This is a genomic window from Bradyrhizobium sp. BRP23, assembly GCF_020194135.1.
Taxonomy (GTDB): domain Bacteria; phylum Pseudomonadota; class Alphaproteobacteria; order Rhizobiales; family Xanthobacteraceae; genus Bradyrhizobium; species Bradyrhizobium yuanmingense.
In genome coordinates this window covers 389863-445024 of record NZ_JADYVW010000005.1, presented here as the reverse complement: position 1 = coordinate 445024, position 55162 = coordinate 389863, and the positions used below count along the sequence as shown (strand labels likewise).

56 protein-coding genes and 1 tRNA gene (2 of these 57 running past the window's edge) are annotated in these 55162 nt (G+C 63.8%); 30 read left to right on the top strand and 27 right to left on the bottom strand.

Going from position 1 to position 55162, the window contains the following annotated elements; all coding sequences use genetic code 11:
* From I6F24_RS17085 to I6F24_RS17075, 3 genes are all read right to left on the bottom strand, one after another.
* On the bottom strand, positions 1 to 56 hold the beginning of the coding sequence (locus tag I6F24_RS17085) for a GGDEF domain-containing protein (RefSeq protein ID WP_036030394.1). Its footprint begins 1144 nt before the window's first position; the window shows 56 of its 1200 coding nt (coding positions 1–56); the start codon lies at positions 54 to 56; its stop codon lies beyond the left edge, outside the window.
* Between the two features lie 707 nt (positions 57 to 763).
* Entirely contained in the window at positions 764 to 1375 is a 612-nt protein-coding gene (locus I6F24_RS17080; protein ID WP_036030390.1) for a LysE family translocator, read from the bottom strand.
* 44 nt (positions 1376 to 1419) lie between these two features.
* Positions 1420 to 1794, bottom strand: a complete 375-nt coding sequence (locus I6F24_RS17075; protein WP_036009616.1) for a response regulator — start codon at positions 1792 to 1794, stop codon at positions 1420 to 1422.
* A 121-nt stretch (positions 1795 to 1915) separates the two neighbouring features.
* Between I6F24_RS17075 and I6F24_RS17070 the strand changes: the two genes are divergently transcribed.
* On the top strand, positions 1916 to 2752 hold the full coding sequence (locus tag I6F24_RS17070) for an SDR family NAD(P)-dependent oxidoreductase (RefSeq protein ID WP_036030388.1): 837 nt from the start codon (positions 1916 to 1918) through the stop codon (positions 2750 to 2752).
* Between the two features lie 145 nt (positions 2753 to 2897).
* Here I6F24_RS17070 and I6F24_RS17065 read toward each other — a convergent pair whose 3' ends face one another.
* Positions 2898 to 3704, bottom strand: coding sequence for a lytic murein transglycosylase (locus I6F24_RS17065; protein ID WP_036030385.1), 807 nt, complete (start codon positions 3702 to 3704; stop codon positions 2898 to 2900).
* Between the two features lie 171 nt (positions 3705 to 3875).
* On the opposite strand from I6F24_RS17065, the gene I6F24_RS17060 reads away from it, so the two are divergent.
* The 3 genes from I6F24_RS17060 (at position 3876) to I6F24_RS17050 (ending at position 5480) form a co-directional block, all read left to right on the top strand.
* A complete protein-coding gene (locus I6F24_RS17060) occupies positions 3876 to 4382 on the top strand; it encodes a hypothetical protein (protein ID WP_036030382.1) in 507 nt (168 codons plus the stop codon).
* A gap of 16 nt (positions 4383 to 4398) precedes the next feature.
* Positions 4399 to 4737, top strand: coding sequence for a hypothetical protein (locus tag I6F24_RS17055; protein WP_036030379.1), 339 nt, complete (start codon positions 4399 to 4401; stop codon positions 4735 to 4737).
* 506 nt (positions 4738 to 5243) lie between these two features.
* The gene (locus tag I6F24_RS17050) at positions 5244 to 5480 is read left to right on the top strand and encodes a hypothetical protein (protein WP_036009587.1); all 237 of its coding nucleotides are present in this window, start codon (positions 5244 to 5246) and stop codon (positions 5478 to 5480) included.
* 18 nt (positions 5481 to 5498) lie between these two features.
* Here the strand turns inward: I6F24_RS17050 and I6F24_RS17045 are convergent, their stop codons facing one another.
* Together I6F24_RS17045 and I6F24_RS17040 are read right to left on the bottom strand one after the other, a co-directional pair.
* A complete protein-coding gene (locus tag I6F24_RS17045; protein ID WP_036009586.1) occupies positions 5499 to 5876 on the bottom strand; it encodes a DCC1-like thiol-disulfide oxidoreductase family protein in 378 nt (125 codons plus the stop codon).
* Between the two features lie 393 nt (positions 5877 to 6269).
* Complete coding sequence (locus I6F24_RS17040; RefSeq protein ID WP_074448034.1) at positions 6270 to 7271, bottom strand: AraC family transcriptional regulator; 1002 nt, start codon at positions 7269 to 7271, stop codon at positions 6270 to 6272.
* Between the two features lie 283 nt (positions 7272 to 7554).
* On the opposite strand from I6F24_RS17040, the gene I6F24_RS37770 reads away from it, so the two are divergent.
* The 4 genes from I6F24_RS37770 to I6F24_RS17020 all read left to right on the top strand — a co-directional run bounded on the left by I6F24_RS37770 (position 7555) and on the right by I6F24_RS17020 (position 11517).
* Positions 7555 to 7953, top strand: coding sequence for a helix-turn-helix transcriptional regulator (locus I6F24_RS37770; protein WP_036037012.1), 399 nt, complete (start codon positions 7555 to 7557; stop codon positions 7951 to 7953).
* Between the two features lie 145 nt (positions 7954 to 8098).
* Entirely contained in the window at positions 8099 to 8767 is a 669-nt protein-coding gene (locus I6F24_RS17030; protein WP_225144267.1) for a hypothetical protein, read from the top strand.
* Positions 8768 to 8848: 81 nt separating this feature from the next.
* Positions 8849 to 10279 (top strand): DUF1254 domain-containing protein, encoded by a 1431-nt coding sequence (locus I6F24_RS17025; RefSeq protein ID WP_036030373.1) that lies wholly within the window; start codon positions 8849 to 8851, stop codon positions 10277 to 10279.
* A 236-nt stretch (positions 10280 to 10515) separates the two neighbouring features.
* Positions 10516 to 11517, top strand: a complete 1002-nt coding sequence (locus tag I6F24_RS17020; protein WP_225144326.1) for a transporter — start codon at positions 10516 to 10518, stop codon at positions 11515 to 11517.
* A 398-nt stretch (positions 11518 to 11915) separates the two neighbouring features.
* Here I6F24_RS17020 and rpoD read toward each other — a convergent pair whose 3' ends face one another.
* Entirely contained in the window at positions 11916 to 14051 is a 2136-nt protein-coding gene (gene rpoD, locus I6F24_RS17015; RefSeq protein WP_036009578.1) for an RNA polymerase sigma factor RpoD, read from the bottom strand.
* 375 nt (positions 14052 to 14426) lie between these two features.
* Entirely contained in the window at positions 14427 to 16427 is a 2001-nt protein-coding gene (dnaG, locus tag I6F24_RS17010; protein WP_225151075.1) for a DNA primase, read from the bottom strand.
* A gap of 254 nt (positions 16428 to 16681) precedes the next feature.
* Here dnaG and I6F24_RS17005 point away from each other — a divergent pair, with 254 nt between their 5' ends.
* Positions 16682 to 17245, top strand: a complete 564-nt coding sequence (locus I6F24_RS17005) for a chlorite dismutase family protein (RefSeq protein WP_036009569.1) — start codon at positions 16682 to 16684, stop codon at positions 17243 to 17245.
* On the opposite strand, the gene I6F24_RS17000 is transcribed toward I6F24_RS17005, so the two are convergent.
* Positions 17242 to 17640 carry a gamma-glutamylcyclotransferase family protein gene (locus I6F24_RS17000; RefSeq protein ID WP_036030361.1) on the bottom strand — a complete coding sequence of 133 codons (399 nt, stop codon included), beginning with the start codon at positions 17638 to 17640 and terminating at the stop codon, positions 17242 to 17244. The two genes, I6F24_RS17005 and I6F24_RS17000, sit on opposite strands and share 4 nt — an antisense overlap.
* 76 nt (positions 17641 to 17716) lie before the next feature.
* Here I6F24_RS17000 and I6F24_RS16995 point away from each other — a divergent pair, with 76 nt between their 5' ends.
* The gene (locus tag I6F24_RS16995; RefSeq protein ID WP_036030348.1) at positions 17717 to 18520 is read left to right on the top strand and encodes an N-formylglutamate amidohydrolase; all 804 of its coding nucleotides are present in this window, start codon (positions 17717 to 17719) and stop codon (positions 18518 to 18520) included.
* A gap of 4 nt (positions 18521 to 18524) precedes the next feature.
* On the opposite strand, the gene I6F24_RS16990 is transcribed toward I6F24_RS16995, so the two are convergent.
* The gene (locus I6F24_RS16990) at positions 18525 to 19145 is read right to left on the bottom strand and encodes a LysE family translocator (protein ID WP_081493057.1); all 621 of its coding nucleotides are present in this window, start codon (positions 19143 to 19145) and stop codon (positions 18525 to 18527) included.
* Between the two features lie 125 nt (positions 19146 to 19270).
* On the opposite strand from I6F24_RS16990, the gene I6F24_RS16985 reads away from it, so the two are divergent.
* Together I6F24_RS16985 and I6F24_RS16980 are read left to right on the top strand one after the other, a co-directional pair.
* On the top strand, positions 19271 to 19585 hold the full coding sequence (locus I6F24_RS16985) for a helix-turn-helix domain-containing protein (RefSeq protein WP_036009566.1): 315 nt from the start codon (positions 19271 to 19273) through the stop codon (positions 19583 to 19585).
* Positions 19586 to 19613: 28 nt separating this feature from the next.
* The gene (locus I6F24_RS16980) at positions 19614 to 20126 is read left to right on the top strand and encodes an SRPBCC family protein (protein ID WP_036009564.1); all 513 of its coding nucleotides are present in this window, start codon (positions 19614 to 19616) and stop codon (positions 20124 to 20126) included.
* 193 nt (positions 20127 to 20319) lie between these two features.
* Here I6F24_RS16980 and I6F24_RS16975 read toward each other — a convergent pair whose 3' ends face one another.
* Positions 20320 to 21093 carry a DUF2189 domain-containing protein gene (locus tag I6F24_RS16975; protein ID WP_225151072.1) on the bottom strand — a complete coding sequence of 258 codons (774 nt, stop codon included), beginning with the start codon at positions 21091 to 21093 and terminating at the stop codon, positions 20320 to 20322.
* A gap of 240 nt (positions 21094 to 21333) precedes the next feature.
* Between I6F24_RS16975 and I6F24_RS16970 the strand changes: the two genes are divergently transcribed.
* Positions 21334 to 23562, top strand: a complete 2229-nt coding sequence (locus I6F24_RS16970; protein WP_225151070.1) for an ATP-binding protein — start codon at positions 21334 to 21336, stop codon at positions 23560 to 23562.
* Between the two features lies 1 nt (position 23563).
* On the opposite strand, the gene I6F24_RS16965 is transcribed toward I6F24_RS16970, so the two are convergent.
* The 7 genes from I6F24_RS16965 to I6F24_RS16935 form a co-directional block, all read right to left on the bottom strand.
* Entirely contained in the window at positions 23564 to 24007 is a 444-nt protein-coding gene (locus I6F24_RS16965; protein ID WP_036030342.1) for a hypothetical protein, read from the bottom strand.
* A 2-nt stretch (positions 24008 to 24009) separates the two neighbouring features.
* The gene (locus tag I6F24_RS16960; RefSeq protein ID WP_225126766.1) at positions 24010 to 24378 is read right to left on the bottom strand and encodes a nuclear transport factor 2 family protein; all 369 of its coding nucleotides are present in this window, start codon (positions 24376 to 24378) and stop codon (positions 24010 to 24012) included.
* An 83-nt stretch (positions 24379 to 24461) separates the two neighbouring features.
* On the bottom strand, positions 24462 to 24929 hold the full coding sequence (locus tag I6F24_RS16955; protein WP_057027726.1) for a MarR family transcriptional regulator: 468 nt from the start codon (positions 24927 to 24929) through the stop codon (positions 24462 to 24464).
* A gap of 26 nt (positions 24930 to 24955) precedes the next feature.
* Positions 24956 to 26566 (bottom strand): acyl-CoA synthetase, encoded by a 1611-nt coding sequence (locus tag I6F24_RS16950; RefSeq protein WP_225151068.1) that lies wholly within the window; start codon positions 26564 to 26566, stop codon positions 24956 to 24958.
* 190 nt (positions 26567 to 26756) lie between these two features.
* Positions 26757 to 27893 (bottom strand): epoxide hydrolase family protein, encoded by a 1137-nt coding sequence (locus I6F24_RS16945; protein ID WP_225151066.1) that lies wholly within the window; start codon positions 27891 to 27893, stop codon positions 26757 to 26759.
* A gap of 221 nt (positions 27894 to 28114) precedes the next feature.
* On the bottom strand, positions 28115 to 28570 hold the full coding sequence (locus I6F24_RS16940) for a GatB/YqeY domain-containing protein (protein ID WP_225151064.1): 456 nt from the start codon (positions 28568 to 28570) through the stop codon (positions 28115 to 28117).
* Positions 28571 to 28621: 51 nt separating this feature from the next.
* Positions 28622 to 29332: an alpha/beta fold hydrolase gene (locus I6F24_RS16935; RefSeq protein WP_225151062.1), complete on the bottom strand. Its 711-nt coding sequence runs from the start codon at positions 29330 to 29332 to the stop codon at positions 28622 to 28624.
* Positions 29333 to 29478: 146 nt separating this feature from the next.
* Here I6F24_RS16935 and carA point away from each other — a divergent pair, with 146 nt between their 5' ends.
* Both carA and I6F24_RS16925 read left to right on the top strand, forming a co-directional pair.
* Positions 29479 to 30669 (top strand): glutamine-hydrolyzing carbamoyl-phosphate synthase small subunit, encoded by a 1191-nt coding sequence (gene carA, locus I6F24_RS16930; RefSeq protein WP_225114076.1) that lies wholly within the window; start codon positions 29479 to 29481, stop codon positions 30667 to 30669.
* A 247-nt stretch (positions 30670 to 30916) separates the two neighbouring features.
* Positions 30917 to 31438 carry a cupin domain-containing protein gene (locus I6F24_RS16925; protein ID WP_225114077.1) on the top strand — a complete coding sequence of 174 codons (522 nt, stop codon included), beginning with the start codon at positions 30917 to 30919 and terminating at the stop codon, positions 31436 to 31438.
* Between the two features lie 139 nt (positions 31439 to 31577).
* On the opposite strand, the gene I6F24_RS16920 is transcribed toward I6F24_RS16925, so the two are convergent.
* Positions 31578 to 32102, bottom strand: a complete 525-nt coding sequence (locus I6F24_RS16920; protein WP_225151060.1) for a DNA starvation/stationary phase protection protein — start codon at positions 32100 to 32102, stop codon at positions 31578 to 31580.
* 105 nt (positions 32103 to 32207) lie between these two features.
* Here I6F24_RS16920 and I6F24_RS16915 point away from each other — a divergent pair, with 105 nt between their 5' ends.
* The 3 genes from I6F24_RS16915 (at position 32208) to greA (ending at position 37494) form a co-directional block, all read left to right on the top strand.
* Complete coding sequence (locus tag I6F24_RS16915; protein WP_057027719.1) at positions 32208 to 32909, top strand: class I SAM-dependent methyltransferase; 702 nt, start codon at positions 32208 to 32210, stop codon at positions 32907 to 32909.
* Between the two features lie 433 nt (positions 32910 to 33342).
* Entirely contained in the window at positions 33343 to 36807 is a 3465-nt protein-coding gene (carB, locus tag I6F24_RS16910; protein WP_225144279.1) for a carbamoyl-phosphate synthase large subunit, read from the top strand.
* Between the two features lie 213 nt (positions 36808 to 37020).
* Complete coding sequence (gene greA, locus I6F24_RS16905; RefSeq protein ID WP_036009537.1) at positions 37021 to 37494, top strand: transcription elongation factor GreA; 474 nt, start codon at positions 37021 to 37023, stop codon at positions 37492 to 37494.
* Positions 37495 to 37733: 239 nt separating this feature from the next.
* On the opposite strand, the gene I6F24_RS16900 is transcribed toward greA, so the two are convergent.
* Complete coding sequence (locus tag I6F24_RS16900; protein WP_008135853.1) at positions 37734 to 38213, bottom strand: Lrp/AsnC family transcriptional regulator; 480 nt, start codon at positions 38211 to 38213, stop codon at positions 37734 to 37736.
* A gap of 266 nt (positions 38214 to 38479) precedes the next feature.
* Here I6F24_RS16900 and trxB point away from each other — a divergent pair, with 266 nt between their 5' ends.
* From trxB to I6F24_RS37610, 5 genes are all read left to right on the top strand, one after another.
* Complete coding sequence (gene trxB / locus I6F24_RS16895; protein WP_128264079.1) at positions 38480 to 39445, top strand: thioredoxin-disulfide reductase; 966 nt, start codon at positions 38480 to 38482, stop codon at positions 39443 to 39445.
* A gap of 4 nt (positions 39446 to 39449) precedes the next feature.
* Complete coding sequence (locus I6F24_RS16890) at positions 39450 to 40373, top strand: LysR family transcriptional regulator (RefSeq protein ID WP_025032176.1); 924 nt, start codon at positions 39450 to 39452, stop codon at positions 40371 to 40373.
* A gap of 446 nt (positions 40374 to 40819) precedes the next feature.
* Positions 40820 to 41728 (top strand): 4-hydroxy-tetrahydrodipicolinate synthase, encoded by a 909-nt coding sequence (locus I6F24_RS16885; RefSeq protein WP_225151058.1) that lies wholly within the window; start codon positions 40820 to 40822, stop codon positions 41726 to 41728.
* 292 nt (positions 41729 to 42020) lie between these two features.
* Positions 42021 to 42170 (top strand): hypothetical protein, encoded by a 150-nt coding sequence (locus I6F24_RS16880; RefSeq protein WP_167361666.1) that lies wholly within the window; start codon positions 42021 to 42023, stop codon positions 42168 to 42170.
* Between the two features lie 147 nt (positions 42171 to 42317).
* Positions 42318 to 42446, top strand: a complete 129-nt coding sequence (locus I6F24_RS37610) for a hypothetical protein (protein ID WP_260345777.1) — start codon at positions 42318 to 42320, stop codon at positions 42444 to 42446.
* A 69-nt stretch (positions 42447 to 42515) separates the two neighbouring features.
* On the opposite strand, the gene I6F24_RS16875 is transcribed toward I6F24_RS37610, so the two are convergent.
* Both I6F24_RS16875 and I6F24_RS16870 read right to left on the bottom strand, forming a co-directional pair.
* A complete protein-coding gene (locus I6F24_RS16875; protein ID WP_025032179.1) occupies positions 42516 to 43193 on the bottom strand; it encodes a ParA family protein in 678 nt (225 codons plus the stop codon).
* Between the two features lie 501 nt (positions 43194 to 43694).
* A complete protein-coding gene (locus I6F24_RS16870; RefSeq protein WP_036009533.1) occupies positions 43695 to 44045 on the bottom strand; it encodes a hypothetical protein in 351 nt (116 codons plus the stop codon).
* A 363-nt stretch (positions 44046 to 44408) separates the two neighbouring features.
* Between I6F24_RS16870 and I6F24_RS16865 the strand changes: the two genes are divergently transcribed.
* The 3 genes from I6F24_RS16865 to I6F24_RS16855 all read left to right on the top strand — a co-directional run bounded on the left by I6F24_RS16865 (position 44409) and on the right by I6F24_RS16855 (position 47060).
* Positions 44409 to 45575, top strand: coding sequence for a CaiB/BaiF CoA-transferase family protein (locus I6F24_RS16865; protein WP_225114081.1), 1167 nt, complete (start codon positions 44409 to 44411; stop codon positions 45573 to 45575).
* A 2-nt stretch (positions 45576 to 45577) separates the two neighbouring features.
* Positions 45578 to 46501: a CoA ester lyase gene (locus I6F24_RS16860; protein WP_225151056.1), complete on the top strand. Its 924-nt coding sequence runs from the start codon at positions 45578 to 45580 to the stop codon at positions 46499 to 46501.
* A 154-nt stretch (positions 46502 to 46655) separates the two neighbouring features.
* Positions 46656 to 47060, top strand: a complete 405-nt coding sequence (locus I6F24_RS16855) for a nuclear transport factor 2 family protein (protein WP_225114083.1) — start codon at positions 46656 to 46658, stop codon at positions 47058 to 47060.
* 28 nt (positions 47061 to 47088) lie between these two features.
* Here the strand turns inward: I6F24_RS16855 and I6F24_RS16850 are convergent, their stop codons facing one another.
* Both I6F24_RS16850 and I6F24_RS16845 read right to left on the bottom strand, forming a co-directional pair.
* Entirely contained in the window at positions 47089 to 47586 is a 498-nt protein-coding gene (locus I6F24_RS16850; protein WP_225151054.1) for a DinB family protein, read from the bottom strand.
* Positions 47587 to 48040: 454 nt separating this feature from the next.
* Entirely contained in the window at positions 48041 to 48247 is a 207-nt protein-coding gene (locus I6F24_RS16845) for a hypothetical protein (protein ID WP_225144281.1), read from the bottom strand.
* Between I6F24_RS16845 and I6F24_RS16840 the strand changes: the two genes are divergently transcribed.
* The gene (locus I6F24_RS16840; protein ID WP_225114085.1) at positions 48246 to 48446 is read left to right on the top strand and encodes an AEC family transporter; all 201 of its coding nucleotides are present in this window, start codon (positions 48246 to 48248) and stop codon (positions 48444 to 48446) included. The genes I6F24_RS16845 and I6F24_RS16840 overlap by 2 nt on opposite strands.
* Positions 48447 to 48792: 346 nt before the next feature.
* Complete coding sequence (locus tag I6F24_RS16835; RefSeq protein ID WP_036040132.1) at positions 48793 to 49197, top strand: nuclear transport factor 2 family protein; 405 nt, start codon at positions 48793 to 48795, stop codon at positions 49195 to 49197.
* A gap of 181 nt (positions 49198 to 49378) precedes the next feature.
* Here I6F24_RS16835 and I6F24_RS16830 read toward each other — a convergent pair whose 3' ends face one another.
* Positions 49379 to 50629, bottom strand: coding sequence for a vanadium-dependent haloperoxidase (locus tag I6F24_RS16830; RefSeq protein ID WP_225151052.1), 1251 nt, complete (start codon positions 50627 to 50629; stop codon positions 49379 to 49381).
* A 353-nt stretch (positions 50630 to 50982) separates the two neighbouring features.
* Between I6F24_RS16830 and I6F24_RS37605 the strand changes: the two genes are divergently transcribed.
* A complete protein-coding gene (locus tag I6F24_RS37605; RefSeq protein WP_275970271.1) occupies positions 50983 to 51114 on the top strand; it encodes a hypothetical protein in 132 nt (43 codons plus the stop codon).
* Between the two features lie 408 nt (positions 51115 to 51522).
* Here the strand turns inward: I6F24_RS37605 and I6F24_RS16825 are convergent.
* Together I6F24_RS16825 and I6F24_RS16820 are read right to left on the bottom strand one after the other, a co-directional pair.
* Positions 51523 to 51599, bottom strand: a tRNA-His gene (locus I6F24_RS16825).
* A gap of 419 nt (positions 51600 to 52018) precedes the next feature.
* Complete coding sequence (locus I6F24_RS16820; protein ID WP_225151051.1) at positions 52019 to 52453, bottom strand: phasin; 435 nt, start codon at positions 52451 to 52453, stop codon at positions 52019 to 52021.
* 713 nt (positions 52454 to 53166) lie between these two features.
* On the opposite strand from I6F24_RS16820, the gene I6F24_RS16815 reads away from it, so the two are divergent.
* On the top strand, positions 53167 to 55162 hold the 5' portion of the coding sequence (locus tag I6F24_RS16815; protein WP_225151049.1) for a PAS domain S-box protein. It continues 1313 nt past the right edge of the window; only the first 1996 of its 3309 coding nucleotides appear in the window; it begins with the start codon at positions 53167 to 53169; the stop codon falls past the right edge of the window.

Here is a 55162-nt window from a genome sequence, read left to right as displayed (position 1 = left end):
CCGAGCGCCAGGAAGTTGACGACGAAGACCGTCCACAATGTCGGTACGTTCAGCATGACGCGTACAGCACGCGCAGCGTCCCGCCCCCCGATCCCGGCAGCCGTCCGTCCATGACCCATCCCCGTTTTCTTGCGGAAGACAATGCGATGGTTGCGCTTAATGGATTCTCACTGCGGCTCGCGAAAACGCGCCCTTGGTTTTGGATTCATGAACGGCACGCGGCTATTGCCGGATCGTTAAGGCTGCCGCGGCCGATGGCCGTGCTGACGCGTAGAGCGGATTCGCGCCAAAAATCACCCGAAAGTGCATCTGAGCTGTGGATAACAGGATGACACGGATGTGACGACGCGGGGCAGCCGGCTCCGAATCTGCTGAGTTTGTCGTCGAGGATGTTGCGAGGCTGGCCCTCCGCCGAGCACCCTCGTGTCGCGTTCCACCATTAACCCTTGAGAGGATACTATGGCTAAGAAAGCGAAGAAGGCGGCGAAGAAGAAGGCGAAAAAGGCCAAGAAGGCGAAGAAGAAGTAACGAGGCTTCTGTTTCTTTGCCCGGGTGGAGTGAGCTCCGCCCGGGCGTCGGGTCGATCGAAGGTGGCGGGCGCAAGGCCCGCTTTTTTATTGTGCGAGAGTTCGAAGTGTACCCGCTCTAACAGCGTCATGGCCGGGCTTGTCCCGGCCATCCACGCCTTGCCGCACAGTCCGAAGAGCGTGGATGCCCGGGACAAGCCCCGGCATGACGAGACCTTTCGAGAGGTGACGAAGACCTACCTTTCCGACAACGCCAGCTTGGCGCCGAGCGCGGCGAAGCCGGCGGCAAAGGAGCGGCGCAGCCAGGCCATGACGGCCGGGCGGGAGATGACGCGCTCGCGCACCGCGGCGGCGCAGAGGCCGTAGAGGACGAACACCGCGAACGTCATCGCCATGAAGGCGCCGCTCAATTCCAGCATGCGCGCCAGCACATGGGCCTCGTCCGCCGCGATGAATTGCGGCAGGAAGGCGAGAAAGAAGATCGACAGTTTTGGATTGAGGATGTTGATCAGGAAGCCGGTGACGATGACACGGCTGCTCGATCTTTCCCTGATCTCGCCGCCAACCGCCAGCGCCCCAGTCTCGCGCAGCGCCTGCCAGGACATGTAGAGCAGATAGGCGACGCCGCACCATTTCAGCGCGGCGAAGGCGAGCGCGCTGGTGTGGAGCACGGCGGCAAGACCGAGCATCGCCGCCGCCATGTGCGGCACGATGCCGAGCGTGCAGCCGAAGGCGGCCGCCACGCTGGCGCGCGAACCGCGGGTCAGCGCCGCGGCCAGCGTGTAGAGCACGCCGGTGCCGGGGGAAGCGACGACGATGAGCGAGGTGAGCAGGAAGGACCAGGTCATGGTCCGACCTTATCACCGCAGGGCGCTGCGAGAAAGCGGGCGCGTCAGGACAGCTGAGCGATCTCGGCCTCGCGCAGCACGTCGAGCGGCGCCCAGGGCTTGGCCCAGAACTTGGCGCCGTCGGGCAAGGCCTGCTTCAAGGGCCGGCCCGAGGTGACGACGACGTCGAGCTTCGGATTGCGGTCCTTGGCGACATGCGCGAGCTCGACACCGTTCATGCGGCCGGCCAGCTGGACGTCGGTCAGCATCAGACAGAGCGCGCCGGCGTTCTTGTCGAGCACGCGCTCGGCGGCCTCGGCGCTTTCGCACTGGATGACCTGGTAGCCGCTCTCCTCCAGGAGGACGCAAAGCATCTCCCGCTGCATGGCGTCGTCTTCAACGATCAGCGCTGTCGCGCGTAATGGCGTCGCTTGTCCCATCGGCGGCTCCCAATGCATGCCCTCATAACGGATGTTAAAAACCCAGGCGGACGTGGGTTCGGTTTCATTTCAAAAAAAAGTAATTCATAGTTCCATCATCGGGGACTTGACGGGGGAACTCATGACGACGATTCGGGGCGCCGCCGCCATCACGGGAGCCGCGAGCGGCATCGGCCGGGCGCTGGCGATCGAGCTCGCGCAACGCGGCTGCGACCTCGCACTGGCCGATCGCGACGAGGGTGGATTGAAGGCGCTCGCGGCGGAGATCGGAACAACGCGCAAGGTCAGCCTGCACCGCGTCGACGTCGGCGAGGCCGGCGACATCGCGCAGTTCGCGAGCGAGGCCATCGCCGCGCATCCTTCCCTCGGCATCGTCGTCAACAATGCCGGCGTTGCGCTGATGGGCACATTCGAGGAGATCGACCAGGCCCAGATGGACTGGCTGTTCGACATCAATTTCTGGGGCGTGGTGCACGGCACACGCGCCTTCCTGCCGCACCTGAAGACGATGAGCGAGGCCCACATCGTCAACCTCTCCTCGATCTTCGGCATCATCGCCCCGCCGGGCCAATCGGCCTATGCCGCGGCGAAGTTCGCAGTGCGCGGCTTCTCGGAGAGCGTGCGGCACGAGCTCAGCGTCGCGGGCAGCTCGGTGAAGCTGTCGGTCGTGCATCCCGGCGGCATCGCCACCGCGATCGCGCGCAACGCCCGCACCGGCGTCGGCGTCACCGACAATGCCCGCCGCGCGCAATCGATCGAACGGTTCGAGAACGCGGCGAAGACCTCGCCGAAGGACGCGGCACTGCGCATCATCAGGGGCATCGAGCGCAACGAGCCGCGCATCCTGATCGGCAACGACGCTCGCTTCATGGACCTGCTGCAGCGCTTCCGCCCGGGCACGTATTGGGCGCCGCTGCAGCGGCGGCTGGAGAAGATGGCGAAGGGGATAGAAAAGTAGCCAGGAGCGCAACGGCCTCCACACCCACCGCTGTCATTCCCCGCGAAGGCGGGGAATCCAGTACGCCGTGGCTTCTCGGCTCTAGCCGCGCCGCTCTGGAATACTGGATCACCCGCCTTCGCGGGTGATGACACCGATGATGTGGTCACTGCCCCATCAGCCGATCGGCGAAATAGCCGATGGTCTTGCGGTACACCACCGCCCTGTTCCACTCGCGCATCGCCTCGAAGTTCGGCGTTCCCTCGCCATAGGGCTGGCCCATCTTGAAGCCGCTCGTGTGCAGGAGGTTCGCGGTCGAGGCGAGCACGTCGGGGATGCTGTGGCGGAGATCGACATGGCCGTCGCCGTCGAAATCGACGCCGTACTTGATGTAGGACGATGGCAGGAACTGGGTCTGGCCGATCTCGCCGGCATAGGCGCCGATCATGTCGCGCAGCTGCAGGTCACCGCGCTGCACGATCTTGAGCGCCGCGAGCAGCTCGCCCTGGAACAGATCGGTGCGGCGGCAATCATGCGCGAGCGTCGCCAGCGTGCGGACCACCGGCAGCTTGCCGGTGTCGCCCTTGCCGAAATCGCTCTCCAGCCCCCAGATCGCGACCAGGATATAGCGGGGCACGCCGAACTTCTGCTCGATGCGCGACAGCAGCGCGGCATGCCGCTGCAGCATCGCGCGCCCGCCATTGACGCGGCCGGGGCCGACCCGGGTCGAGACGTACTGCTCGAAGGTCTTGTTGAAGGTGTAGCGCTGGCGCCGGTCGAAGGCGAGAACCGCAGGGTCGGGCGTCACGCCGCCGAGCGCCGCATTGGTCACGCCAGCCGAGACGCCGGCGGCCTGAGCCTCCTGCGCCATGCTGGCGACAAAACTGTTGAAGTCGCCGCCGCAGCGGGCGGCCTGCGCCGACCCGCCGGCCAGAGACACGACAAAGGCGGCAGCGAGAAGCAGTCTCAGCATGTGGAGCAATCCCCAAGAATCCCAGCGCGAAGCAGCGCTGAGGATCATGCCCGGGAACGCCACGAGCGTCAAAGCGCAAGGCTCGAAGGACAAGGCTCGAAGCAAGGCTTGATCCGCATCAAACCGTCTCACGCCATGCTTTCTAGACTGGACCGAGCAGGAGAACCGCACATGACCGGAATTACCTTGACCGCCGAGCAGATCCGCAATGCGCCCGCCCCGGTGCGGCAATGGATCGAGCAGGAGGTGATCGCCGCGCTCGGCCTTGCGCCACGGACGCCGGCGGCCGCGCCGCCGCAAGTCCCCCACCTCGTCGCCTGCAGCGTGGAAGACATGGCCGGCGTGCTCGAGCACATCCGCGGCGTGCTTCCGGCCGTGAACGTGCTGTTCGAGCTCGGCCGCCCCGGCATCAGCTTCGGCCGCCCCGCGGTGATGACGTTCCGCCTGATGGACCTCCTGCATCACACGCGCCTCTCGGACGTCAGCGAGGTCATGACGTGCCTCGAGATGATCAACCAGGCGCTGACCGAGGTGAAGAAGGACGCTTCCGTGCGGTTCTGCGGCTTCGACAATGAGGGCCATTGCCTGATCGCGCCGCAGACGCAACAGAGCATCGCGACGTTGTGGCAGACCATGATGGAGCGACAGCAGGCCGCGCGCGCCGCGCCGGCGGCGTGAGGGGAACGTCATCGCCATGCCCAATCGCCAGCAGCCTCCATCAACCCGCTCGCTCCTCCGCATCCCGCTATTTCGCCTGCTCGCCATCAATCTTGCGATCGGCGCCTGCGCCGCAATGCTATTGGTCGGCGGCCTGCTCTGGCTCAATCCCGGGCATCTGCGGGAGCTGATCTTCGCCGACCGCGCACCTGCCATTGCGCTCGTGCTGCTGCTCGCTTCCTTCCTCATCACCTTCGGCTCGGCCGCGATGGGCAGCGCGATCATGGCGCAGGGACGCAAGGAGCGTAGCAACAAAGGCGGCGGACGGGGATCGCGGCTCGCCGTGCAGGAGGTGGTGCACCGCCGGCGAGATTGAGGCGCGCAGCGCGAAGCGTGCGCGGCGGCGCCGAAACAAAACCGCAAAAACAACCCCATGCACAGTAGAAGTCTTGATGTGATCTTTGCGATTTTTCCGAATCGACGTTGACCGTCGGGCAAAACAGTGGTATGGTGCCAACATCGCAAGACTCCAGACGCTGACGCCCGCGCGCTCTCGTTGCCTTCCGAGAGCGCAGCAAGATGAACAAAGTACTTCGAGGATCCAAAGCATCTGATTTTCGAAATTGTGGGAAATCGCGATATCCATCAGCTGCATATCTGATGCGCCTGCTGCGACATCGTCGCGCGACGATTTACCTTGCCATCGCGGCGCGCCTTCTATAGCCTTCTATTTTAGGTTGTCGCCCTGCCAGCCCCGGGCGACGCTGAAAAGATAAACGGCGGGCTTCGGCCCGCCGTTTATTGAAGGGCGTGGCGACGATCGCGAAGGTCACAATCCCGAAAGTCATTTGACTGCGGCGTCCTGATCGAGGACAAGCCGCCATGGCCAAAAAACCCGGAACCAACCCCAAAGGCGAATTCGCCTTCTTCAACGTCGTCTACGAAGACGATTCCCAACGCTCCAACCGCCGCGTCCCTTCCGAACTGCTCGGCGGCCTCGACGGCGACGAACCCGCCCGCAACTTCATCATGGAACAGGACCGCGAGATCGCGGAAAAGAGCGGCCGCCCGGCGCTGGAGATCAAGCGGATCGAGCGGGTGGGAGCGAAGAAGAAGTAGGCGGGCACAGCGGGGCGTTCACCAGCGCCCGCTCCATTTATTCCAGGCAAATAGCAGATCGGCAAACCGGTCATAGGCAAACCGCGTGATCGGCAGCGCCACGCGATTGCCGAACAGCACCGCAAGCCACCCCTGCCCCGGCGTCAACCGCCACAGCGCAATCGCGACATCAGCGCCGACGACGAGCCGCCCGGCCTCATCCGTCGCGTGTAGGCGCCGCCTGATGTCGTCGAGCGAAGCGCCAAAGTGCGCCAGTGCATCAGGCTGCTCGTTGATGTCCCTGAACTCGACGGTGCCCGCGCGCACCAGCGCCAGCAGCTTGTTGCGCTGCCAGTCAATGCCGGCGTCGCAGACGGGGCAGCGGGTGTTGTAGTAGACGGTGAGGTGGGGTGGCATCAATGAGCCTTTCTCGTCGGAATTATAGTCCGAGAGAAAGCCAGATAAACGCCTTCGGCTGAAGCTGCCGATACAAAGGCACAAAGAAGGACGACCCGACCTCGGCCCGCCGAATTGCGCGGCAGCCTCGACGGCGGCGAGCCGCGCGCAACCTCATTGGGAGCAGGATCGAGAGTCGCGTAAAAGAGTGGGAGGTCGGCGCTGGAGATCGAGCGGATTGAAAGGAGGCGAAGAAGAAGCAGGGTTCGGCCCTATCCCCGTCATTGCGAGCGCAGCGAAGCAATCCAGAGATGCGTCTGTGGGGATGGGCGGCAGAGCAGACCTGATTTGCTCAACTTGAGTTCTTCGCATTGTGCCCCCGAAGCGGACATGATGCAGCGAATGACAACTCGACTATCGAGCCCTCCATTGCTCGCGGAATTGCCCGGGCGTCACGCCTGCAACCCGGCGGAATGCACGGGTAAAATGGGCGGGATCTGCGTAGCCCGAAGCAAACGCAATCTCGATGATCTTGGAATCCGTATCTCGCAAAAGCTTTCTGGCATTTTCAAACCTCACGGTATCCAACAGCCGCGAATATGTCATCCCGGCGCGAGATAGCTTGCGTTGAAGGCTGCGTGCGCTGACCCCCGCCATCTCCGCGACTTCCGCCAGCGCCGGAGGCCGCTCGTCCATGTAGGATGGCAGCATCAGCTTAAGTGCGTGGATAAAGTCAAAGTTCGAATGTTCGACAAAGTCGCTCTTCGGATGAGAAGGAGCTTGCTTCAATCTGTTAGGAAGGCCCAGCAATGAAACAGGTACGTCGATCCACGAAGCTTCTTGACCAGACAGGAATTGAGACGTCGGCCAGAAAGACCGACATGCCGGACCCGGCGTGTACCGCGCCTCAAAGGCGATAGTTGCCGGAGCCCAGTCCGGTCCGGCGAATTGGCGGACGATGTAAATCGGGAAAACGTTCTGAAGCCATTGTGAATGCTCGAGATGCTGAAGTCCGGCAGTGCCGGCTAGCTTGCTGCAATAGCGAACATGGTCGCCGTGGCGCTCGACCCAGTTGCTCAAGTTTGAATCTTCGAGCGAAGCTAATCTACAGGCCTGGTGCAGCGCGACGAGCAAAGTCGGAGAATGACTGATTAGATACCTGGTCTTCTCACTAAGGTGTCCGAAATTGAGCGACTTAGCAGCGTGGAATCCAAAATCTTCAATACCTTGCGACCGGCTGGCAAACTCCGCAAATTCGATAGCAGGCAAAATCGGGACGTAATGATCGGCTTTTTCCTCCAGAGAAGCGGGCAGCAGATACTTTTCCAGTAAAGAAGCGGTTGGCGCGCCGAGATTATCCAGAATGTCAGCGAAGGGACTGAGGTGCTGACAACGCGTCAAATGAATCTTTGGCATTGGTGCGTCTCGATCACTTAATTCAGCGCACGAGCGGCGTCGCAGGACGACAACTCCCTAAACAGGGAGCGCCGACGCCTGTCACACGCTTAGATTATCAGGACTGCAAGGCTCTTTGCGTGCTTTTTGTCGCCTGGCTATGCCTCCAGAGGATCGCAGTCTCAGCTCATTCCATTCGACGAACATTTTGGCGCCCAATGGCCAGATGCGCCTCTCAGCTTCCCTAATCCTATGAATCGATTTTCCGCTGTAGGAGCATAGGCTTCAGGCCTGACGTCAAACGATGAGAGCCGTCCGCTTGCCTTCATCCACGGCGGTCCGCACCGTCATCGTTGCATCGCTGCGGCACGGTGACGCAACCCTCGATAGCACAGCGCATGCGCTCAGAATTAGCGGGCGCACATTACAGCGTCATCTAGAACGCATGGGCACAAGCCACAGCAAGATCCTCGACGAAGTCCGATTGGAGATTGCGTGCCGCCTGCTGGCCGATACGAGTAAGCGCTTGTCGGATATTGCAGAATTTCTAGGATACACGAACGCCAGCAGCTTCAGCCGCGCTTTCGTGCGTTTGATGAAAATTCAACCCATCGTTTATCGGCGGCAGCAACGCGGCCGCAAGCATGATCGGTCGCTCGTCCGCCGACGTTCTCACCCCACCAACCCGTTGAATGATTCCTGACGATTGGCGCGAAATGGCAAGACGCGCCGCGTGATTTGGCGCGAAATGCAGAGATGCCGCCGCCACTAGCGACGCTCTTGTCGCTTCCGAATTGCTCACGTGCTGTTCGAGGAAGAACGACCAGCCTGCAAAGGAGAGGATCATCATGACAATCCGCGTTGCCTTGATTGCGGTCTGCGCCGCTGGCTTAGTTGCAATTCCGCACAAGCTTCTTGCTCAATCTCAGGCCGAACCCAAGCCGCACATTCCGCTTGAGAAATCGATTGGTCAGGCCAAGCCGGAAGTGGTCCCATCGCTTTTTGTACTCAACTCACGCGGGGTGAGCCTGAAGGAGGGTAAGCTGGTGCTGAGTGCAATTTCTCCGAATGCGATCGTGTTTGCCGACCGGCCGGTTCGTGCCGCCGGGCATGATCTGACCTCCCGGATTATCGAGGACTGGGGCAATGGCAGCGACAACTTCGCTAAAGACCCGCCCAACGCCACGGTGTCAGGATTCAAGAAAGACGGATCGTCGGTGTTGGATGCCGTCGTCGTGTTGAAATCCCCCAAGCTTGAGGGTGATAAGCTGACGTTCGACGTCGATCTCCTCGAAGGTGATCTCGCCGGGGCGGACGGGCCGGCATCTGTCTTTATCGATATCATTGGCCGTCCGTTGACGCCGTTGTCTTTCGCCGGCGTCGCTCGCCGCACCGCCTGGCGCGGAGCGTTCTACCGCGGCGCTGCCGTGGCAGGAGCCGCTGCTGTGGCCGGGGCTGCGGCGTATCCCTATTACTCACCGCGCTGCGGCTACTACCCCTATCCGCCCTGCTATTGAACCGTTCGCCCGAGTGGCTCCGTTACAAAGGCGTGAACTGCGAATCCACGTGACTGGTTTTCTATAGGAAGGAGATTAGCGATGAACATCACCCGTCGATCCCTTGCATTTGGCGGAATGGGGCTGCTCGCGGGAGCCGCCGCCACACGACCGGCTCTTGCCCAGGATTCATTTTTCGGAGTGGGACAAGGCCTGGAGGATTTCTGGCTGGCCAGCGACGCCTACATCTTTGGCTACCCGCTGGTGACGATGGAGATGACCCGGCGGATCATCACGAATGTCGCCGAGCCCGTCGGCACGCGCGGTCCGATGGGACACATCATCAAGCTGCGCCAGTATCCCGATGCCTCCTTCAGGGATGTGACGGCACCGAATGCCGACACCTTGTACACGACATCCTTCTTCGACGTCGGAAAGGAGCCGTGGATACTCAGCATTCCGGACATGAAGGGCCGCTATTTCCTGATGCCGATGCTGGACGGCTGGACCACCGTGTTTCACGTGCCAGGTAAGCGCACCACCGGCACCGGGGCGCAGACCTACGCGATCACGGGGCCGGGTTGGAAGGGCACGCTGCCGGCGGGTGTCAAGGAGTACAAGTCTGCCACCAATATCGTGTGGCTGCTCGGCCGCATCTATTGCACCGGCACGGCGGACGATTACGCTGCGGTGCACAAGTTGCAAGACGAATGCAAGCTCGTTCCGCTCAGCGCTTATGGCAAAGCCTACACGCCCGCCCCCGGGAAGGTGGATCCAACAATCGATATGAAGGCGGCGGTCCGCGAGCAGGTCAATCGCATGGACGCGGTCTCATACTTCAAGCTGCTTTGCGAGTTGATGAAGACTAATCCGCCATACGCCGCGGACGCGCCTCAACTTGCGAAGTTTGCCCGCATCGGCATCGTCCCAGGGCAGGATTTTGATGAGAGTAAGCTGAAGGCAGACTTTCTGAGGCGCCTGCCGGAGGTGTCGTTCGACCGGATCATGCTGCAGTTCAAAATCAACAAGGCCATCAAAGACGAGAATGGGTTCGCGTTCACGACCAAGACCGGCATCTACGGCACCGACTATTTGATGCGGGCTTTGGTAACCGCGATCGGGCTTGGTGCCAACCGGCCGCAGGATGCCGTCTATCCGACCTCGCAAAAAGACGCCGACGGTCACAAGTACAGCGGCGCGAACAAGTACGTGATGCGATTTCCGAAAGGTCACTTGCCTCCAGCGGAGGGATTCTGGTCGCTTACGATGTACGACAGCGGCTATTTCTTCGTGAAGAACCCGCTCAACAGGTACTCCGTCAGCGCTCGGGAAGACTTGAAGGAGAATCCGGACGGATCAACTGATCTGTACATCCAGAAGGACTCTCCCGGCAAAGAGAAGGAGTCGAACTGGCTACCTGCGCCTGAGGGAGATTTCATCCTCATGTTGCGTATGTACTGGCCCCAGGAGACGGACCCCTCGATCATCAACGGCACATGGACGGTCCCGGCCGCCAGAAAAGTCGGAGCCTAGAGCAGGCAATCATGCCGGCGCGCATGCGCCGGCATGATTGCTAGGCCGCTCCCAGATGCCCCACAGCACGCTGTACTCGCTTTGGGTTTTCTGGGGCGAATGACACGGTATTCGCGATGCAGGAGGCCATGATGTCGGCACTTCACCTTGGAAAAGGAAAACAGCGCGTTGGAAGGAGCGCGACAAAGCCGTCTCTCTCTTCTGCGTTCAGGAATGCAGCCATTGCCTGGGCAGTCATGACGCTGTCGGTGCCTGCTGCCACGGCTTACGCCGACGAAGGTGGCGTTTCCTACTGGCTCCCTGGCCGCTTCAGCAGCCTTGCCGCCACCCCTCAAGCCCCCGGCTGGTCAATGGCAGCGGTCTACTACCACACCAGCGTAAGTGCATTCGGCACCGCGGCTGCCGCAAGGGAAATTCACGTCGGCAGAATCCCCGCAACAGTAAACGTCGATCTGAACTTGCGTCTGAATGGGCGGGGGGATCTCGTCCTGCTCAATCCTACATACACGTTCGCAACCCCCGTGCTGGGCGGGCAACTGGCCATCGGAGTGACAGGACTGTTCGGACGATCGAGCGCTGATCTAGCAGGAACGCTCACCGCAACTGTCGGCCCCCTGGCCGTGACGCGCACGGGCAGGTTCGGCGACTCGATCACGTCAGTCGGGGATCTCTACCCGCAGGCGACGCTCAAGTGGAATGCAGGCGTCCATAACTTCATGACCTACGTAACCGGAGATGTTCCCGTCGGCGCTTACAGTTCGTCCCGTCTCGCCAATCTCGGCATCGGGCATGGCGCCATCGACGGCGGCGCCGGCTACACCTACTTCAATCCGCAAACTGGCCACGAGTTTTCCGCGGTGGCGGGCCTCACCTACAATTTCAAGAATCCGGATACGCAGTACCAGAACGGCATCGATCTTCACGTTGACTGGGGAGCCTCGCAGTTTCTGTCAAAGCAAACTTTCGTCGGCCTCGTTGGTTATGCCTATCAGCAGATAACTGATGACGTTGGCCAGCATCCCGCCCTAGGCGGCTTTCGGTCCCGAGTCTTCGCAGTTGGTCCGCAGATTGGCTTTCTATTTCCGGTAGGCGATATGCAGGGGTATTTGAATCTGAAGGGATATGGCGAGTTCGCTGCGGAGAATCGGCCGGCTGGCTGGAACACTTGGCTGACGTTCTCAATATCGCCGATAGCGCCGACCAGAACTGTCGCATCAACCCGGCGGATCACAAAATAGCAGCGTGGCCGCTTAGCCGATCTCGCCGACACACCATGGGTCGGTCGAACGTCTCACGTGAACATATCGAACTGAGCTGGTTATCTGCGTAGCCTCGAACCTTCCACCTGCTGAACAAAGCTGGCGTGAAGGTAGTCGAGAAGATCTACCTGCATCGAAATCCCGCACTTTGAAGAAGGAAAGTCGCCCCCCGGACCCGCACTTCCGCTTTCGGCCCATCTCGGAAGTCGGGCACCGTCCGCACTTTTGTTGCTGTTGGAATGGAATCGGACATGGGTAGGGCAATCGCCTGGTGGATTGCTTCGTCGCAAGCGCTCCTCGCAATGACGGGGCGAGAGCCGAGTCAAAGAAAAACGGCGGGCTGTTGGCCCGCCGTTTTCGTTCTGATTGAAATCGGATCAATTATCCAAAAAGCTCCGCAGCTTCCGGCTCCTTGACGGATGCTTCAGCTTCCGCAGCGCCTTCGCTTCGATCTGGCGGATACGCTCGCGCGTCACCGAGAACTGCTGACCCACCTCTTCCAGCGTGTGATCGGTGTTCATGCCGATGCCGAAGCGCATGCGCAGCACGCGCTCTTCGCGCGGGGTGAGAGAGGCGAGGACGCGCGTGGTGGTCTCGCGCAGGTTGGACTGGATCGCGGCGTCGATGGGGAGGATCGCGTTCTTGTCCTCGATGAAATCGCCGAGATGCGAATCCTCCTCGTCACCGACCGGCGTCTCAAGCGAGAGCGGCTCCTTGGCGATCTTGAGGACCTTGCGGACCTTCTCCAAGGGCATGCCGAGCTTTTCGGCGAGCTCCTCCGGGGTCGGCTCGCGGCCGATCTCGTTGAGCATCTGGCGGGAGGTGCGCACGATCTTGTTGATCGTCTCGATCATGTGCACGGGGATGCGGATGGTGCGGGCCTGGTCGGCGATCGAGCGGGTGATCGCCTGCCGGATCCACCAGGTGGCGTAGGTCGAGAACTTGTAGCCGCGGCGGTACTCGAACTTGTCGACCGCCTTCATCAGGCCGATGTTGCCTTCCTGGATCAGGTCGAGGAACTGCAGGCCGCGGTTGGTGTACTTCTTGGCGATCGAGATCACGAGGCGGAGGTTGGCTTCCACCATCTCCTTCTTGGCCTGGCGTGCCTCGCGCTCGCCCTTCTGCACGGAGTGCACGATCTTGCGGAACTCGACGATCTCGAGGCCGGTCAGCGCGGCGAGCTGATGGACCTCGTGGCGGAGGTCCTTGATGCGGTCCTTCTCGTGGTGGACGAAGTTCTTCCAGCCCTTGGCCGACAGCTTCGAGACGCGGTTGAGCCAGCGCGGATCGAGCTCCGAGCCGGTGTAGTTGCGCAGAAAATCCTCGCGGGCGACACCGTGGCTGTCGGCAAGGCGCATCAGGCGGCCCTCATGCGAGACGAGGCGCTTGTTGATGTCGTAGAGCTGCTCGACGAGGCTATCGATGCGCGCCTGGTTGAGGCGCAGCGACTTCACCTCGACGATGATCTCGTCCTTCAGCTTCTTGTACTTGCGCTCCTGATGCGGCGAGAGCGACTCGTTCTGGAGCTGGTTCTGGATGTCCTGCTCCTGAAGCTTGCGCAGCTTCTTGTAGCTGTCGGCGATGCGATCGAAGATCTCGACCACCTTCGGCTTGAGCTCGGCCTCGATCGCCGCGAGCGACATCTGGTTCTCGAACTCGTCGTCGTCCATGTCGGACTCGGCGGCGGCCTCGCCCGGATCCTTCTCCTCGCCCTCGGGGGCGGCCGCAGGCGCGGCGCGGAACGGCGTCGGCGACGGGGGCGCGGCAGGCGGCGCGACATGCGCGGGCGCAGCGGCGGACGCGGTGGCTTCGCCGCCCTCGGCCGAGGCTTCGCCGCCCTCGCCATTGGGTCCTGCGATCATCGCGGCGTTCATGCCGCCCTTGGCATCCGGGCCGGCATAGGTGGCTTCGAGATCGATGATGTCGCGGAGGAAGATCTTGCCCTCGTTGAGCTCGTCGCGCCAGATGATGATGGCCTGGAAGGTCAGCGGGCTTTCGCAGAGGCCCGCGATCATCGCCTCGCGGCCGGCCTCGATGCGCTTCGCAATCGCGATTTCGCCCTCGCGCGAGAGCAGCTCGACCGTGCCCATCTCGCGCAGATACATGCGCACGGGATCGTCGGTGCGCTCGCCCGGCTCGCTCTTCTTGACCTCGGTGACGGCCTTCTGAGTGACCTCGACGAGCTCGTTATCCGTCTCGTCGTCGCCCTCGTCCTTCTCTTCCTCGCCTTCGGTGTCGTCGGCTTCGGTGACGTTGATGCCCATGTCCGAGAGCATCGACATGATGTCCTCGATCTGTTCGGGCGAGGTCTGGTCGGACGGCAAGACTTCGTTGAGCTGATCGAAGGTCACGAAGCCGCGCTTCTTGGCCTGCTTGATCATCTTCTTCACGGCGGCGTCGGACAGGTCGAGCAAGGGCGAGGGCGCGTCCTGGGAATCCTTCTCCGGCGCATCCGCTGCCTTGTCGTCTTTTTCCTTGTCCTTCGCCTGCAGCGTCTTTGCCTTGGTGGCCATCCATTGCTCCTAAACGCGCTTCATGCGAGACGCGCCGCGCCTTCGCGTGAATTCACATGAACCTGTTGCTCGACGCTCTCGCTTCGGCAGCTCTCGACACGGAAAGGGCGGCGCACAAACCTCTCGCCACCCCCAACTCTCTCTCGCCGGAATTGCCTAACGCTTCGTCAGCCTCTTTGTCGCGGCGGATGCAGGTGTAGTGCCAACAGCGATTGCGCGGATTCATTCCTGACGCGTCTGTTATGCCTGCGGCCGCCTCTGGGCCAAAGTGCTACAAGACCGTTAAGCCTCGATTAACCCTGTTTTTGCCGCCAAACCTAGGATTTGGCGAGTCTTTTAGCGGTTCCAGCCGTGGCCGTCCGCATGTTTCTTTCATCACATGCTCTTCTGGAGCCGGCCCGACAGCTCGCCAAAACCCTCGATCAGGGCCTCGGTACCGTCGACTTCACCTATCCGAGCCTTGACGTCACGCAGCCACGCCAAATTGGCCTCGCTGGGATCCTCCCCCAAGGCCAGCTCGGCGTCTTTCAGCTCTCTAAGTAGTGAATGCCATTGCCGATGCAAGGCAACCAGCTGGTGCCAGGTGGCAAGAACGTCGTCCCTCGCCGCGCCCTCGCGGGCGGCCCACACCGCCTGGGTCGTGATGACATTCTCAACCCTTTGAAGAGTTTGAGAAAATCCGCCCTTTGCGAGGTCGCCGCGCATCTTTTCTGCCTGCTCGCCGGGGTCCGGCGAGTGGTGATGGTCGTTGGCGAAGGCGGCGATGATGCCGGCCCTGAGCTTGTGGGCCTCGGGATGGGCCAGCTCCAGGGCGGCGACCTCCTCCAGATGCTCGTGCAGCAGCCAGGGGTGGTTGATCAGGCATTGCAGGATCAGCGCCTCCCGGCGGGAGATGGCGCTGCGCTGGCCTCGCAGGATCGGGCTTGCCGCCAGCTGCGGGCTCGCCGCCTGGTAGGGGCCGGACGGCAGCGGGGTCGGACCCGGAGCGCCGCGGCGACCGCCGCCGAAGCCTTGTCCACCGAATCGATTCGCCCCGCCTCGCGGCTGGAACGGGCGGCCGCCACCGGGGCGGAAATTGCCCCGGCCGCCAAAGCCGCGGCCGCCTTCGGGCGCGAAGGCGCGCTGCAGCCGCTCGACGAATTCGTCGCGATAATAGCGCCGCACCACCTCATCGCGGATGCCGTTCGTGAGCTCCCTGATGCGCGCCTCCAGCGCGGCGCGCCGCTCGGGCGTGGCGAAATTGCCGCCCTCGAGCTCGCGCGACCAGATCATGTCGGCGAGCGGACGGGCGGCGGCGATGACCTCCTCGATCGCGCCGTGCCCGCCCGAGCGCACGAGATCATCGGGGTCCTGCCCTTCCGGCAGCAGCGCAAAGCGAAGACTCTTGCCGGGCGCGAGGAACGGCAAGGCAAGGTCCGCAGCACGATAGGCCGCCTTCTGTCCGGCGCGGTCGCCGTCGAAGCAGAGGATCGGCTCGTCCGCCATCTTCCAGAGCAGCGCGAGCTGGCTTTCGGTGAGCGCGGTGCCGAGCGGCGCGACGCTGCCGGCAAAGCCCGCGGTGACCATGGCGATGACGTCGACATAGCCTTCGACCACGATCAGTGGGCTGCCGTCATGGGTGGCTTTGCGCGCGGTCTGGTGGTTGTAGAGATTGTCGCCCTTGTGGAAGAGCGGCGTCTCCGGCGAATTCAGGTATTTGGCCGGAACGTCCTTCTCCAGCGCGCGCCCGCCGAAGGCGATGACGCGGCCGCGCAGATCGGCGATCGGAAACATCACGCGATCGCGGAAGCGATCGTAGGGAACGGGGATGTCGTCGCCGCCGATCAACAGACCGGTCTCGACCATGTCCTCGACGGAGACGCCGAGCTTGCCGAGATGCTCCTTCAGTGCGAATCTTTCGCCCGGCGCATAGCCGAGGCGGAACTGCAATTGCGTCGCCGGCGAAATGGCGCGATCGGCGAGATAGCCGCGCGCTTTCGCGCCCACGCGCGAGGCCAGCGTCTCGGCGAAGAATTTCGCCGCGAGATCCATCACGTCATGCAGCGAGCGCCGCCGCTGCTCCTCGCGCGCGGCGTTGGGCGTCACCGCCGGCAGCGGCAGGCCCGCCATATTTGCAAGCCGCTCCACCGCTTCCGCGAACGGCAGGCCGTCGGTCTCCATCACGAAGTTGATGATGTCGCCGTGCTTGCCCGAGGAGAAGTCGTGATAAAAACCCTTCTGGTCGTTGACGTAGAAGGACGGCGTCTTCTCCTGCTGGAACGGCGACAGCCCCTTCCACTCGCGCCCGGCCTTCTTCAGCTTGACGCGCTTGCCCACGACCTCGGAGACCGAAAGCCGGGCACGAAGCTCGTCGAGGAACTGGGGCGTGAAGCGCATGGGGCGAGTTTAGCCGAGCGTTTGAGTCGGGCGAAGGATCAGGGATATAGGGACGGCCCGGTCAAAGGCCAGGTTTGTCGGGCTTATCCGCGCTGTTCACAGCCCTCCGTCATTCCGGGGCGCCCCGAAGGGGCGAGCCCGGAATCCATCGAGCCACTGGAATGCTGGGAGAAATGGATTCCGGGCTCGCGCTGCGCGCGCCCCGGAATGACGAGCCACTTGAACCGCGCCCCGTTCCACGCTTCCATACCGCCATGTTCAGGACCTTTCGGGGCGGCCAGACCGGGGGTTGGCGGGTGACCTCGCTCTCGCCTGTGACGGGCGAGTCCCTGCCCTTCGTGCCGGCGCTGTCGGTGACCGACAGCGAGGCCGTCTCGTTGCCGCTGGTGCCCTCGCGCAATGCCTGGCGGCTGGTCGGCGTCGCCAGCAGCCTGCGCTACACCGAGCGGGCCGAGAAGCAGCAGCTCGTCGCCGTGCAGGCCGGCCTCGGCCGGCTGGAGGCCACCAGCGCGGCGCTGATCCCGATCCGCAAGTCGCAGGCCTGGTGGGAGCTGACCCAGGAAGAGCGCCGCAAGATCTTCGAGGACAAGTCGCACCACATCGCGAGCAGTCTTCGTTTCCTGCCCGCGATCGCGCGCCAGCTCTATCATTGCCGCGATCTCGGCGGCCCCTTCGATTTCCTGACCTGGTTCGAATTCGCGCCCGCGAACGCCTCGCTGTTCGAGGAGCTGGTGGCGATGCTGCGGCGGACCGAGGAGTGGACCTATGTCGAGCGCGAGGTCGACGTGCGCGTGGTCAAGGAAGTGCTGTCGGCTTAGCGATCGAGGAAGTGCCCGGACTCGATGATCGGCAGATCGGTGACGGGCCAATTGTAGACGTAGGTCCACACGTTTTCGCTGGCGCCGTCGGGCAACGTCACCTCCACCATCTGCCGCAGATATTCGGTCGGCTCCGGAAAGCCCTCGCCGCAGGCCTCGTACATGTCGAGCTCGCGCAAGAGTTCGTCCGGCACGCGCAGCTGAAACAACTCGCCATGGACGATGTCCGACGGCGCCTCGGAGAGCAGCAATCCCGGATAGTGCTTCACCAGAACGAGCCGGCCGCGGCAGGTGGCTTCACTGATGAATTCCGCATGGCCGGCGAGCAGCCGCGCCATCGGGTGGTCGAAGCCGCGCATCAGGGTGCCGTAAACGAAAAGTCGATCCGAGCTCATGCCGTTCCAACGTTGCGGCATCGGTGCGATACCGCTACTCCGTTTACACAGTTTGTCATTCCATAGGCAAATCAGGATGGCTTTGGATATAGCCGACGCAACCGACCAGCTGCTCGGCGAGGGCGACATTCCGCCCGTGCATGAGGTGAATGCGGCGGGGACATCGCCGTTCCTGCTCACCGCGGACCATTACGGACGGGTGCTGCCGCGCGCGCTCGGCGATCTCGGCGTCGCGGATACCGATCTTGTCAGGCACATCGCCTGGGACATCGGCATCGCCGGTGTCGCCGAGCGGCTCGCCGCGATGCTCGATGCGCATCTGATCGCGCAGCGTTATTCGCGGCTGGTGATCGACTGCAACCGCCCGCCCGGCGTCGCAAGCTCGATTCCCGTGATCTCCGAGGCGACCGCCATCCCCGGCAATGAGGATCTGTCGGCCGCGGCCAAGGAGATGCGCCGGCGCGAGATCTTCGATCCCTATCACCGCCGGATTAGCGCTGCGATCGATGCGCGCATCAGGGCGGGCAGGCCGACGGTGCTGGTGGCGCTGCACAGCTTCACGCCGGTCTTTTACGGCGAGCCGCGGCCCTGGCACATCGGCACGCTCTATCACCGCGACACCGTGCTGCCGCTTCTGATGCTGCAGCATTTGCGGGCCGAGAGCGCGCTCGTCGTGGGCGACAACCAGCCTTATGCGGTGAGCGACATCACCGACTACACGATTCCAATCCACGGCGAGGCGCGCGGCCTCGTCAACACCGGCATCGAGATCCGCCAGGACCTGATCGCCGACGAGGGCGGCCAGCAGCAATGGGCCGAGCGGCTGGCGCGGATCCTGCGCGAGATCGAGGCCGCGCTACGCGAGCAGGGAATGAGTTAAGCGGTCACTTCGCCCGCGTCAGTGCCAGCCAGATGCCGCCGCCGATCATGAAGCCGCCCGAGATGCGCGACACCATCCGCGTGCGCCGCGCCGAGAAGAATTTTCGGGCGCGCCCGGCGGCAATCGCGTAGAGCGCATCGGTCATCACCGCCGTCACCATGAAGGTGGCACCCAGCAGCGCGACCTGCGGGAAATGCGGCTGGCTCATGTCCATGAATTGCGGGATGAAAGCGCCGAAGAACACCAGCACCTTGGGGTTCGACAGCAGCACCAGGAATCCCTGCAGGAAGAAGCCGCCGCGCGGCGGCGGAGGCGGCGCGTCGACATCGACACCTTCGACCGGCTCCCAGATCAGCTTGATGCCGAGCCAGATCAGATATGCGGCGCCGGCAAAGCGCACCCAGTCGAACCAATAGCCCATGGTCGCCATCAGCGAGGTCAGGCCGATCGCAACGATGCCGATGACGATGGCAAGCCCGGCCTGCGCGCCGGCCACGTTGATGAGCGCCGCACGCGTGCCGTGGCGCAGGCCATTGGCGACGACGAGGGTGACGATCGGCCCCGGCAGCAGCGCCAGCGCAATGCAGGCGGCGACGAAGGCGAGGTAGGCTTGCATGGACATCATGGGAGGGACTCGCTGAAGGCGGTTTCGCCGCATTAATGCATGGCGAGCGCTGGAACGGAAGACGCGTCAGTCGCTCCAAGCCGATCCCTTGACATGCAACCATTTAGTTGCCTATTATCGCCGCCATGGATGAGGTCTTCAAGGCGCTCGCGGATAGCTCGCGACGTTCGCTGCTCGACAGGCTTCACGCCAGAAACGGCCAGACACTGAACGAGCTCTGCGAGGGGCTTGCGATGACGCGACAGGCCGTCACCAAGCACCTTGCCATCCTGGAGGAAGCGAACCTCATCACCACCATCAGGCATGGACGCGAGAAGCTGCACTACCTCAACCCGGTGCCGATCCATCAGATCGGCGAACGCTGGATCAGGAAGTTCGAGCGCAGCAAGCTCGCCGCGCTCAACGAGCTGAAACGTCAGTTGGAGAACGGCGACGAGTGAGTCCGCTCAACGAAGGATTTGATGCACGATGAACCTCGATCAATTCAAGCCGCTGACCGTCTACACCATCTACATCGCCTCGACGCCCGAGAAGGTGTGGGAGGCGCTGACGTCCGCCGAGTTCAGCCGGAAATATTTTTCCGGCTTTGCGGTGGAGATGGAGCCGAAGCTCGGCGGCAGTTTCGTCGTGCACGCGCCCGACGGCTCCGAGCACATCCGCGGCGAAGTGTTCGAATACGATCCGCCGAGGAGGCTCACGGTGAGCTGGAACGTCAATTGGCCGGACCTCGTGGAAAAGCTCGGCACCACCATTGTCACCTACGAGATCGAGCAGGCCGGCGAAGCCGTGCGCCTCACCCTGAGCCAACGCCACGACCGCGAGCTCAGCGACGACATCCTTTCCGGCGGCCGCACCGGCTGGCCCGCGATCCTCTCCGGATTGAAGAGCCTGCTGGAGACCGGCAAGGCGCCGCATATCGAGATGTCCCCGCCGGTGCGGTTGCTGGAGGCGCTGAAGGCGATGGGGATCAAGGTGCCGTAATTGAAGAAGGACAAGCGTAGGTCGCTTCTTCCCCTCTCCCCTTGTGGGAGAGGGTGGCTCGCCGCGAAAGCGGCGAGACGGGTGAGGGGTCTCTCTCCGCGCACACTTCTCTCAATGAGTCCGCGGAGAGAGACCCCTCATCCGGCGCTTCGCGCCACCTTCTCCCACAAGGGGAGAAGGAAGAGCGCCGACACTAAGCCACCGGCGCCACCAACCGGCGGTACAGATGCCAGGTCGCATGCCCGAGCACCGGCAGCGTGACCACCAGCCCGAGAAAATAGGGCAGCGCCGAGACGATCAGCAGCATCACGATCAATGCGGCCCAACCGATCATCGGCAGCGGGCTCGTCACCACCGCGCGCACGCTCGTCACCATGGCCGTGACGAAATCGACCTCGCGATCGAGCAGCAGCGGGAACGACACCACGGTCAGCGAGAACAGGATCAGCGACAGCACGGCCCCGACCGCATTGCCGATGGCCAGGAACAGCAGGCCCTCGCTGGTCGTCAGCACCACCGTCATGAATTCCTGCAAGCTCGAGAACGAGGCGTTGAGGCCGAGCAGCAGCGCGATCAGGAGCCGCACCTGGTACATCCAGACCACGAACACGAACAACGTCACGAAGGCCATCCAGCCGATCTCGCTGCGCGAGCGGATCGCGGACCAGATCGCAGCGAACGAGACCGGCTCGCCGCGCTCGCGGCGCCGGCTGACTTCGTAGAGGCCGATCGCAACGAACGGTCCGATCAGCGCGAAGCCGGCAGCGAGGGGATAGACCAGGTAGACCATGCCGAAGGCGGTGAGACAGAGCATGATGACGATGCCGCCGGCGGCATAGAGCGCGCCGAAGCAGAGACCGTAGAGCGGCAGCGCCTGGAAATCGCGCAGGCCCTCGATTAGCGCCTCGGCGATGTCGACCGCCGCCACGGGACGCACCACCGGATCGACCTTGCCCGAGATGGACATCAGCTTCCTCCGCACATCGGCGCGATCTTCGTCGCGCGCATGCCGCGATATTAGCGCCGCCGCGCGGCGGCGCAACTTGATGCCGGCCGGCGCGAAGGGTAGCAGCGAAACGACGATGCTCGCACGGCGAAATCGTTAGCCTTTCGCGCGATTTTTGCACCGACCGCTATGGACGGGGCAGATGATCGTGCCGCAAATTGCACCTCCGAATACCGTCGCCCGAGAGCCGATCGCCCACCGATGAGCCTGCGTACCCGGTTACTTATCCTCGTCATCGCGGCCATGCTCGTGCCGGCGGTTCTGGTCGGGCTGCGCTTCGTGCAGAACCGGACGAGCGAGATCGACGCGGCGCTGGCCAATCTCGCCGCATCCGCCGACGACATCGCCAGCGATCTCGGCGAGAAGATCCAGGGGACTGCCCAGCTTCATTACGGGCTCGCCCGCGCCCGCGACCTCGACACGCGCGACAAGGCGGCATGCTCGGCGTTTCTGTCCGATGTCCGCGAGGAATATCCGCAGTTCACGGGTATCCTGACCATCGATCCCGACGGCAGGCTGTTCTGCGACTCGCTGCGGACCAACCGCACGCTCGACCTGAACGACCGCGGCTATTTCAAAGAGGTCCAGACTCTTCACGGCCTCGTCGCGGTGGAACCGGTGTTCGGCCGCCTCACCGGACTGTCGGTGCTGCAGATCGCCTATCCGGTGCGATCGGATACTGGCGCGCTGAAATTCGTGCTGCTGGCGTCCTTCAACCTGAACAAATTCGCGGAGTTTCACGACAAGCGGCTGCTCGCCGAGAAGGACATCCTGCTCGTCGACGCCAAGGGCACGGTCCTGGCCGCCCCCAAGCGCGGCGGCTGGAGCGTACCCATCGGCGGCTCCATTGCGGGCTCCGACCTGTTCCGCTTCGCGGCAGATCCCGACGGCGAACCATTCCGGGAGATCGCCGATCGCGACGGCCGCACGCAGATCTGGGGCGTTGCCCGCTCGCCCGCGATCCGCAAGGCCGGACTCTATATCTTGGTGGGGCGGTCCAAGGACGGACTGATCGCGGCAGCGAACCGCCGGCTTTACGAGGACATGGCGATCCTGGCGGTGGCCTCGCTGCTGCTCCTCGCCGGCCTCTGGATCCTCACGACGGTGAGCATCGGACGGCAGGTCGGGCGGCTCGCTGCCATGGCGAAGAGCCTGGGGCACGGCGATCTCAGCGCGCGCATTCCGGAGCCCCATCCGGGGGGCGAGCTCGGCGGGTTGATGACGCTGCTCAACAGCACGGCCGAATCGCTCGAGCAGCAGCGCGCCGCCATCGCCGATCTCAGCCACAAGCTCAGCCAGTCGCAGAAGATGGAAGCCATGGGCCAGCTCACGGGCGGCGTGGCGCACGATTTCAACAATCTCCTGACCGTCATTCTCGGCAATTCCGAGCACCTCGCCGACAGGCTTGCAGGTAACAAGGAATTGCACCGGATCGCCGACGACATTGCGACCGCCGCCGAGCGGGGATCCGACCTGACGCGGAGCCTGCTCGCCTTCGCGCGCAAGCAGCCGCTGCGGCCGCGCGAGATCGACATCGCCGAGCAGGTGACCGGCATGAAGCAGCTTCTGCAGCGGACCCTGGGCGAGCACATCGAATCCAGCTTCACGTTCGCGCCGGATCTCTGGCTCGCCAGCGTCGATCCCGGCCAATTGGCGACGGCCGTGCTCAACCTCGTGCTCAACGCGCGCGACGCGATGCCTGACGGCGGCAAGCTGATGGTCGAGGTGCGGAATGCATCGCTCGGTGAATCCGACCTCGACGTCAACGGCGAGCCGCGGCCCGGCGACTACGTCATGCTGGCCGTGAAGGATACCGGGTCCGGCATGAGCAGCGAGGTGTTGCAGCGCGCGTTCGAGCCGTTCTTCACCACCAAGGAGGTCGGCAAGGGCACCGGCCTTGGCCTCAGCATGGTCTACGGATTTGCGCAGCAATCCGGCGGACTCGTGCAGATGCAGTCCGAACCGGGTCAAGGCAGCGTGGTCAGGCTGTTCTTTCCTCGCCTGCCGACGTCGTCGAGCGAGGAGCCGTCACCGGCAGCGCGTGTCGCCGCACCCGAGGGATACGAAACGATCCTCGTCGTCGAGGACGACGACATGGTGCGCGCCTATGTCGAGAACGAGCTGAAGGCGCTCGGCTACCGCGTCATCACGACGGCAAACGGACCCGCGGCGCTGGACGTGCTGCGCCAGTCCGCGGACATCCAACTGCTGTTCACCGACGTCGTGATGCCCGGCGGCATGTTCGGGCCGGAGCTGGCGAGGCAGGCCGTTCAACTGCGGCCTGGCCTCAAGGTGCTCTTCACGTCCGGCTACAGCCAGGATCCGGTCAAGACGCCCGACGGGATCGACGCGCGCATTCTGACCAAGCCGTTCCGGCGCAAGGAGCTCGCCGCAATGCTGCGCGCAGCCCTCTCGGAGCCGCCGCGCTAGATCAGGACGCGATGGTGAGCTGCAGTGCCACTGCGAGATTGGCGGCGAACAGAGCCGCATCGATCACGAAGATCCGGAGCATCGGGCCCTTCAACACCGGCCAATAGGCCACCCCGACGCGGCCGCCGCGCATCAGCACCGGGACGTTATAGGCGAACTGGCTGAAATGGCAGGCGGCAAAGAACAGGAACAGCGCGAGCTGCGCTTCGACCGGCTGGAAGAAGGACGGACGGGCGGCCAGAAGATAGAGCGACAAGAGCCCGATCGGCAGATTCATGCCGCCGAGGAACGCAACGCTCGCCGCAAGGGTCGGCGCGATCGGATTGCTGCGCTCCTCCCGCGGGAGCAGGATCTTCAACGTGTTGGTTTGCGCGATGCTGAACTGGATGAACGCGCCCACGAACCAGAGCGTGTTGAGAAGCAGGACGATATCCGAAAATCGCATGGTCATTTCCCGTAGAAGGCTTCGCTGCGCACCACACGGCCCGCATCGTCGAAATCCATGAACTCGCTGGCGCGCGTATCGCCCAACTGCCACCACACCGTCAGTCGCGCGATCGCCTCGTCCCAGCTCCAGTCCAGGATCTTCAGGTCGGCACTTTCGATGTGGCCATAGGCTTTCCGCCAGTAGGCGCGAATGTTCTCGGCGCCGGTGACGGTCGGAGACCCCGTCAGGGTGAGCGCGAGAGGACTGCGCATCTGCGCATCGTCGGCGAAATGGGCGACGACCGCGTCGATGTCCACTTTGCGCCAGTTCGCGCACCATGCCGCGACGAAGCTTGCAGCGGCCGCGCGGTCCATTGCCTGTCCGCTCACGACACGGATCCTCCCTTCGGCTTGTGGCCCGGAAGGTGGCAAAGCGCGTGCCTCATGTCAACTATGTTGACTTGAGATTTCGGTCAGTTGTTGTCGGCGATCGCCTCCATCACGCCGATCCATCCGGCCGCACCGCTCGCCCCGGCGCGCGCGAACGCTTCGCGCAGGACCTGGCGCTCGTGGTCCGAGGCCCGCTGCTCGATGCGCCGCCCCGCTTCCGTCAGGCGCAGCAATTTCGAGCGGTGCTGCTCCGGCGCCCGCTTCGAGGTCAGGAGCTTGCGCTCCAGCAGCAGATTGAGCGGCCGGTTGAGGGCCTGCTTGGAAATGCCGAGGATCTCGATCAGCGCGCCGATGGCGATGTCGGGCCGGCGCGCCACAACGTAGAGGATGCGATGGTGCGGACGCGACAGGCCCTGCTTGGCCAGATATGCGTCGGCCTCAAGCGTCATGCCGCGCCAGCCGTAATACATGAGCTCCAGCGCCGTATCGAGCTCGTGCAGCTTTGCAAGCGAGGCGCGGTGAAGCCCCGCGGCTTGAGACGTCTTTGCCATGGTCGGAAGCTAGCCCTTGTAAGAAGTCAGCCTTTGGCCCGCAGCTCGCGGCGCAGCACCTTGCCTGTTGCCGTCATCGGCAGCGTCTCCGTGAACTCGACGAAGCGCGGATATTCGTGCGCGGCGAGCTGCACCTTGACGAAGTCCTGAATCTCGCGCGCGAGCGTGTCGCTGCCGGCAAAGCCCGGACGCAGCACGATCCAGGCCTTGATCGATTCGGTGCGGATCGGATCGGGAATGCCGACCACCGCAGCCATGGCCACCGACGGATGTTTCATCAGCGTGTGCTCGATCTCGGAGGGGCCGACGCGATAGCCGGCGGTGGTGATGACGTCGTCCTCGCGGCTGACGTACCAGAAATAGCCGTCCTCGTCCTGCACTCCGAGATCGCCGGTGAGCAGGAAGTCGCCGGCATATTTCTTCGCGGTCGCCTCCGGATTGCGCCAATATTCGAGCATGGTGACGGGGCACGGCTGGCGCACGCCGATGATGCCGCGCTGCCCCCGCGGCAATTCCTGGCCCTTGTCGTTGACGATGCGGACATCGAAGCCCGGCGTCGCCTTGCCCATCGAACCCGGGCGGATCGGAAACAGGTTCGCGTTGCTGCCGATCACGAGGTTGCACTCGGTCTGGCCGAACACCTCATGCGCGTCGACACCAAACGTCTCGCGCACCCAGCCGAGCAATTCACCCCCGAGCGATTCGCCGCCGGTGAAGATGCTGCGCAGCTTGACGCCGGAATGCTTGACGCCGGCCTGCCGCATCAGCTTCAGCGCCGTCGGCGGCAGGAAGACGTTGCGAACGGCAAGATCGGCCATCATCTGCATCGCCGCTTGCGGCTCGAATTTCCGCGCGCGATGGCCGACCAGGGGAATGCCGTGGTACCAGAACGCGAGCAGACCGTTGATGAGCCCGCCGATCCAGGCCCAATCCGCCGGCGTCCACATGAGATCGCCGGGCTTGGGCAAGAAGTTGTGGCACATCTCCACGTTCGGCAGATGGCCGAGCACGACACGATGCGCATGCAGCGCGCCCTTCGGGTTACCCGTCGTGCCCGAGGTGTAGATGATCAGGGCGGGATCGTCGGCCGAGGTGTCCGCGCGCGTAAAGTCGGGCGAAGCGGCCTTCACCGCATCCCAGAACGATGTCGTGCCGGCGGGCACTCGCGCGCCGGCGATGTAGACGTTCCTCAGCTCCGGCAGGCGGTCGCGGATCTTGGACAGCTTTTCCCAGCCGGCTTCGTCGGTGACGATCGCCTTGGCCTCGGAGTTCGACAGACGGAATTCCAGCGCGTCCTCGCCGAACAGGGCGAACAGCGGGATCGAGATCAGGGCCGAGCGAAACGCCGCCATGCGCACGATCGGCAATTCCAGCGACTGCGACAGGAACACCGCGACGCGGTCGCCCCGCACAAGCCCGTCCGCCCACAGCACATTGGCGAAGCGGCGCGACATCTCCGCGATCTCGTCGAAGGTGGTGCGGCTGGTGGCGCCGGTGTCGTCGACATAGATCAGCGCAAGCCGGCCGGTGCCGTCGGCATGGCGATCGCAGCACGCCTCCGCGATGTTGAAGCGCGCGGGGATATCCCAACGGAAGTTGCGGACGAGTTCGTCGTAGCTTGCGGCTTCGGTCAGCATGGGCTTGGTCGTCTTCCCGGTGTCTTGTTGTTATCGTTCAGTCTAGGGCCGCGGGCGCACGGGACAAGTCCCTCGCCGTCATTCCGGGGCGCCCGAAGGGCGAGCCCGGAATCCATCGGGCCACAGGAAATGCCGCTTGATGGATTCCGGGTTCGACGCTGACGCGTCGCCCCGGAATGACGGCGGAGACTCACCGCACGGTCGCAAAAAACTTCCGGACATCGCGCACGAACAGCTCCGGCTGCTCGAAGGCGGCGAAGTGACCGCCCTTCTCCATCTCGCTCCAATGCGTGATGTCATGGAAGTTCGGCTCCATCCAGCGCCGCACCGGCGTGACGATCTCCTTGGGGAACACCGCGACACCCGTCGGCACCTTCACCACCGGCGTGGTGCGGCGCTTGCCAAAGCTCTCCCAATAGAGCCGCGCCGACGAGGTCGCCGTCTGCGTCGCCCAATAGAGCATGACGTTGTCGAGCAGCTCGTCCTTGCTGAAGATGTTTTCGGGGTGGCCATTGCAATCGGTCCAGGCCCAGAATTTTTCCAGGATCCAGGCCGCCTGGCCGCTCGGCGAATCCGTCAGGCCATAGCCGAGCGTCTGCGGCCGCGTCGACTGCTGCTTGGAATAGCCGGAGTCGAGATCGGCGTAGTGCTTGAGGCCGGCCAGCGCCCGCTTCTCCTCTGGCGTCGGCTCGCCCTCGACCTTCGGTGCCGCGTTGAAGGCGAGCGTGATGTGGATGCCGGCGCAATGAGTGGGGTCCTGCGCTCCGAGCGAGGTCGTCACCGCCGAGCCCCAGTCGCCGCCTTGCGCGCCATAACGCGCGTAGCCCAGGCGGTCCATCAGCTTGGCCCAGGTCGCGGCAATGCGATCGACGCCCCAGCCGGTGGTCCCCGGCTTGCCCGAGAAGCCGAAGCCAGGCAGCGAGGGGCAGATCACGTGAAAGGCATCGGCGGGATTGCCGCCATGCGCGGCGGGATCGGTGAGCGGCGCGATCACCTTCTGGAACTCGACGATGGAGCCGGGCCAGCCGTGGGTGATGATCAACGGAAGCGCCGACGGCTCCTTCGCGCGCGCATGAATGAAGTGGATGTCGAGGCCGTCGATCTCCGTGGTGAACTGCGCAAAGCGATTGAGCTTTGCCTCGCGCGAGCGCCAGTCATACGCGTTGGCCCAATAGGTGCAGATCTCCTGGATCCATTTCAGCGGCGCGCCCTGGCTCCAGTCGTCGACTAGCTCGGCCTCCGGCCAGCGTGTGCGGGCAAGGCGTGACTTCAGGTCGGCGAGGATGTCGTCGCCGATGGCGATGCGAAATGGATTGATGGCGGTCATCGGTTGCTCCCGATTTGTTTCTGCCGGGAGAGTAGACCGAACCTATGCGGCATCAAAGGTGCCCCTTCTCCCCTTGTGGGAGAAGGTGGCGCGAAGCGCCGGATGAGGGGTCTCTATCCGCGTGAACTACTGGGAGAGGATCGCTCGCGGAGAAAGACCCCTCACCCGTCTCGCCGCTACGCGGCGAGCCACCCTCTCCCACAAGGGGAGAGGGGAAGAAGCTAGCCCGACAGCGCTGCCTTCACGAGACCAGACGCCTTGCCGAAATCCATTTGCCCTGCGTACTTCGCGCGCAGCACGGCGATCACCTTGCCCATGTCCTTCATGCCGGCAGCGCGGGTCTCGGCAATCGCATCCGCGATCGCCTTCTTCACGTCGTCATCGGGCATCTGCTTCGGCAGATACGCCGAGATCACCGCGATCTCCTCGCGCTCCTGTGCGGCAAGCTCGGCGCGGCCGCCCTTGTCATAGAGCTCGACCGCCTCCTGACGCTGCTTGATCATCTTCTGCAGCACTGCCAGGATGTCGGCGTCCGACAGCGGCGGCTTGCCGCTGCCGCGCGCGTCGATGTCGGCGTTCTTGATGGTCGAGTTGACCATGCGCAGCGTGGACAGCTTGCGCTCGTCCTTGGCCTTCATGGCCTCCTTGACCGCATTGTTGATGTCGTCGCGCAGCATGATCGTGATCCCTTCGAATATCCAACGCTTGATCTAGGCCGTTCGTGGCCTTCAGACAACCTCGGTTCGGAGCCATTCGGTCAGCGCTTGAACGGTCGCTTCCGGCCGCTCGGCTTGCGGCAGGTGCCCACAGCGATCGAGGATCACGAGCCTGGCGCCGGCGATCCCCTCGGCCATCTCCTTGGAGAAGGCGTTGGGGATGGTGTTGTCGGCATCGCCCGTCAGCACCAGCGTCGGGCATTTGATTGTCGCTAAGGTCGGCCGCGAATCCGCCCGCGCGATGATCGCGGCCTGCTGCCGCAGATAGCCCTCGACGCCGACGTCCTCGTCCTGCGCATGCACGAGCCTGAGAATCTCGGCATCGTCGCGCCGCGACGGATGCACGAGCTCCGGAAAACTCTCCTCGCGCACGGCACGGAGCTCACCGCGTCTGGCGCGCTCCATCTGGGCACGGCGGCGCGCGGTGGCCTCCGGCGAGTCGGGCCGCGCCTGCGTGTTGATCAGCGCGAGTTTTGTCACGCGCTCGCTGGCCTGGCGCATGATCTCGAAGGCGATGTAGCCACCCATGGAATGGCCGGCGAGGGCAAAGCGCGGCGGCGCCTCGGCGAGGATGCGGCGGGCGATCGCAACCATGCTGTCGTCGCGGATGTGGTTGGCGACCGTCACCGGCCCGAAACGCCAGAGCGCGGGGATCACGGGCGCATAGATCCGGGCCGAGGACGCCAGCCCCGGAACCAGCACAATGGGGGTGGTCTGGTCCATTATTGCCTCGCAAGCCCAGGAAATTGCCGGAAATTGTGCGTCCGAGCTTAAGGGTGGGAGGAGGCCTGTCAAATATGCAAAAACGCATGTGAATCGGCGCTCTCTCGCTTTGACGTGCACACGCGGGGGGCTTATGAAGCGGGCTCATGACACAACATGACAACGATCCCGCCTGGCCGGACCACAAACCGACCGCGCTCCTCGTGCTTGCCGACGGCACGGTGCTGGAGGGCTTTGGTCTCGGCGCCGAGGGCCACGCCGTCGGCGAGGTCTGCTTCAACACCGCAATGACCGGCTATGAGGAGATCCTGACCGATCCCTCCTATGCCGGCCAGCTCATCACCTTCACCTTCCCGCATATCGGCAATGTCGGCACCAACGACGAGGATATCGAGACGGTGAACATGGCCGCGACGCCCGGCGCGCGCGGCGTGATCCTGCGCACCGCGATCACCAATCCCTCGAACTACCGCGCCACCAAGCATCTCGATGCCTGGCTCAAGGCCCGCGGCATCATCGGCCTCTCCGGCATCGACACCCGCGCGCTGACCGCGCTGATCCGCTCCAAGGGCATGCCGAACGCCGTGATCGCGCACTCGAAGTCTGGCGAGTTCGATTTGCACGGCCTCAAGGAAGAGGCGCGCGAATGGCCGGGGCTCGAAGGCATGGACCTCGTGCCGATGGTGACGAGCGGCCAGCGCTTCACCTGGGACGAGATGCCCTGGGCCTGGGACAAGGGCTTCGGCCGCCAGGACAAGCCCGAGTTCAACGTCGTCGCCATCGACTACGGCATCAAGCGCAACATCCTGCGCCTGCTCGCCGGTGTCGGCTGCAAGGTGACGGTGGTGCCGGCGACGACCCCCGCCGAAGACATCCTGGCGTTGAAGCCGGACGGCGTGTTCCTGTCCAACGGTCCGGGCGATCCGGCCGCGACCGGCAAATATGCCGTGCCCGTGATCCGCGACGTGATCAAGTCGGGCACGCCGACCTTCGGCATCTGCCTTGGCCACCAGATGCTGGGCCTTGCCGTCGGCGCCAAGACCAAGAAGATGCATCAGGGCCATCACGGGGCCAATCACCCGGTGAAGGACGAGACCACCGGCAAGGTCGAGATCACCTCGATGAACCACGGCTTTGCCGTGGACGAGACGACGCTGCCGAAGGGCGCGACGCAGACCCACATTTCCTTGTTTGATGGATCCAACTGCGGCATCCAGCTCGACGGCAAGCCGGTATTCTCCGTGCAATATCATCCCGAGGCCTCACCCGGCCCGCGCGACTCGCATTACCTGTTCCAGCGCTTCGCCGACCTGATGCGGCAGAGGAAGAGGGCGTAAGGCGCGTTCTCCACGGATACTTCACGACAAAAGCCCGGGCTCGCCCCGGGCTTTTCGTCATTCCGGGGCGCGCGTAGCGCGAGCCCGGAATCCATCTGACAACAGACTTTGCAGTGTCATGGATTCTCTGATGCGCAATTGCGCATCATAGCTCGACGCTGCGCGTCGCCCCGGAATGACGGTGGAACGAGGAACGTCGCCGCACGCGTTTGGTTGATCCCTGCTATTCTTGCGCAGGAGCACAGCCATGTCCGTCGTCCGCGACAAGGCCGAGCCGCTCGCCATTGTTTTCGAGGATGACGGGCTCGTGCCGAACAACATCCTTCCGTTCCTGGTCTACCAGGGCGCGGTGAAGCTCGACCCAAAGCGCCCGGAAGAGACCATCGAGAATCTGTTCGAAGCGAACGGCTGGGGCGGGACGTGGCGCAACGGCGTCTACGATTATCTGCATTATCATGCGACGGTGCATGAGGTGCTCGGCGTCGCGCGCGGCAGCGCCCGCGTGCGTTTCGGCGGCGATCACGGCCAGGAGCTTCAGATCAAGGCCGGCGACGTTGCGATCCTGCCCGCCGGCACCGGACATCAATGCATCAAGGCGAGCGATGATTTTTGCGTGATCGGCGCCTATCCGCCAGGCGCAAAAATGGAGATCACGCGCGCAACGCCGGAGAACCATGCGAAAGCGCTGAAGACGATTCCGCAAGTGGCGCTGCCGCCGGCTGATCCCGTGACGGGGAAGGACGGCGCGCTGATGCGGTTGTGGCGGTAGCCACACGCGTGGTGCAGTAGGGTGGGTTAGCCAAAGGCGTAACCCACCTCTTCTGTTTCCGCGGACAGAGACAGTGGTGGGTTACGCCTTGCAGATGCGCTTCGCGCTTCTGCGAGGCTAACCCACCCTACGCATCCCGTTACGGCTCGTTGCCGCCCTCCTGCCTCGTCGCTTCAAACAGGAACCAGGTCCGCCGCTCGGTCTCGTCGATGAAGTTCTCCAAAATGCTGGCGCTGGCGACGTCGCCGGCCTCGTCGCAGACGTCGTGCGCCTTGCGCATCGCGGCTGCGACGTGCTTGTTGTCCTGCATCAGCTCGCGCAGCATCTCGCGCGGCGGGACGTAGTCCTCGTTGTTGTCCTTGATGGTCTGGAGCTTTGCGACCTGGCCGATCGACCTCAGCGTGGTGCCGCCGATCTTGCGGACGCGCTCGGCGAGCTGGTCGGTGGTGGCGAAGATCTGGTCGGACTGCTCGTCGAGCAGCAGGTGGTAATCGCGGAAGTGGCGCCCGCTGATGTGCCAGTGAAAATTCTTGGTCTTCAGATAAAGCGCGAACGCGTCGGCCAGAAGCACGTTGAGCGCCTCAGAGACTTTCTTGACCCCGTCGGGCGACAGATCCGTGGGGGTATCGAGTTCGGGCGAGACCTTGTTGTTGGTTTTGCTCACGGGAGACCTTCCTGTTAGGACGCGGACATTGACGGCGCGCCGCCGCACCCCTAACGCAAGGTGGGCAGCGCGGTTCCTAGATAGGAACCCCTGGGCGGGATACCAATGGACGATTGGATCGATTATTACGACTCGACGCATACGATCTATGTCAGCAAGCTGCATCGCGACTTGCACTTCCAGATCATTGCGCGGGACATCATCGGCTACATCCCCTCGCCCGATGCGACGGTGCTGGACTATGCCTGCGGCGAAGCGCTGTCGGCGAGCCAGGTGGCGGCCGCCTGCGGCATGCTGATCCTGGCCGAGCCCGCGCCGGGCGTGCGCGGCCGGCTGATCGCGCGGTTTGCCCCAAACACCAAGATCCGCGTCCGCTCGCTCGAGGACGTCCGCAAGATGCAGGATCAGTCGATCGATCTCGTCGTGATGAACTCGGTCGCACAATACATGACGCCGGACGAGCTCGATGCGGCGCTATTGAACATCCGCCGCATCCTGAAACCCTCCGGCAAGCTGGTGCTGGGCGACATCCTACAGCCCAATGTCGGCATGGTCAGGGATGTGATGGCGCTGCTCGGGTTCGGCCTGCGTCACGGATTTCTGAAGGACGCGCTGATCGGGCTGATCAGCACCGCGCTGTCGGATTATCGCCAGCTGCGCTCGAAGATCGGACTGCAGCGCTACAGCGAGGACGAGATCACGGCCAAGCTGAAGGCGGCGGGCTTCGCGGTCCAGCGCGCCCACAGCAATATCGGGCACAACCGCTGGCGCATGACCTTCATCGCGAGGCCGCCTCTGGTCCGTTAAGCATAACGATCAGCTGAGGTGGCCTGGCGCACGCCGATCGGGAATAATCCTGATGGCCCGGTGGCGGAAATGTCTACGCGGGGGCGGTGCATCGCTCTTCATCCTGGTTCAAATCCAGGCCGGGTCTCCACGCTTCGCCCCTGCGGGGCTACGCGTGGCGCAGCCACGCAAGACCCGAAGGGGCGAAGCGTGTCCGGCGTAGCTGGAGCATAGCGGAAGCGGAGACGGACTGCCCGCCCGCCCCGACGATGCCGGCAACGCACCGTCAAACCCCTGAAAATTGGCGGTTGATGGGCGTTTTTCGGGGTTTCGCCGCTCCAAAAACTGGTTTAAGACCCACCCGCGCGCGAGGGAGACCCCGCGCTCTCGCCAAATGGGGACGCGCGGCAAGCGCGCCCTTTTTTTGTGCCCAGATCCCAGCCCGTGAGCGGTGATGCCCAAACGAACCGACATCTCGACCATCCTGATCATCGGCGCCGGTCCCATCGTGATCGGCCAGGCCTGCGAGTTCGACTATTCGGGCACGCAGGCGGTGAAGACGCTGAAGGAAGAGGGCTATCGCATCGTCCTCGTCAATTCCAACCCGGCCACCATCATGACCGACCCGGAATTGGCGGATGCGACCTATATCGAGCCGATCACGCCCGAGATCGTCGCCAAGATCATCGAGAAGGAACGTCACGTCGTCCCCGGCGGCTTCGCGCTGCTGCCGACCATGGGCGGCCAGACCGCGCTGAACTGCGCGCTGTCGCTGCGCCGCCAGGGCACGCTGGAGAAGTTCGACGTCGAGATGATCGGCGCCACCGCCGATGCCATCGACAAGGCGGAAGACCGCCAGCTCTTCCGCGAGGCCATGACCAAGATCGGGCTCGAGACGCCGAAGTCTCGGCTCGCCAACGCCTCCGAGCTGAAGAAGTCGTTCCGCGAGAAGTACCAGGCCGAACGCGAGAAGCTGTCGGGCGCCGCGCTCGAAGAGCTCGACCGGCAGTGGACGCTCGGCGAGAGCGAGCGTCGCAAGCGCTACCAGGAATACGCCTTCGGCCAGGCCATGATGGCGCTGTCCGAGATCGGCCTGCCCGCGATCATCCGCCCCTCCTTCACGATGGGTGGCACCGGCGGCGGCATCGCCTACAACAAGGAAGAGTTCCTCGACATCATCGAGCGCGGCCTTGACGCGTCTCCCACCAACGAAGTGCTGATCGAGGAGTCCGTGCTCGGCTGGAAAGAGTACGAGATGGAGGTGGTGCGCGACAAGAAAGACAATTGCATCATCGTCTGCTCGATCGAGAACCTCGATCCGATGGGCGTGCACACCGGCGATTCCATCACGGTGGCGCCGGCGCTGACGCTGACCGACAAGGAATACCAGATCATGCGCGACGCCTCGCTGGCGGTGCTGCGCGAGATCGGGGTCGAGACCGGCGGCTCCAACGTTCAGTTCGGCGTCAATCCCGAAGACGGCCGCATGGTCGTCATCGAGATGAATCCGCGCGTGTCGCGCTCCTCCGCGCTGGCCTCGAAAGCCACCGGTTTTCCGATCGCCAAGGTCGCCGCCAAGCTCGCGGTCGGCTACACGCTCGACGAGATCGCCAACGACATCACCGGCGGCGCGACGCCGGCCTCGTTCGAGCCGACCATCGACTACGTTGTCACCAAGGTGCCGCGTTTTGCCTTCGAGAAATTCCCGGGCGCCTCGACCACGCTGACCACCTCGATGAAATCGGTCGGCGAGGTCATGGCGATCGGCCGCACCTTCCAGGAAAGCCTGCAAAAGGCGCTGCGCGGGCTCGAGACGGGATTGACCGGCCTCGACGAGATCGAGATCGAGGGCCTCGGCCGCGACGACGACAAGAACGCGATCCGCGCCGCGCTCGGCACTCCGACGCCGAACCGCATCCTCCAGGTCGCCCAGGCCATGCGGCTCGGCTGGTCGAACGAGGACATCTTCAACTCCTGCAAGATCGATCCGTGGTTCCTCGCCGAGATGCGCGGCATCGTCGAGATGGAGGAGAAGGTCAGGAAGAACGGCCTGCCTGGCAACGCCTTCGGCATGCGCACGCTGAAGGCCATGGGCTTCTCCGACGCGCGGCTCGCCGTGCTGGCCGAGACGACGGAGGCCGAAGTCAAGGCGAAGCGCCATGCGCTCGGCGTCCACCCGGTGTACAAGCGCATCGACACCTGCGCGGCCGAGTTCGCCTCGCCCACCGCCTACATGTACTCGACCTATGAGGCGCCGTTCGCCGGCCTGCCCGCGGACGAGAGCGCGCCGTCCGACAAGAAGAAGGTCATCATTCTCGGCGGCGGTCCCAACCGGATCGGCCAGGGCATCGAGTTCGACTATTGCTGCTGTCACGCCTGCTTCGCGCTGCACGACGCCGGCTACGAATCCATCATGGTCAACTGCAATCCGGAGACGGTGTCGACCGACTACGACACTGCCGACCGGCTCTATTTCGAGCCGCTCACCGCCGAGGACGTGCTGGAGATCATCGCCAAGGAGCGCAGCAACGGCACCCTGCACGGCGTGATCGTGCAGTTCGGCGGCCAGACCCCGCTGAAGCTGGCGCGTGCGCTGGAAGCCGCCGAAGTGCCGATTCTCGGCACCTCACCCGACGCCATCGACCTCGCCGAGGACCGCGACCGCTTCAAGCGCGTGCTCGACAAGCTGCGCCTCAAGCAACCGAAGAACGGCATCGCCTACTCGGTCGAGCAGGCCCGCCTCGTCTCCGCCGATCTCGGCCTGCCGCTGGTGGTGCGCCCGTCCTACGTGCTCGGCGGCCGTGCGATGCAGATCATCCGCGAGGAGAACCAGCTCAATGATTATCTGCTCGGCACGCTGCCGGAGCTGGTGCCGGCCGATGTCAAGGCGCGCTATCCGAACGACAAGACCGGGCAGATCAACACCGTGCTCGGCAAGAACCCGCTGCTGTTCGACCGCTATCTGTCGGATGCCACGGAAATCGACGTCGACTGCCTGTGCGACGGCAAGGACACCTTCATCGTCGGCATCATGGAGCACATCGAGGAAGCCGGCATCCATTCCGGCGACAGCGCCTGCTCGCTGCCGCCGCACTCGCTCGATGCGGAAATGATCGAGGAGCTGGAGCGGCAGACCCGCGAGCTCGCGCTCGGCCTCGACGTCATTGGCCTGATGAACGTGCAATACGCCATCAAGGACGGCGAGATCTACGTGCTCGAGGTCAATCCGCGTGCCTCGCGCACCGTGCCGTTCGTCGCCAAGGTGATCGGCACGCCGGTCGCCAAGATCGCCGCGCGCATCATGGCCGGCGAGAAGCTTGCCGATTTCAAGCTGAAGAAGGCGGCACTCAAGCACGTCGGCGTCAAGGAATCGGTCTTCCCGTTCGCACGCTTCCCCGGCGTCGACACTGTGCTCGGCCCCGAGATGCGCTCGACCGGCGAGGTCATGGGAATCGACCGCTCGTTTGCGGTCGCCTTCGCCAAGAGTCAGCTCGGCGGCGGCACGCGGGTGCCGCGTAAGGGCACCGTGTTCGTCTCGGTGCGCGAAAGCGACAAGACGCGCATCGCGGATGCCGTGCGCGAATTGCATTCGCTCGGCTTCAAGGTGCTGGCGACCTCGGGCACGGCGCGCTTCCTGACCGACCAGGGCATCCCGACCGAGAAGGTGAACAAGGTGCTGGAAGGGCGGCCGCACATCGTCGATGCCATCACCAATGGCGACGTCCAGCTCGTCTTCAACACCACCGAAGGCCCGCAGGCGCTGGCCGACAGCCGCTCGCTGCGGCGCGCGGCCCTCTTGCATAAAGTGCCATATTACACCACTCTTTCCGGGGCCGTGGCGGCCGCGCAGGGCATCCGCGCCTATCTGGGCGGGGACCTTGAGGTTCGTACCCTGCAGAGCTACTTTTCGGAAACCTGATCGCTAGCGGCAGCGAAGCTTCCGCTAAGTGATTGGCAATGAAGCCACAATGGCCGGAGGAACCGATCCGGCCAGGTGGCAGTTCTGTTCCGGCGCTAAAGCCCATATCTGTCAAGGTCCGGCAGCCCCTCTTTGGGCTCTGGAGGACTGACGAATCAAGGTTGCGGCGCCCATCCGCATTCTGGGGCGCACGATCGAAGGACGAGAGAGACGATGGAAAAGGTTCCGATGACCCAGGCCGGCTTTGTCGCGCTCGGGGAAGAATTGAAGCAGCGCCAGTCCGTGGACCGTCCGCGGATCATCGAGCATATCGCGGAGGCGCGCTCGCACGGAGACCTGTCGGAGAACGCGGAATATCATGCCGCGAAGGAAGAGCAGTCGCACAATGAGGGTCGCATCGCCGAGCTCGAGGACAAGCTCGCGCGCGCCGACATCATCGACATCTCCAAGCTCTCCGGCGACACCATCAAGTTCGGCGCCACCGTGACGCTGGTCGATGAGGACACCGAGAAGAAGACGGTGTGGCAGATCGTCGGCGAGGTCGAGGCGGACGCCAAGAAGGGCCGGATCTCGATCACCTCGCCGCTCGCACGCGCATTGATCGGCAAGAAGAAGGGCGCCACGGTCGAGGTCAACACGCCGGGCGGCGCCAAGGCGTACGAGATCACCAAGGTGGAGTGGCGGTAAGGACTTGCCGCTGCGTCTGCTGACGTTTCAAAAAGGCCGCGCAGTGCGCGGCCTTTTTGGCGTGTTGCTGGAGTTGTGGCGGACACACGTTCTCACCACACGTCATTGCGAGCGGAGCGAAGCAATCCAGACTGCCTCTGCGGAAAGACACTGGATTGCTTCGCTCCGCTCGCAATGACGGAGAGGACCGTGGACTGGTCTTCACCTCTCCCCGTAAGAACGGGAAGAGGGAGAAGACCCTAACGTCGTCCCTTCACCTCGAGCGGCACGGCCGCCTCGTACTTCGAATTGTGCAGCACCAATGACGTGCGCACGTTGCGGACATGCGGTGCCGCCGTCAGATGCGTGACGAAATCCTGGAAGGTCGCCATGTCGGGTGCGACGCATTTCAGGATGAAATCGACCTCGCCGGACAGCATCCAGCATTCCCGCACCAGGGGCTCGGCGCGGACGAACTCCTCGAACGCGCGCAAATCCGCTTCGGCCTGGCTGGACAGGTGCACGGCGGCGAAAACGGTCACGTCGAAGCCCAGCTTGCGTGCGTCCAGGAGGCCGCGATAGCCGTGGATGTAACCCTCCTCCTCCAGCGCCCGGACGCGGCGCAGACAGGGGGGCGGCGAGATGCCGACGCGCTTGGCCAGTTCGACATTGGTGATTCGACCGTCGGCCTGAATCTCGGTGAGAATTTTCAGGTCGATCTCGTCTAGGTTCCGCGACACGTGATTGGAACTCCTGGCCTTTGCGGCGGTATTGGGTGATTTGTCGAAATCCTCATAGCCCAATACGCACCGGCGGCGCAATTTTATTGCGCGTGCAGCGCAATCGACTTTTGTTCCCTGTTGGAAAAATCCGCCGATAGGGAATGCAATTCTTGCATGGCTCGCCAGATTGCTTAGATTAGCTCTGATATTTCAGCGCCTCCGCTAGGCCTCCCGGCACATTCCGCGCCCGCGCTGCAAATCCCCCGTGAAAGGCGTCCATCGAAATGTCCGCTCCTGTTCATGCAAAGGTCGTCATCATCGGCTCCGGCCCGGCTGGCTACACCGCCGCGATCTACGCCGCGCGCGCGATGCTTGAGCCGATCCTGATCCAGGGCATCCAACCCGGCGGCCAGCTCACCATCACGACCGACGTCGAGAACTATCCAGGCTTCGCCGACGTGATCCAGGGCCCTTGGCTGATGGAGCAGATGGAGAAGCAGGCGGTCCATGTCGGCACCAAGATCGTCTCCGACCTGGTGACCAAGCTGGAGACGGCGCAGCGGCCGTTCCGCCTCACCTGCGACTCTGGCGACGTCTATCTCGCCGAGACCGTGATCCTGGCCACCGGCGCGCAGGCGCGCTGGCTCGGGCTGCCGTCGGAAGCCAAGTTCCAGGGCGGCGGCGTGTCGGCCTGCGCCACCTGCGACGGCTTCTTCTACCGTGGCAAGGAGGTGATCGTGGTCGGCGGCGGCAACACCGCAGTCGAGGAAGCCCTGTACCTCACCAACCATGCCTCGCAGGTCACGATCGTGCATCGTCGCGATCATTTCCGGGCCGAGCGCATCCTGCAGGAGCGCCTGTTCAAGCATCCGAAGATCAAGGTGATCTGGGACGCCGCGGTCGACGAGATCTGCGGCACCGAGAACCCCAACAAGGTCACCCATGTCCGGCTCAAGAACGTCAAGACCGGCGCGCTCACGGACGTCAAGGCCGACGGCATCTTCATCGCCATCGGGCATGCGCCCGCGACCGAGCTGGTCAAGGATCAGGTCAAGCTGAAACCCTCCGGCTATATCGAGGTCGCCCCGAACTCGACCGCGACCTCGATGCCCGGCCTGTTCGCCGCCGGCGACGTCGCCGACGAAACCTATCGCCAGGCCGTGACGGCCGCCGGCCTCGGCTGCATGGCCGCACTCGAAGCCGAACGTTTCTTGGCCCTTCGCGCCAGCGAGCGCGCGGCAGCGGAATAGAATCATGCCCCGAACACGCGACGGATTTACGGATATGGACTGGGACAAGCTGAAGGTGTTTCACGCCGCGGCGGAAGCGGGCAGCTTCACGCATGCGGGCGAGCAGCTCGGCCTGTCGCAATCGGCGGTGTCGCGCCAGGTCTCGGCGCTGGAGCAGGAGCTCTCGGTCTCGCTGTTCCACCGCCACGCCCGCGGCCTGATCCTTACCGAGCAGGGCGACCTGTTGTTCCGCACGGCGCATGACGTGTTCATGCAGCTGCAGGCGGCGCGCGCCAAGCTGACCGACAGCCGCGAACGGCCGAGCGGCGATCTCAAGATCACCACCACGCCCGGCGTCGGCATCAACTGGCTGATCCCGCGGCTCGGCGAATTCACCGCGCTCTATCCGGAGATCCGCATCTCGCTGATCGTCACCGACGAGGAGCTCGATCTGTCGATGCGCGAGGCTGACGTCGCGATCCGCACCCGCAAGCCGACGCAGCCGGATCTGATCCAGCGCAAGCTGTTCGCGATGGGCTTCCACGCCTATTGCTCGCCGGAATACATCAAGCGCTTCGGCACGCCGCGCACGCTGGAGGAGCTCGACTCCCACCGCATCATCACGCTCTCGGACGGCAATTTCGCGCCGCACCTGCAAAACCGCAACTGGCTGATCGAAGCCGGGCGCAACGGCTCGGGTCCGCGCGAAGCCTATTTCAAGGTCAACAACATCCTCGGTCTCGTGCGCGCCTGCGCGCAGGGCCTCGGCATCGCCGCCCTGCCCGATTACCTGGTCGAGGAGCAGAGCAAGCTCGTGCAGCTGTTCGGCGAGTCGGACTCGATCCAGCTCGACACCTACTTCGTCTATCCCGAGGAGTTGAAGACGGTCGCGCGCGTGCAGGTGTTCCGTGACTTCGTGGTGAGCAAGGCGCAACGCTGGCCGTCCTGATTTCCGCATGACTGACATGCGGCCTCGGCTGTTGCTGCAAGGCACTCGGCAAGCCCATAATGTTTGCACGCTGAGCCTTCGCGTTGCGCATTTGTCCCCCTCCTCCAGTGGCGCGGGAGTTCAGTAATCCCTCTTGGAAGGTGATTGTGTCGGCCTCACGTGGCCAATACCTAAGCCGGGCCCTCGGGTCCGGCTTTTTTTCGTCAAAATGTGCTTCGCTCTCCGCGTGTGTTGACAGTTCCGCGCATACCCCGCATCATTCGCCCATGATCACGAAGTCGTGCGCAATCGTTTCGAAAAAAGGCCCCCATCCCGGGGCCTCGGAATATTGCGCGCGCTAAGCTGACTTCGTCATCGCGAGCCAATCCCGAAAACCCCGCCGCCTGGACGGGGTTTTTTCATGTGCCCTCCGTCTCAGGCATTTTTCCCGAGAAGGAGATGGAAACATGACCGGACTACGAGACCAATTGCACGGGCTGTGGTTGCCGCTGGTGACGCCGTTCCAGGACGGCGCGCTGGACGAGAGGTCGCTGCGGCGGCTGACCCGGCACTATTGCGCGCACGGCATCGACGGCTTCATCCTGGGCGCGACCTCCGGTGAAGGCATGACACTGCGCGCGGCCGAGCTCGAACGTCTCGTCGCCGTGGTGCGCGAGGAGATGGCGACCGCCGGCCGCAACTTGCCGATCTGCCTCGGACTGTCCGGTGCGGACACCTCGCGTCTGCAAGAGCGCCTCGACGAGACCGCGGACTGGCCGATCGACGGTTACCTGATCGCCAGTCCCTATTATGTGCGGCCGTCGCAGCGCGGCCTGCTGGCGCATTTCGAGACGCTCGCCGACCACGCTGCATGGCCGATCGCGCTCTACAACATTCCCTATCGCTGCGCCGTCAACATCACCAACCAGACCATGCTGCGCCTTGCCGAGCACAAGAACATCGTCGGCCTGAAGGATTGCGGCGCGAGCCGGGAGCAATCGATCGCGCTCTTGCGCGACCGGCCGAAGGGCTTTCGCGTGCTCACCGGCGAGGACGCCAATTTCTTCGAGGCACTCAGTGACGGCGCCGACGGCGGCATCGTGCTCTCAGCCCATGTCGAGACCGCAACGTTTGCGGCAATCTATAGCGAGCACAAGCGCGGCAACCACGATGCGGCGCTGGCGCGCTGGCACGAGGTCGGCGAGCTGACGCGGCTGTTGTTCGCCGAGCCGAGCCCCGCGCCGGCGAAGTACTGGCTGTGGCGATCCGGCCTGATCGACAGCCCGGAGGTGCGCCTGCCGATGGTGGAAGTGAGCAGCGAGCTCGCGGCAACGATCGATCGCGAGATCGAGCGACGGGTGACGATCGCGGCGTAGTTTTCTCTCCGTGCACGCTGCTCTTCCTTCTCCCCTTGTGGGAGAAGGTGGCGCGAAGCGCCGGATGAGGGGTTTTCTCCAAGCGCAAAAGACTGTTTGTGTGGAGACAGACCCCTCACCCGTCTCGCCGCTCCGCGGCGAGCCACCCTCTCCCACAAGGGGAGAGGGTGAAGCGTGCCCGTTTGGTTAACCGCGCCCCAACGGCCTTCGCAGCTGCCGCAATCCGTATCCACGGCTCGTTTACGCAATCGCGCCTATCGTTCTGTCCAGAGTTACCGAAGGGGAAATGACCATGGGGTATCGCACCCGGCCTACCGCCGCGAGCCAGTTCGCGCCCGCCGATCTCTTGAAGGGAATTCTCGTCGTCTCGTCGTTCGGGTTCTGGGCCGTGATGCTCGGCCTGATGCCGGTGCTGCTGTTTCGCGTCTGGCTGGTCGGCTGAAGCTGCGCGCGCGGGATGGTTAATCCGTGGTAGCACCTGTGTTCAAAATGCACGGGCAGATGCGATCCGGATCTTAAAACATCGCTGCTATCACTGACGTCCATAAGCGAAGAAATCGCGGGGGCGTTTGTGAATAGTCAGAATGAAATGGCGTCGCATTTCGACGCCGAACAGCAGGGCTTCAGCACCGAGGACATTCTCTGGGCCGTCGGCATCTGGTCGGTAATCCTGACCCTGTCGCCGGTCATCGTGTTCTACATGCTGATGGTGGCGTGAGCGAAATCAGAAACGCAAAACGCGCGGACTTCCCGCGCGTTTTTCGCCGTTCGACATGATCAATGAAAATTAAGCTGCCTGCTTGTGCATTGCGCCGGAGGCCGATGCGGTGCCGCGGATAGCCTTGACCGAACGCTCGATCGCCGCCCACAGTCTTGCGATTTCCTGAGCCGCACGGCTCTCGGCCTGATATTCGCGCGCGCCTTCGCCGTGGCTGAGCGCCATCAACAAATCCGAACGATTGGTGATCTGGCCGCCCCACACCGGAGCGCGGAATTTCGCCAGTGCTTCGCGGGCGATGGTGACGATCGGGCTTTCGGCTTCGTCGCGCTTGGCCGGGGCACCGTTGAGCACGACCGCATAGGGCTTGCGCGCGGCGCGGCACATCTGGATGGTTTCCTGCACGGCGTTGACGTCGAACACGCCGGGACGCGCCGGGATGACCACCATGGTGGCGTTCTTGATCGCGTCGTCGACGACGGCCGACAGGTTCGGCGGCGTGTCGATCAACACCCATTCATAACCGTCGCGCTTGGCCGCGGAGACGATGCCGCTGACGGAGTTGACGGCAGCCTTGATCGGGGGCTCGTTGGTGCCGCGGAGCTTGTGCCACAGCGTCAGGGAGCCCTGCGGATCGGCGTCAACCAGCATGACCTGCTTGCTCGCCTTGATCTGCGCGGCGAGATGCGCGGCGAGGGTACTCTTGCCCGAACCGCCTTTACGTGATGCAAAAACAATGACGTTCATACCTTCCGCCTCCAGATTGACCCCAGGCCGCGAAAATGAATCAGCGCGCTGATTCGTGAAAGAAAAATTTGTCGGGAGCTGCGCGACAGCCACGAAATAACAAGACGTGTTGGCTTTTGAGTCACACTGCTTCGCAGGAGGCGGACACGGGCCGCATCGAAATGCCGCCCGTGCGGGGCGTCTGTGCGTTTTTTGAGCAATGCGCGGGACAAAAGCGGAATGCAACCTTGCCGCGCAAACCTGCCGCGCGCTTTCTTTTCAGGGGCGCACGCCCGTCAATCGATGCAAGCCTTCCGGCGTCGTGCGAACAAAACGAGTCCGCAATCTGTCGCGAAGCCGATGTCAGGGCCGGAACGAGGAAAGCGCGCGATTGCGCGCCTTCGGCGGAGTTTCAAACCGGAACGCGCTGCTGGGCGCTCAGCCTTGGTCGCTGGGCGCTCAGCCTTGGTCGCTGGGCGCTCAGCCTTGGTCGCTGGGCACTCAGCCTTGGCCGCTGGGCGCTCAGCCTTGGCTGGATTTCTTCTTCGGCGCCGGCTTGGCGGTCTTCTTCGCAGCCTTGGGCGCGATCTGGGTCGGCTTGCCGGCGCGCTGCTCGCGCGGCGCCGGTCCGCGGCGGAAGAACACCGCGCATTGCGGCGAGAGCTGCGCCTTCTTCTTGATCATGCAGGCGGTGATGGCATCGACGTTCGGGACGAACTCGCCGCACAGCCGCATCGCGTCCGGCGTGCAGGCCTGCTGCTCCTCCTGGGTGTAGGCGAAGCCGGCGCGCGGCAGCGCCAGGATGGCCAGGGCAAGCGCGAGGCTTGCAACGGCCAAGGGCTTTGCAAAGGACTTGAAGCGAAACGCCGGCATCGATCCCCCCACATCACGAGTCAGCGCGAATAGTGGGTGAACGGCTGTTCGTTGGCAACCGAGGGCAAGTGCGAAAGCCGGCACGTGTGCGCTCTCGGCAACAGGTCAGGGGCCTCGGCAGTTCCGGGAAAGGAAACGAAGGCGCCGCTGTCGGCCCCAAAACACAAAAGTGAGAAAACAACCCCATGCACAGTAGCCAAGTCATTGCAAACGCTCACGTCGCCGAATTTTAGGATTTTTCGAAGCCAAATTTGACTTGTCGGGCAAAACAGGGGCATCATGTCACCCTCAAAAAGATGCGCGTGGGGTGGCCGGCCTGTCTCCTGCGCTGGTCGGAAAAGCGCACACGAGGAGGACAATCACATGACGGGAAATGAAGCGGAGCTGCCGCTGTCGGGAGTGACGGTGGTTTCGCTGGAGCAGGCGATCGCGGCGCCGCTGGCGAGCCGGCACCTGGCGGATTGGGGCGCGCGGGTGATCAAGATCGAGCGGCCGGGCAGCGGCGATTTCTGCCGTGACTACGATCACGTCATGAACGGCATGTCGAGCCAGTTCGTCTGGACCAACCGCTCCAAGGAGAGCCTTGCCATCGACATCAAGAGTCCCGAGGGCCGCAAGGTGCTCGACGCCCTGCTGCCGCGCACCGATGTGTTCATCCAGAACCTCGCGCCCGGCGCGGCGGAGCGGCTCGGCCTCGATGCCGCATCGCTACTGCGCAAATATCCGCGCCTGATCGCCTGCGACGTCTCCGGCTATGGCACTGATGGCCCCTACAGCGACAAGAAGGCCTATGATCTCCTGGTGCAGTGCGAGGCCGGCGTGCTCGCCATCAACGGCACCGAGGCGGAGCCGGCCAAGGTGGGGCTATCCGTCGTCGATATCGCCACTGGCATGTACATTCTGAACGGGGTGCTGATGGCACTGTATCGCCGCGAACGCACCGGCAAGGGCACGGCGTTCCAGGCCTCGCTGTTCGATTCCATCACGGACTGGATGAGCTATCCCGCGTTCTACACGATGAGTACCGGCCGGCCGCTGCCGCGCACCGGTGCCAAGCATGCGACGATCGCGCCTTACGGCCCGTTCCGCGTCGGCGACGGCAACACGATCTTTTTCGGCATCCAGAACGATCGGGAATGGCGCTCGCTGTGCCGCATCGTGCTTGATGATGCCGACTTCGCCGACGACCCGCGCTTCCGCACCAATCCGCTGCGCATGCAGAACCGTGACGAGCTGCAATCGCATATCGAGCAGCGCTTTGCATCGATGACCAGCGAGGAGGTGCTGCGGCTGCTGGACGAAGCCGCGATCGCAAATGCGCATCTGAACTCGGTCGAGGCTTTCTTAGCTCATGAGCAGCTTCATGCCCGTGCGCGGGTGCAAAGCGTGGGATCGCCGTGCGGGCCGGTGATGAGCTTCCTGCCCGCGCTCACCATTCCCGGCGTGACGCCGCGGATGGATCCGGTGCCTGATGTCGGCGAGCACAACGAGAAGATCCTCGGCGAACTTGGCCTCGTTAAGGGAACGTGAGAATGGCCTCGCAGCGCCCGACGCGGGCTTATCTCGCCGTTCCCGCGCATCGCGCCCGTGTCGTCGCCAAGGCGGCGGCATCATCGGCGGACGCGGTGTTCATGGACCTCGAAGACGCCGTGCCGCCCGCGGAGAAGGGCGTTGCGCTGGCGGAAGCCGTCCGCGCGCTGTCCTCGCTGGACTGGAGCAACAAGCACGTCGCCATCAGGCTCAATGCGGTCGACAGCCCGTTCATCGCGGAGGAGATCCGCGCACTGGCGGCCCTGCCCCGGCTCGATGCTTTGATCGTGCCAAAAGCGGAGCGGGTGAGCGACATCGTCGCTATCGCCGATCGTTTCCGCGCAGCCGCGCCGGATCGCGCCGCGCCTGTTACGCTCGAGCTGCTGATCGAGACCGCGCTCGGCCTCGTCAATGTCGACGCGCTCGCCGCGTGCCACGACAGCGTGGCCGCGCTGCATCTCGGCGTCGGCGACCTCGCAGCCTCGCTCGGCGCCCGCACCTCCGACATCGGCATTTCGCCGGATGGTTACCGTCATGTCGGATCGGCGCAGAGCGGCTACGCCGCCGCGCCGCTCGACCTGTTCGCCTATCCCATGATGCGCCTCTTGGTCGCCGCGCGCGCGTGCGGCCTGCGCGCGATCGATGGCCCCTGCGGCGCATTTCGCGATGCTGGACTGACCGAGGCCAGCGCGCAAAAGGCCGCGGCGATGGGCTTTGACGGCAAGCAGGTGATCCATCCCGACCAGATCGAGCCGACGCTGCGCGCGTTCACGCCCTCGGCCGAGGAGCTGGCCCAGGCGCGGCGGATCGTCGAAGCCATGGAGCAGGCCGAGGCGCTGGGACAGGGCGCGGTGACGCTGGACGGCAAGATGATCGACTATGCCAATGTGCGCATGGCGCGGAGGATCATTGGGCTGGGGTCGTAGGGACCGAAACGCGCGCTCAGGCGGTGTCGCTGTACAGCCAGCTAACGGGCCTGGATCGCGCCACGCTGAGCAATCGCAGCACGATTGCAATCACTTTGCCTTTGCACGCAAAGGTCGCTAGGCTGCCCCGATACACATTGCAGGGAGGGGGCACATGGCGAACCGCGAAGACATGCTTGCATTGATCAGGGCCGGCTACGCCGCGCGCGATGGCGGTGACACCGATAGCCTGGTGACGGCCTTTCATCCCGAGGGCGCATTCACCCTGATGGGCGACAAGGGTGCGCTCGAATTGACAGGACGCATACAGGGCCACCCGACCCTGCGCGAAGCTTTCCATCAATTCACCGAAGGCTTCGGCTTCGAAGGCCGCGAGATCCTCGCCGAGCTGGTCGACGGCGATCGCGTCGCCGTCCACTCCCGCGTCACCGTGCGATACCACCCGACCGGCAAAGCGGTCAGCACCGAGATCGTGGACCTGTTCACATTTCAGGATGGCAAAATCGCGGAGCTGGTCGAGTTTGCGGATACGGCGCAGATCAAGGCGATGATCTCCTGACCTGCGAGATGGATGAAGCGTCCTCGCGCTACGCCAGAAGATGAAGGTCAGTCGGCTCTGGGTCTGCACCCGCTGCCGTCAACATCGCGTGCACCTGACCTCGATGGTGGGTCTGGTGATTGAAGAGTTGAACAGCCACCAGCGTCTTTGGTTTCTCGATCCGAGTCGAACCGTCTGCAGGATACCAAACGAGCATCCCGTTCAGATCCGCGTCGCGCAATCGCGCTGACCACGCTTCGATTTCCTCGTTCCGTTGCAAGCGGAGCGCCTTGAAGGCCTCCCAATCCGAGGGATTTGCGAGGGAGTGCTTGATGGTTTGCTCTGGACGCGCATTCCCTGTCAGCCGCTCCAGTATGAGGGCATCAGCCCAATAGAGATGGTTCAACGTAGCTGCAATCGACCGGAAGAACGCCCCTCGATCCTTCCAGCGATCCTCGTGGGTCAGCCGGTCGGCGGCAGCTACCAAAGAGGCGTTCTGCCAAATGTTGTAGCGGGACATAAGCCGGCAGTATTCGGCTGAGATCATTTTCTCAGGCTCCAAAGATTGTCGATGCTGGCTGATCTCGGGATGTTGCCCCAGACGTGAGGCAGCTACAGTACCGTGACAGTCCAGAAAATTGGCCTTCGCCAGTGGTCTAATGAACGCCCCACGAAATCGGGGTTTGGTGCACTGTCACCGTAGGGGGGAGGTAGCGCCGCGCCGACAGAAACTCAGCTGCTGGTTTACGGTGCTCGGCATGACCAATCGAGAGCGAGTATTCTGACTTTAGCCTAGGCAGCCCAGTCCATGATCGCGTCGATGAAGGTCTGAGCCTGGCGGATCGCGTCGAGCCTCGTCGCACAGACACCGACCGACACTGTTCGGCCCTTTCCGACAGTCCACTTCCAACCAGCCGGGTAGCTCATCTCAACGACCGAGAAGCTTACGCCGCGATGTTCCACGGAGAACCTCCGCCAACATGTTGCTGTGTCTGAAAAGGCTACTCCAAATGGCGAATTTGTCCAGCCGAACGCAGGCCCACAATTCGATCGCGCGGCTTGATATAAGTGTTCAGGAGCAGACTTTCCGGGAAACTCAGGCGGCTCGCGTAGTACTGCGCGAGGTTAGGGTGACCGCGGGCGGTGACAAGATCGATCTCGCCCGATGTTGTGCAGTTTCGTGCACTATCACCGAAATATCCGTTCATGCTGGCCAAGCTGCCGGGCCTGCCGCCGATCGCCGCCGGCGCCATCGTGCTTTTCGCGGCGATGCCGCCCGGTGCGAACGCGTACATCTTCGCCATGCAGTATCAGCGGCGGGTGAAACCGGCGTTGGGCGCAGTGGCGCTGGGCGCCCTGCTGGCGGCGACGACGCTGCCGGTGATGGTGTGGGTGGTGGCGGGGTGAGGCGTCAAAGGCTTTGCCGGCGACGCCTCACGGCCTCGCTGCGCCCAATCCATCATCAGCGCAGGCCGAAGAACGAGAGCACCGCAGCAATCACGACGATCAGCCCGATGATATAGATGATACCGTTCATAGCTCAGCTCCCTCAGCGTTGTCAGTCCTGCCGCAGCTACAAACACCTGGGGTCGTGAAAAGGTTCGCCGGTGCTCGCCGCCGTTTTCTTGCAGTATCGGGGAACGAAAACGAACGATGCTGCTTCGGCGCGCTGGAGCCCTCGCACCACCCGCGATAGTTTTGCGTTTACACGCAAAGGTCGCTAGTCTGCCTGATACGTTGTAGGGAGGGTAACATGGCACAGCGCGAAGACATGCTCGCAACGATCCGGCACGCCTACGCCGCGCGCGGCGACGATGACGTCGAGGGCTTGGTGACGACCTTTCATCCCGAGGGCGCATTCACTTTGAAGGGCGACAAGAGCACGCTCGAACTGGCAGGAAGCGTGCAGGGTCACCCAGCCCTACGAGGGGTTTTCGGTGAATTGATCAAGAACTTCGGCTTCGAAAACCGCAAAATCCTGGCCGAGCTGGTCGACGGTGATCGCGTCGCGGTCCATTCCCGCCTTGACGTCCGCTACCATCCAACTGGCAAGACGTTCAGTACCGAGCTTTTGGACCTGTTCAGATTTCAGGATGGCAAGATCGTCGAGCTGATCGAGTTTGCGGATACGGCGCAGGTCAAGGCGATGATCTCCTGAAGGACGATGAAGTTCGATTTGCTTCAGAGCGGGCAGCAAGCCGCCATATGAGTGGGCAGAGCACTGGCGGCCCTGCCCACCATGTTCGAACGTCGACTTGTTCTGCCATCTCGAGCCTGGATGCCTCGATGTCGAGCGCTTCTCGACCTCTGTGTGGTTCGCAGTGTACCTGCACGCCGGCTTACTGCTTCGGTTCAGCTCGCGCTTCCAGCCCGCGAAGCTGTGTCCCGACAGTCAAGTCACCGATCTTACGGCCCATGTCCTTTCCGACCTCCGTCGAGAAACGGTAATGGAAACCGGCATAGATGCGGGCATTTGCGACCTCATCGCTGTAATCCTGGAGCTTGGTCCATTTGCGAGTCACCCCTGGCGCAGTGGGGCTGGTCATCGTTAGCTCTCCGACCTCGTCGCCCGCGATGGACCGGAGAACCGTGGACACCGCCGCCGATACGATGCAGTGGGCGCAGGGGTATTCGGGATGCATCGGCGTTTCACCCAGCGGCAACCAAGACGCTTCGCGTGGCGTCATCGGGTTGTGCGTGATGTCCGCGTTGCGTATGGCCGTTACAGGCCGCCAGAAGTTGTAATGATACTTCGCATCAAGGACGGCAACGATTGCGTCGTTCGCAGCGATCTCGGTGAGGGCGAAGAGGCGCGAGCAGTCAACGACGTCCATGTGCTTGGCCAAGGCGACCTGCCGGACGATTGGATTGAAGCTGGGAGGCCCGACCAGAAACCAGACTCGTCCGATCGCGGTCTGCTCTGCCGTTCGGGTGGTGCTGTTGCGAGCGCCGAGCTCCCGAATTTCGTTGACGTCTCTGGTCCAGGTCTCGGAATCAAGCGCCGGAGGTGGCGCTGGACGGAATTGTGAGACCGATGTCATGACCCAAGGGGACATTATTCCAGCCGTCGTGCCGATCGGCACCACGGTCGGCACATAGGCCCCCGGGGCTGTATAGGGACGATAAGTCTCCTGGACATCATTGCCGTCATCCCTGAGCAACGCCATCACGCCGGAAGCGGCCACCTTTCCAAGCTCGATTCCCTTCGCCTTTCCCTCCGTGTCCGGAATGCCGGAAAGCGATGCAATCAATGCCGCATCGAGGGCAGCTTTTTGGTCCGGATAGATCGTCAGAAGAATGTTGTAAGCCGCAGTCGACGCTGCGGCTTCCTTGGACGTGGAGCGGTCTGCCACGAGATCCAGCTTGTATGGCGTGTATCGCCTGTCGATCGCGTTCACGGCCTCGAACATGGCAACGTGAAGCATCGACATCGTGCGGGCCTGTGGCACAGGCAGCACCTTCTTTTCAGCGGCAATCGCATCTGCTTTCGCATTCCAGTCCATGATGACATCGGCACGCGCAGTGCCGATGCAAACTGCAAGAGTGGCGATGATCAGGAATGGAGATTTCGTTGCAAGAAACGTCTTCATCTTCATGCTCCTCGTTGTTTCAACAGAGAGCGACATCTTGTACGGACGAGCCGCACAAGAACGTAGAAGTGCAGAACGATCTTAAGGTCGCAGCCAGCCGGCTGCTGTGAAACAGTTTACACCCGTCCTCGCTTTCGTCGAAAAGAGTTTGAGGCGCGCCCCAAACAGTAAGATCGACTGGCTTACCTGATGCACGACCTGCAATCTCGGCAGTCTTCCGAACAATCATCACATCCTTTGCGCATTCGGGCTCGCCGACGGCGCTGATCAATCTCGGCATCTGTTTGTTTCGCGCGAGGTGAAGAGCGAGCGGCAGAGCATTTTTGGTGATGCGCGCGCTCGAGCTTGCGGCAATGCCGGCCTCTGCATTCCTGTTTGCAAGACTGCTCGACCTGCCGCCGATCGCCGGCGTCATCGTGCTGTTCGCGGCGATGCCGACCGGCGCAATGCGTACATTTGCGCCGTGCAGTATCAGCGGATGGTGAACCCGGTGTCGGGCGCAGTGGCGCTGGGCACGCTGCTGGCGGCGGTGACGTTACCGGTGGTGGTGTGGGTGGTGGCGCGCTAGCGCTGAGCCTGAGGTTTGCGTCTCGAGTTGAGGCCGGAAAACTGGCGTTCCTAAGAAGTGCGAAGCGCAACTCGGGAAAGCATCGAAAGAGCGCGGCAAGTTTGGCTCCGCCGCAAACTTATTGTTTCCACTCGCTGCCACGCCGCGTCGTTCGGCGATTTCGAGACGCAGTCCGTCAGTTCTTGACGATCTGGAGATCGCCGGGAGTGGCTTTGCCTTAGGATCCCGTCGAGAGGCTCGCCGATCTCTTTAAGCCGCGGCCGTAGGGAGCGCGCCACTCAAACGGTCGAGCAAATAGCGACCGATGCTAACTGGTTGATCCCGCTGGTACAGTTGGGTGGGCTCGAACCACCGACCTCCTGTTCCACAGACAGGCGCTCTAACCAACTGAGCTACAACTGCATCCTTGCGAGCCGCGCCTTGGGGCTGCCTGAAAAGGCTCATCGCCGAGGGGGCTGGACGGGGCGGAAACTAGGTGCAACGGCCCGGTTTGGCAAGGCCGCAATGGGGTGAAAAACCGGGTGAAATCATCGTCGGCGCGGGGAAATCGGGCGCGGTGGGGAGACCTCGCATATGACCCCGACGATTGGGGCGTTCTAGGTCCCACATCGTCATGGCCGGGCTTGTCCCGGCCATCCACGGCTTCTGCCCGCGGCCCCAAGAACGTGGATGCCCGGGCCTTCGCCGCGCCGAAGCGGCTTCGGCCGCGCAGGCGGGACAAGCCCGGGCATGACGACCTTCCCAAATGCGAAGCGGGAGAGGCGAAGAAAAAACCCGGGCCTCTCGACCCGGGTTTCGCATCTCACACCGATCCGCTCCGCTCAGGCGGCGGGCGGATAGTACTTCGAGGCGCTGGCCTTGATCGGCTCGGCGGTCTCGTTGGCAACGCGCTGGGTGAGCTCGACCAGCTCCTTGGCCTGGGCCTGGTAGGTCTCGAGCTGCTTGCGGGCGTGGCCGGTCCACAGCTCCATCGCTTCGGTCGGCGACTTGGCGCCGAACAGCTGCTGGGCGAAGTCGAGCTGGGCGCTCGAATTGGCCTTCATGAACTCGACCAGCTTGGCGGTGTACTCGCTCGCGCCCTTGGAGGCCGAGGTGAACACGGCCTCGACGGTGCCGTTATGGGTCTCGGCGGCGTCCTTGAACTTGGCGTAGTTCTCGCGGGCCTGCGCCGCGCCCTTCTCGGCGAACGCACGCACCTGCTCGGGAACCTCGAACGGGATGATCGAGGCAGAAAACGGATCAGTCGCACCTGTCATGTTGGTCCCTCACGCTAATTGAAAAAATGGAGTGAGCCTTTCTGGCGCGCCCGCCGGCCCCGACCATGGGCCCTGCGCATTGAGCGGGTACGAAGACTGGAAACGCGAAACAATGAGATGGCTCGCCCAGCGCCAGAATTATGGCTGCCTATCATGTCAACATTGTGCATCGCAACGCGGCAGAGGGGTGCGATGCGAAATTTAATCTCGGGGAGGATGAGGTTCCGGTATGGGGGAACCGGGGGTTGAGGTAGTGGGATGCGCCCGGCAACACACGCGCTCTTACCCTCCCCCTGGATGGGGAGGGTCGGCTCGCAACGCGTCAGCGATGCGAGCCGGGGTGGGGTGATCTCTCCGCTCGGGGACCGCCTGTGGGGAGAGACTGTCACCCCACCTCGGTTCGCTCTCCGCTTCGCTGCGTGCGAACCGATCTACGGGCGAGCTTCGCTCGTCCCGGACCCCTCTAGGGGAGGATGGGGACCTGAGATGCCGCGCGGGTGCGTCTCTTCGCAAGCGCCCCACCCCTTGAATCCCTTGGATGCAACGTCGGCTCGGCTTGCGGGGTTGGCGGGATTAAGGTTATCGCCGCTTGGGGATCCATCGCGGGCTTTGGGCCGTGGACCTGGTCGCGCCTTCCGGGCGATACTAACCCTTTCTTAAGGCTGTCATTCCCGGCAGCCGCCACTCGTGAAGCGTGAGATGCAGCCGGCCTGATGACGCGTTCGGATTTCCAGTTGCGAGGGGTGGGCGATCCGCGGCTGGCCGTGCATGCGACCTCTGCCCTGCCGGCCTGGCTATGGTCGACCGACGGCGCGCGCGTGCTGTGGGCCAATCCGGTCGGCGCAAAGCTGTTCGGCGCGGCCAACAGCGCCGGCCTTGCGGACAAGGTGTTCGGCCCCGCCGACAGCCATCGCCGCCAAATCGTCAGGCTCGCCCCCCAGCTGCCGGCGAACGGCGCAATGCGGCTGCAGCGGCTGCGCGGCTTCGGCGCCCGGTTAGGGGCGCTGATGACCTGCGGCTGCGCGCGGCTCGACTTTGCCGATGGCGGCCATGCCGTGCTGGTCATCGCGATGGACCCGACGCTGCGCACCATGCCGCTGGTCGAGCGGCTGCATCGGCTGGTCGCCGGCGCCAAGGTGCCGGTGGCGGCGTTCGCGCCCGACGGGCTGTTCGTCGGCGCGAGCGAGGCCGCGCGCCCCCTGCTCGGCTTCCGCGATCTGCTCGAGGCCGGCCTCGATCGCGCCCGCAGCGATGCGCTGGCCAAAGGCCGCGCCGCGACGCCGATCGGCATCGGCCAGATGGTTCTGCAGCGGGTCGGCAGCGGCGCCGATATCGGCCTGGTCGCGCTGATCGAGCCGGCCGCCTCCACGGCGGCGCACGAGGCCGCGCCCGACGTCACGCCCGCGCAGCCTCCGGCCGCGGTGCCGGAGGACGCACAGCCTGCGCCAGACGAGGCACCGTCTGCGATTGCGCTGTTCGACGCATTCACTGAGCCGGCCGAACCGCCCGCCGAGACGATCGCGCCGACGCCGGAGCCGGTCGTCCCCGCGGCGGCCAAAACTCCGGTTGAAAACCAGCCGCAAGCCATTGTGTCGCCGCAGCCCGCGCCGATCAATGCGGGCATGGTCGAGCCGACTTCGGGCCAGGACTCTGCGAGCCACCAAGAGCCGCCCGCACCGCGTCAGCATCCGCTGCGCTTCCTCTGGCAGATGGATGAAGAGGGCCGCTTTGTGCTCGGCTCCGATGACTTCATCCGCCTGATGGGCACGCACACGGCCGCCGGCTTCGGCCGGCCCTGGCGCGAGATCGCCGAGGAATTCTCGCTCGATCCCGAGGGGCGCGTGGCGAAGGCGCTCGAAAGCAAGGATACCTGGGCCGGCATCACAGTGAACTGGCCGGCCGACGGCGGCGAGCATATTCCGGTCGAGCTCGCAGGCCTGCCGGTCTACGACCGCAACCGCAACTTCGCCGGCTTCCGCGGCTTCGGCGTCTGCCGTGATCTGGACGCGCTCAACCGGCTCGAGGCGCTCAGGCGCTTCGAGCTGCTGGTCGACGCGCCGCCGCAGGGCCGCTCCACTGAGGCCGTCGCGTCCGATGCGGAGGCCGAGCCTGAAGCGGCGGCGGAAACTGAGGCCGACGGCGAAGCAGAGGCACCCCCGATTGCGCCATCCGAGCCCGAGCCGCAATCCGAACCCGACCTGCCAGAGCCCACAAGCGAGACTTCACACCCAACCGAACTGGACACGCCCGTGGAAACGCCTCCCAATGTCGTGCCGTTCCGCGTCGCCGGCGATACGCGGCCGCCGACGCTGACGCCGGTCGAGAACAGCGCGTTCAACGAGCTCGCGCGGCAATTGTCCGAGCGGCTCGAACGCGAGCGCGAGACCATCACGACCGACGCGGCCGGACCAGTGGCGGAGACCAGCGCCGAAGCACCGGAGCCGGAGCCGCCGCAGGCCGCCGCCGAATGGCTGACCGAGCCCGCACCGCCGCCGCGCGGGATGAGCGCGCGCGACCGCACGCTGCTCGACCTGTTGCCGACGGGCATCCTGATCTACCGGCTCGACCGCCTGCTCTACGCCAATCCCGCCTTCCTCGCGCGCATGGGCTATGACGGCCTGAACGCGCTGGAGCATGCCGGCGGGCTGGATGCGCTCTATGTCGAGCCGGGTGTGTCGGCGGCCAGCAGCACCACGCAAGGCGGCACGC

Excerpts from the sequence above, each read along its gene's own strand:
- I6F24_RS17080 (WP_036030390.1), bottom strand. The coding sequence starts at position 1,375 with ATGACCTGGTCCTTCCTGCTCACCTCGCTCATCGTCGTCGCTTCCCCC.
- I6F24_RS17075 (WP_036009616.1), bottom strand. The coding sequence starts at position 1,794 with ATGGGACAAGCGACGCCATTACGCGCGACAGCGCTGATCGTTGAAGAC.
- I6F24_RS17070 (WP_036030388.1), top strand. The coding sequence starts at position 1,916 with ATGACGACGATTCGGGGCGCCGCCGCCATCACGGGAGCCGCGAGCGGC.
- I6F24_RS17065 (WP_036030385.1), bottom strand. The coding sequence starts at position 3,704 with ATGCTGAGACTGCTTCTCGCTGCCGCCTTTGTCGTGTCTCTGGCCGGC.
- I6F24_RS17060 (WP_036030382.1), top strand. The coding sequence starts at position 3,876 with ATGACCGGAATTACCTTGACCGCCGAGCAGATCCGCAATGCGCCCGCC.
- I6F24_RS17055 (WP_036030379.1), top strand. The coding sequence starts at position 4,399 with ATGCCCAATCGCCAGCAGCCTCCATCAACCCGCTCGCTCCTCCGCATC.
- I6F24_RS17050 (WP_036009587.1), top strand. The coding sequence starts at position 5,244 with ATGGCCAAAAAACCCGGAACCAACCCCAAAGGCGAATTCGCCTTCTTC.
- I6F24_RS17045 (WP_036009586.1), bottom strand. The coding sequence starts at position 5,876 with ATGCCACCCCACCTCACCGTCTACTACAACACCCGCTGCCCCGTCTGC.
- I6F24_RS17040 (WP_074448034.1), bottom strand. The coding sequence starts at position 7,271 with ATGCCAAAGATTCATTTGACGCGTTGTCAGCACCTCAGTCCCTTCGCT.
- I6F24_RS37770 (WP_036037012.1), top strand. The coding sequence starts at position 7,555 with ATGAGAGCCGTCCGCTTGCCTTCATCCACGGCGGTCCGCACCGTCATC.
- I6F24_RS17030 (WP_225144267.1), top strand. The coding sequence starts at position 8,099 with ATGACAATCCGCGTTGCCTTGATTGCGGTCTGCGCCGCTGGCTTAGTT.
- I6F24_RS17025 (WP_036030373.1), top strand. The coding sequence starts at position 8,849 with ATGAACATCACCCGTCGATCCCTTGCATTTGGCGGAATGGGGCTGCTC.
- I6F24_RS17020 (WP_225144326.1), top strand. The coding sequence starts at position 10,516 with ATGACGCTGTCGGTGCCTGCTGCCACGGCTTACGCCGACGAAGGTGGC.
- rpoD (WP_036009578.1), bottom strand. The coding sequence starts at position 14,051 with ATGGCCACCAAGGCAAAGACGCTGCAGGCGAAGGACAAGGAAAAAGAC.
- dnaG (WP_225151075.1), bottom strand. The coding sequence starts at position 16,427 with ATGCGCTTCACGCCCCAGTTCCTCGACGAGCTTCGTGCCCGGCTTTCG.
- I6F24_RS17005 (WP_036009569.1), top strand. The coding sequence starts at position 16,682 with ATGTTCAGGACCTTTCGGGGCGGCCAGACCGGGGGTTGGCGGGTGACC.
- I6F24_RS17000 (WP_036030361.1), bottom strand. The coding sequence starts at position 17,640 with ATGAGCTCGGATCGACTTTTCGTTTACGGCACCCTGATGCGCGGCTTC.
- I6F24_RS16995 (WP_036030348.1), top strand. The coding sequence starts at position 17,717 with ATGGCTTTGGATATAGCCGACGCAACCGACCAGCTGCTCGGCGAGGGC.
- I6F24_RS16990 (WP_081493057.1), bottom strand. The coding sequence starts at position 19,145 with ATGATGTCCATGCAAGCCTACCTCGCCTTCGTCGCCGCCTGCATTGCG.
- I6F24_RS16985 (WP_036009566.1), top strand. The coding sequence starts at position 19,271 with ATGGATGAGGTCTTCAAGGCGCTCGCGGATAGCTCGCGACGTTCGCTG.
- I6F24_RS16980 (WP_036009564.1), top strand. The coding sequence starts at position 19,614 with ATGAACCTCGATCAATTCAAGCCGCTGACCGTCTACACCATCTACATC.
- I6F24_RS16975 (WP_225151072.1), bottom strand. The coding sequence starts at position 21,093 with ATGTCCATCTCGGGCAAGGTCGATCCGGTGGTGCGTCCCGTGGCGGCG.
- I6F24_RS16970 (WP_225151070.1), top strand. The coding sequence starts at position 21,334 with ATGAGCCTGCGTACCCGGTTACTTATCCTCGTCATCGCGGCCATGCTC.
- I6F24_RS16965 (WP_036030342.1), bottom strand. The coding sequence starts at position 24,007 with ATGCGATTTTCGGATATCGTCCTGCTTCTCAACACGCTCTGGTTCGTG.
- I6F24_RS16955 (WP_057027726.1), bottom strand. The coding sequence starts at position 24,929 with ATGGCAAAGACGTCTCAAGCCGCGGGGCTTCACCGCGCCTCGCTTGCA.
- I6F24_RS16950 (WP_225151068.1), bottom strand. The coding sequence starts at position 26,566 with ATGCTGACCGAAGCCGCAAGCTACGACGAACTCGTCCGCAACTTCCGT.
- I6F24_RS16945 (WP_225151066.1), bottom strand. The coding sequence starts at position 27,893 with ATGACCGCCATCAATCCATTTCGCATCGCCATCGGCGACGACATCCTC.
- I6F24_RS16940 (WP_225151064.1), bottom strand. The coding sequence starts at position 28,570 with ATGCTGCGCGACGACATCAACAATGCGGTCAAGGAGGCCATGAAGGCC.
- I6F24_RS16935 (WP_225151062.1), bottom strand. The coding sequence starts at position 29,332 with ATGGACCAGACCACCCCCATTGTGCTGGTTCCGGGGCTGGCGTCCTCG.
- carA (WP_225114076.1), top strand. The coding sequence starts at position 29,479 with ATGACACAACATGACAACGATCCCGCCTGGCCGGACCACAAACCGACC.
- I6F24_RS16925 (WP_225114077.1), top strand. The coding sequence starts at position 30,917 with ATGTCCGTCGTCCGCGACAAGGCCGAGCCGCTCGCCATTGTTTTCGAG.
- I6F24_RS16915 (WP_057027719.1), top strand. The coding sequence starts at position 32,208 with ATGGACGATTGGATCGATTATTACGACTCGACGCATACGATCTATGTC.
- carB (WP_225144279.1), top strand. The coding sequence starts at position 33,343 with ATGCCCAAACGAACCGACATCTCGACCATCCTGATCATCGGCGCCGGT.
- greA (WP_036009537.1), top strand. The coding sequence starts at position 37,021 with ATGGAAAAGGTTCCGATGACCCAGGCCGGCTTTGTCGCGCTCGGGGAA.
- trxB (WP_128264079.1), top strand. The coding sequence starts at position 38,480 with ATGTCCGCTCCTGTTCATGCAAAGGTCGTCATCATCGGCTCCGGCCCG.
- I6F24_RS16890 (WP_025032176.1), top strand. The coding sequence starts at position 39,450 with ATGCCCCGAACACGCGACGGATTTACGGATATGGACTGGGACAAGCTG.
- I6F24_RS16885 (WP_225151058.1), top strand. The coding sequence starts at position 40,820 with ATGACCGGACTACGAGACCAATTGCACGGGCTGTGGTTGCCGCTGGTG.
- I6F24_RS16880 (WP_167361666.1), top strand. The coding sequence starts at position 42,021 with ATGGGGTATCGCACCCGGCCTACCGCCGCGAGCCAGTTCGCGCCCGCC.
- I6F24_RS37610 (WP_260345777.1), top strand. The coding sequence starts at position 42,318 with ATGGCGTCGCATTTCGACGCCGAACAGCAGGGCTTCAGCACCGAGGAC.
- I6F24_RS16875 (WP_025032179.1), bottom strand. The coding sequence starts at position 43,193 with ATGAACGTCATTGTTTTTGCATCACGTAAAGGCGGTTCGGGCAAGAGT.
- I6F24_RS16870 (WP_036009533.1), bottom strand. The coding sequence starts at position 44,045 with ATGCCGGCGTTTCGCTTCAAGTCCTTTGCAAAGCCCTTGGCCGTTGCA.
- I6F24_RS16865 (WP_225114081.1), top strand. The coding sequence starts at position 44,409 with ATGACGGGAAATGAAGCGGAGCTGCCGCTGTCGGGAGTGACGGTGGTT.
- I6F24_RS16860 (WP_225151056.1), top strand. The coding sequence starts at position 45,578 with ATGGCCTCGCAGCGCCCGACGCGGGCTTATCTCGCCGTTCCCGCGCAT.
- I6F24_RS16855 (WP_225114083.1), top strand. The coding sequence starts at position 46,656 with ATGGCGAACCGCGAAGACATGCTTGCATTGATCAGGGCCGGCTACGCC.
- I6F24_RS16850 (WP_225151054.1), bottom strand. The coding sequence starts at position 47,586 with ATGATCTCAGCCGAATACTGCCGGCTTATGTCCCGCTACAACATTTGG.
- I6F24_RS16840 (WP_225114085.1), top strand. The coding sequence starts at position 48,246 with ATGCTGGCCAAGCTGCCGGGCCTGCCGCCGATCGCCGCCGGCGCCATC.
- I6F24_RS16845 (WP_225144281.1), bottom strand. The coding sequence starts at position 48,247 with ATGAACGGATATTTCGGTGATAGTGCACGAAACTGCACAACATCGGGC.
- I6F24_RS16835 (WP_036040132.1), top strand. The coding sequence starts at position 48,793 with ATGGCACAGCGCGAAGACATGCTCGCAACGATCCGGCACGCCTACGCC.
- I6F24_RS16830 (WP_225151052.1), bottom strand. The coding sequence starts at position 50,629 with ATGAAGACGTTTCTTGCAACGAAATCTCCATTCCTGATCATCGCCACT.
- I6F24_RS37605 (WP_275970271.1), top strand. The coding sequence starts at position 50,983 with ATGCCGGCCTCTGCATTCCTGTTTGCAAGACTGCTCGACCTGCCGCCG.
- I6F24_RS16820 (WP_225151051.1), bottom strand. The coding sequence starts at position 52,453 with ATGACAGGTGCGACTGATCCGTTTTCTGCCTCGATCATCCCGTTCGAG.